Below are 57,671 nucleotides of genomic sequence, written 5' to 3' on the forward strand. Positions count from 1 at the left end.
GTCTCCTCGGCCCCGGCCGGTTCGCCGGTCGCGGCGAGCAGCGGGACGACCTGGTCGCGGGCCTCGGTCACCCGGTCGGAGTCCAGGGCGAGGATCGCCCGCATCCGGATCAGCCGCCGGCTCTCCGGGCCGCCGGAGCGCTCCGCTGGGAGCGACGCGATATCTGGAAGTGCCGCGATCTGCCGTGTGTCGGCTGCGGCTTCGTCGTGGCTGGTCGCGCAGTTCCTCCCCCAGCCTTCGGCCGGGGGCACCCCCAGCGCCCACCGGGGAGCTGCCGCTGCCGAACCGCAGCCGACCAGGGTCAGCGCCTCCGCCAGCGCGGCGTCGGCGGCGACCGGGTCCCCGGCCAGCGACCGCACCCGGGCGAGGGTGGCGAGCGCGTCGATCCTGGTGTCGGTGTCGCCGGCCGCGCCCGCCTGCCGCGCGGCCCGCCGGGCGTGCCCGGCCGCCTCCGTCAACTCCCCGCACAGCAGGCCCCGGACGGCGGCCCAGTGGTGCAGCCGGGCCTCGGCGCGCGGATCGCCGACCGCGTCCCGCAGGCCGTCCGCGATCAGGTCCTCGGCGCCCTCCAGCGCCTGCCCGGCGCCGCGCAGCAGGACCAGCCGGGCCCGCACCCGCTGCGCCGCCGAGCCGGACCGGGCGAGCACCGCTCCGGCGGCCTCGCCCGCCTCCTCGGTGCGCCCGGCGTCGCAGGCGTACTCGGCCGCGGCCAGCAGCCGTTCGGCTCGTTCCGCCGGGTGGTGGGCCGGGGTGCGGCGGGCGGCGAGGGCGGCCAGTTCGAAGGCGGTGCCGGGGGCGCCGTCGTGGCGCGCTGAGCCGGCCGCCGCCATCAGGGTGCGGGCCGTGTCCTCGTCCTCGTAGGGGTGGGCGAGCGCGCGATGGCGGGCCCGCTCCACCGGCTCGGGCACCGCGCGGGCCAGCAGCGCGTGCGCCTGCCGCCGCCCGTGCTCGGTGGCGTCGGCGTGCACGGCCGCCCGCAGCACGGGGTGGTGGAAACGTACGACCCCGTCGGCGTCGGCCGTCGCGATGCCGAGCCGCTCCGCCTCCGCGAGGTCGGCGGCCGGGTCCGGGAGCCCGGAGGCGCGCAGCAGGGTGAGGCTGGGGCGGGCCGCGGCGCTGGCGACGAGAAGGGTGCGCCGCACCGGCTCCGGCAGCGCACGGGCCCGCTCCAGCAGGAGGGTGCGCAGCCCCGGGGGCACCGGAGGCAGGGTGCCGAATCCGGCGTACGGCGGGGCGCTCCGGGCGGCGCGTCCCAACTCCCGTGCGTAGGAGGGGTTTCCGGCGGCGGTCCGCTCGATCGCCCGGAGCAGTGCCGGGGGCAGGTCGGCGCCGAGGTCGGTGCGGACGAGGTGGGCCGTCTCGCCGTCCGTCAGGGGCGGCACGGGGAGTTCCACGGTGCCCGGCGGGCAGCAGCGCAGCCGCTCGGGCCGGCTGCCGTCCGGCACCCGCTCGGCGGCGAGCATCCGTATCCCCGGGTCGTCGAGCCGGCGCACGGCGAAGGCGAGGACCTCGGCGGTCGGTTCGTCGAGCCACTGCAGGCCGTCGACGACCAGCAGGACGTCACCGGCGGCGGCCAGGGCGCGCAGCGTGTCGAGGACGGCGACGCGCACGGCGAGCAGGCCGCGGTCGTCCGCCGGTCCGCCGCCGCGCAGCAGGGCCGCCCGCAGCGCCGCCCGGGGCTCCGGCGGCAGGTTCTCCAGGTGGCTCTCCGGGACCCGCGCGAACAGGTCGACCAGCCCGGCGAAGGGCAGCCGGGCGTCCGCCTCGGCGGGCGAGCAGTGCAGGACGGTCCCGGCGGCCGGGTCCGCCGCGAGAGCCGCCACGAGCGCGGACTTGCCGATGCCGGCGGGGCCGTGGAGGAGCAGTCCGGGGCGGGCCGCCGCCTGGACCCGGGCGGCGTCGAGAAGCGCTCGGCGCCCGGTCAGTTGCATGTGTTCATGACAACCTCCGGTGATCCGGTGTGTCAATGACGTCCGTCACCTCTCGGCGGCGGACCCGTTGCCCGACATGACGTAACAGGTCATGTCTTCTTCCTGAATCCCTCGTTACGGAACGCGGAAGGCTCTTCCGCCCTCCTCCTGTGCGGAAGCAACGAGGCACGGGCAGGGAAAACAGGGACTGAGTGACATGGGTTTGACCAGTCGAACGACCGTATACGCGCTGGCGGCGCTGGCCGCCCTGTGTGTGGCGCTGCTGGTCTGGCTGTGGCCGCGGTTCGCCAAACCGGGGCTGTGGCAGGTGCTGGGGCGGCTCGGAGCCGTCGCGGTGACACAGGTGACGATCGTCGCGGCGTTCGCCTGCGCGGTGAACTCGTCGTACCAGTTCTTCGGCTCCTGGAACGAGCTGCTCGGCAACGTCGACACCGCTCCGGTCGGGGTGACCCAGGCGGCCGGCGGGAACGGCGGCGGCTCGGTGAACGGCATAAGCAGCGTCCACGGGGCGTCGCTCGTACAGCCCGCCGGGGACCAGCAGTTGAGCAGGGTCGGCGGGCTGCCGAGCGGGCCCGCCGCGGCCGTCGGCCGGGTGGAGTCGGTGAAGATCATCGGCCGGCGCACCGGCGTGGTCGACCCGGCCTTCGTCTACCTCCCGCCGCAGTACTTCCAGAAGGCGTACCACCGCATGCGGTTCCCGGTGATCGTCGCGCTCAGCGGCTACCCGGGCAGCATCTACAACCTCGCCCAGCACCTGCGGGTCTCGCAGACCGCCGGCGAACTCCAGCGCAAGGGGCAGATGCAGCCGACGATCATGGTGATGATCCGGCCCACCATCGCCCCGCCGCGCGACACCGAGTGCGTGGACGTCCCCGGCGGACCGCAGACCGAGACGTTCCTGGCCAAGGACCTCCCGGACGCGATCAAGTCGGTCTACCGGGCCGGCCACGACGCGAGCTCCTGGGGCGTCATGGGGTACTCCTCGGGCGGCAGTTGCGCCCTCCAGCTCACCATGCGCGACCCCGGCGTCTACACCACGGCCGCCGCCCTGTCGCCCGATTACCGGGTCAAGGACGACCCCACCACCGGCAACCTCTTCGGCAGCGGTCCCGGCCGCCAGGCCCGGATCGACGGCCACGACCTGATGTGGCGGCTGAAGCACCTGCCCGTGCCCCAGGTCTCGGTCCTGGTCGCCAACAGCAAGCACGGCGAGAAGGGCTACGCCGAGACCGAGGCCTTCATCAAGGCCGTCAAGGCGCCCATGCGAGTCGTCTCCATCCTCCCCGAGAACGGCAGCCACAACTTCCCCACCTGGGTACGGGAGATGCCCGCCGCCCTGAAGTGGATGAACGAGCAGCTGACCTTCCCCCAGGACGTCGTGCCCCGGCACCACCCGAAGAAGCCGGCGACCGAGGCGGCGGGCAGGCCCACGCCCCGCCCCACTCCCACCTCCACTCCCGGCCACCGCTCGCTGCGCGCGGAGGGCCCGGAGCCCAGCCCCACGGCCACGGCACGCCGCTGACCGGCCGGGTCAGCGCACCGCGGCGACGAGGCCGTGGGCGAGGTCATCGACTGCACGGCACCCGTGGGCGAGAGGCGGGAGACCGTCGAGCGGGTCCCGCGCGCCGTCCGCACCGGCGAGGCGGCCGCGGCACTGCGCTGAAGCAGGCGAGGCCGCGGCCACGGCACTGCGCTGAGCAGCGGAGCCGGGCGGGCCTCAGATCCAGGTGTCGAGCCACATCCTGGACTGCCAGCCGGTGTAGGGAATCGTCTGCCCGGTGTAGATCGGGTAGAAGTAGACGAAGTTCCAGGCGATGAGAAGCACCAGCACCCCCGCGGCCACCGCGCCCCGCAGCCGCCGCCGCTCCGTCGCGCCCGGCGGCCCGAGCAGCGCCCCGATCATCATCGCCACGGCCAGGCACAGGTACGGCACGAAGACCACGGCGTAGAAGGAGAAGACCGTACGGTCCTGGTAGACGAACCAGGGGAGGTAACCGGCCGCCACCGCGCAGAGGATCGCGCCGGCCCGCCAGTCGCGGCGCAGGGCCCACCGGTAGAGCAGGTAGGCGAGGGCGAAGCAGGCCGACCACCACAGCATGGGGGTGCCCAGGGCGAGGACCGTGCGGGAGCAGGCGGTCGCGGTGGAGCAGCCGTCCTGGCCGGGCTGCGGCGAGTCGTAGGCGAACAGCACGGGACGGCCGAGGACCAGCCAGCTCCAGGGGTTCGACTGGTACTTGTGCGGCGTGTGCAGGTTCACGTTGAACTGGTAGACCAGGTACTCGTAGTGCCAGAAGCTGCGCAGCGGGGCCGGTATCCACGACCAGGTGCCGCCGCGGCCGTCCGCCCAGTGCCGGCCCCAGCCGTCGTCGGACAGGAACCAGCCGGTCCAGGTCACCAGATACGTCAGGAGCGCGGTCGGGACGAGGGCGAGGACCGACCGGCCGAGGTCCCGGCGCAGGACCGCCCGGTACGGGTGGCGGGCCCCGGCGACGCGGCGTGCGCCGACGTCCCACAACAGGGTCAGCACCACGAAGAAGACCAGGACGTACAGGCCGTTCCACTTGGTCGAGGCCGCCAGGCCCAGGAGGACGCCGGCCGCGAGGCGCCAGGGCCGCCGGCCCGTCCCGGCGCGGTCGCCGGTGTCCGCGTCCGGGCGCACCCTGCCCGCCGCGTCGGCAGGCAGGGCCGCCGCGAGCCGGGCCCGGGTCCGGTCCCGGTCGATCAGCAGGCAGCCGAACGCCGCCAGCACGAAGAACATGACGACGAGGTCGAGCAGGGCGGTGCGGCTCATCACCAGGTGCAGGCCGTCGATCGCCAGCAGCGCCCCGGCCAGGCAGCCCAGGAACGTCGAACGGAACAGGCGGCGGCCGATGCGGCACAGCATGAACACCGACAGGGTGCCCAGGGCCGCCGTCATGAAGCGCCAGCCGACCGGGTCGAGGCCGAACAGCCACTCGCCGACGGCGATCACCCACTTGCCGGTCGGCGGGTGCGCGACGAAGGAGCCGGTGTCGGAGAGCGGGATCACCTGGGGGTGCGCCAGGATCTGCGGGTCGGCGATCTTGCGGTCCGGCCAGGTGCCCTCGTACCCGAGGTGCAGCAGTGCCCAGGCGTCCTTGGCGTAGTACGTCTCGTCGAAGATGAGGTCCCGCGGCCTGCCGAGGTGCCAGAAGCGCAGGACGCCGGCCAGGGCGGCGACGAGCAGCGGGCCGAGCCACTCCGTCGCCTTCGCGAGGCGCCGCGCCCGGGCCGGGCCGGGGCCCAGGAGCCGCCAGAGCCGGGTGGCGGGCTCGGGGAAGGGCGGGACCAGGCGTTCCCGGACACCGGTGCCCGTGCCGGTGCCCCGGGCCCCGGCGTGACCGAACCGGCGCAGCCGGTCCTGCCACCCGGGGGACTCCGGCGCCGGACGTATGCCGTCGAGGTCGTGGGAACGCGTCGCGCTGCTGCTCGTCACCGGACGACCTTAGGCCGTGCCCGGGCCGGGCCGCGAAGCGGTGGCCGGGCGGCGGGTGCCGTGCCGGTGATTGACCGTACCGGGGTGGCCACGCGTAAGGCCTGGGCCATACCCTGGACCCAGGGCTACGGCACCCGGACTGCCCTGCAACGGAAGGGAGTTGGGGGGCACAGGAGCCGTGAACGGGGGACGCTTGTTCAGTGTGAGAAACGGCGGTCATGCAGCGGGATTCGAGCATGAGCTGGTAGAGCAGATGTGCGCGGTGTCGGGACTCGATGCACCGGGAGGGCGCGATCTCTTGATCGACATGCTGGCGGGCCGGTTACCCGAGTTAGCCAACCTCCGGCGACACGACCGGAAGCGGCACGACATAATGGAGATAGCCCGGGCCTGCTGGCAGCGGCCGACCGGGCTCTCCGTGCTGGTGGACACCCTTCAGGTGTACGACCCCGGCTCCCTGCCCGTGCTGCGGATCGCGGAGCTCGTCTCGGCGTCGCCGGTTCTGGCGGTCCTGCCCGAGGCCGAGTTCCGCAGAGCCCGCGCGCTGCTGAGCCGCTTCCCGCATCCCGACGCGCAGGGCCTGCTGCACGCGGCGGCCGGGGACCTTCCGCTCCCGGCCCACCCGGTCGCCACCCTCGCGGAAGCCTTCGACTTCCTCGCCGGGGCCAATGCCCGCCCCGACGGCCTGCTTCCCGTGCTGGCCCTGGTCGAGCACGCGATCGCGGCGGGCGCCGGGGCCGACGCCGACCGGCAGGTCGTCGACGGCCTGCGCGGCTGGAACGACGACCAGAGCAGGCGACTCGACCTGGCGGAACCTCTCGAAGCCCTGCGCGCGCAGATCGCCCGGGGAGCGACGGAACCGGCTCCCGCCTGTCTCGTTGTCCAGTTGAGCAAGCACGGGATGGGCGCGGACGAGTACCTGCTCTCCCACTGGCGTCAGCGGCGTCCGGGCTCGTGGCGGCCGGAGCGAGGAGAGGACCAGATCGTGGCCTTGGGCGACGTCGAGGCCGCGGTGGAGGAACTGGTCGGCAGCGTCGAGGAGGACTGGGGCGAGCGCCCCGGCAGGCCGGTCCTCGAATTCGTGTTGCCGCTCCAGCTGCTGAACCAGCCCATGGAGTGGCTGCCGACGGCCTCCCACTCCCTCTCCGCCACCGCTCTGTGCCTGGACTACCCGGTGGCGCTGCGGAGCCTGGAGCGGATGCGGGCCCGGCGCTACCACCGGCGCTGGCGCAACCGCTGGCAGCAGCTGACGGCCGGTCCCCGGATCGTCTGCCACTGGGACACCACGGGCGAGCGCGGCCACGACCCCGTGCGGTGGAACAGCACGCTCGCCGCCGACGAGCGACTGGTCTCGGTCGCGCTCACCGCGCCTCCGCTGCCCGGACCCGGCGGCCGTCAGGCCACGCTCGAAGCCGCGCTGCGGGCCGGCGTGCCGCTGACCGTCTGGGACCGCCGGCCCACGCCCCCGGGCGACTTCAGGAAACGGGTCGACAAACTGCTGAAGGGAACGGCCGCCGAACTGCCGCAACGTGTACGGCAGTTGCGGAACGAAGCGGCCACCGCCGCCGCGGCGCAACGGGACGCGCACACCGGACGTCACCTCGCGGTGCTCCTCGACGACCCGAACCGGATGGTGGACTGGTCCGGAGACCTGGGACACCCGGCGTCGGATTCCGGCAGCGTGCGCGGCGGCCACGACGACGAGGGGACCTCATGAACCGCGTCCAGCATCCGGTGGAGAACAGCCGCAACGGCGGCCCCGTCAGCCGGAGTTGGTGGATCTACCGGGGCACCGGGCAGCCGCTGCCCGACATCCGCCTCGCCGACGTCCTGCCCCCGCCGCCCGGCTGGCGGGCCTTCGACGGCGGCCCGGTGCTGCCGCCCGTACCGGCCGAGAGCGCCGAGACCGACCGCCGGCTCGGCCGCGCGGGCCGCACCACCTCCCGGCAGGACCCGCACGACATCGACATGATCAACACGGCCCTGCTGCTGCGCAGGCCACTGCTGGTGACCGGTCGGCCCGGCATCGGGAAGTCCACGCTGGCCTATCTGGTCGCCCGCGAACTCGGTCTGGGCCGGGTCCTCCACTGGGGGATCACCTCGCGCAGCACCCTGCGCTCCGGACTGTACGAGTACGACGCCATCGGCCGGGCCCAGGCCTCCCTCGGCCGGGGACCGGCCGCCGTCCCCGACGGCGACGGCACCGCCGAGGCGCCGCCGGAGGGCGGCACCGGGGCACGGATCGGGGACTTCGTGCGGCTGGGCCCGCTGGGCACCGCCCTGCTCCCGTACGAGCTGCCCCGCGTCCTGCTCATCGACGAGCTGGACAAGAGCGACATCGACCTGCCCGGCGACCTCCTCCACGTGCTGGAGAACGGCTCGTACGACATCCCGGAGCTGGTCCGCGCCCGCCATCACGAGAGCGAGGCGCGGGTGTTCACCGACGACCCGGACACCACGGTCACGGTGACGGACGGCCGGGTCCGGTGCCGGGCCTTCCCGTTCGTCGTCATCACCAGCAACGGCGAACGGCAGTTCCCCCCGGCCTTCCTGCGACGCTGTGTCCGGCTGGACGTCTCCCCGCCCCGCGAGGACCAGCTCGCCGCCATGATCGCCGCGCACTTCCGGGACCAGGAGGGCCGGCACGACGACATGATCCGGGCGTTCGTGGAGCGCAGCCGGGAGAACGGCGGTCTGGCGACCGACCAGTTGCTCAACGCCGTGTTCCTGCGCACCGCCGGGGTCCGGGAGGACGACGGGTCCTGGGGCGAGCTGCTGGAGGCCCTCTGGCGCGAGCTGTCGGGGGCGCCCTGATGGGTGAGGACCCGCGTGCCCGTCCGGAGGCCTTCGAAGTGGCGGAGGCCCTCTGGCTGCACGCGTACCAGACGCTGGCGGCGCGGCTGCCGGCGTCGGACCGCCCGCCGCGGCCCGGGCCGACCGACCTGCCGGGGCTGTCCGGGCTGCCCGGGCTGCTCGAACCACCCGGCCGGTCACTGGAGTCCGGCGGCACGACGGGTGGGGCTGCCGACGGGACGGCCGGTGGGACCGGCGGGACCGGCGGGACCGGCGACGGAACGCCGGGCGGGGCCGCCGACGGTGCGGTGCCGGAGCTGTCCGGTGCCGCGGGCGAGGCGGGCGACGACACGGGCGACGTGGGTGACACGGGTGAGGCGGTGCTCCTGCCGTGGCCACCGGCCGGGCGACGCGGGCGAGAACGGGCGACTCGGCAGGTCCCGGCCGAGGCGGTCGAGCCTGCCGGGCCGGTGGAGGCGCTGCCCGATCTGCGGGACGCGGCGGGGATCACCCGGGCGCTGCGCGCGCTGAAACAGCTGGTGCCCTCGGCGTTCGAGGTCGAGCTGGACGAGGAGACCACCGCCGAACGCGCCGCCGAGGACGGTCTGTGGGTGCCCTACACCCGGCCCGCGGACGAGCGCCGCTTCGACCTGGTGCTGGTGGTGGACGACCACGCGACCATGGTGATCTGGGAGCAGACGGTCGCCGAGTTCACCGCCGTGGCGGAGCGGCTGGGCGCCTTCCGTGACGTACGGGTGCGCCGGCTCGGCCTGCGCGAGACCCCGCGGGGGCCGGAGACGGTGCTGCGCGGGCCGTACCCGGAGCACGACGTTCCCGGTGTCCCCGGCGAACTGGTGGACCGCACCGGCCGCCGGATCATCCTCGTCCTCACCGACGGCCTGGGACCGCTGTGGCGGACCGGGGCCGGCCGGCAGGCACTGGAGCCCTGGTCGGCGGCCGGGCCGGTGGCGGTGGTGCATCTGCTGTCCCAGCGGGACTGGCACCGCACCGCGCTGACGCCCCGGCAGGCACGGCTGCGCAGTCCCCGCGCGGGGGCCCGCACCACCGAACTGGCCGTGGACTTCCCGGCCGAGTGGCGCGACCCCTTCGACCCGCCCCCCGCCGGCTGGACCGCGGCGGTCCCGGTCCTGGAGCTGGACGCGCGCTGGCTGAGCCGCTGGGCCGCTCTGGTGGCCGGTGCGGAGTCCGACTGGGTCGAGGCCCCGGTGCTGCTGCTCGGCGCGCCGGACGAGCCCGACGCGTCCGACGAGGACGTCGCCGAGCCGCCGCTCGTCGTCCAGGCGCCCTCGGTGCAGGAGCGCATCCGGCGCTTCCGCAGCCATGCCACCCCCACCGCCTACCGGCTGGCCACCCACCTGGCCGCCGCGATCCTGGAACCCCGCCTGGTCCGGGACGTACAGCGCAGACTGGTGCCCGAGGCGCACCCCGCCCACCTGGCCGAGCTCTTCCTGAGCGGCCTGCTGGAGCAGCCCGCGCACCCCGCGCCGCACGGCGACACCGCCCCCGCGCCGCTGGAGTTCGTCGACGGGGCGCGCGAGGCGCTGCTGGCGGGCGCGATGCGCGCGGACACGGCCCGGGTGGTGAGTTCGGTGTCCGAGCTCTACGGCGACCGGTTCGAGGCGGCCCGCGGGCTGCCCGGCGCGCTGCTCGCCCCGGAGTCCGAGCCGGTTCCGCAGGTGACGGCGGAGAGCCTGCCGTTCCTGCGTGTCGAGCTGGCCGTGCTGCGCGCCCTCTCGGGGCCCTATCTGCTGCGCGCCCGCCGGGTCAGCGCGGCTCTGGAAGGGGCCTCGTCGGGTGCGTCGCTCAATGAGAATTCGCGGCATATCAGCCACGATGTCCGAAATAATTATGCGGTAAATCCAGATTTGGGCGGCATGGACATGACCGACACCACTGCCAGTGAGCACCAGCACGCAGCGGGAGGTTCCGCGAGCGGGACTCCGGTGCGGGAGATTCCTGCTCCGAACGCCGACGCGCAGCCGGGCGCCGGCCTCCTGTCAGCCGCCAGGACGGTCCCGGGGCCGGCCGAGCCGCCGTCGCGCCATACGGTCCCGCAGCGCGCCTCCGTGCCGGTGGTCTGGGGCAACGTGCCACCGAACAACCCCAATTTCACCGGCCGGGAGGAACTCCTCGCGCAGGTGCACGAGCAGTTGCTGACGGGCGACACCTCGGCGGTGCTGCCGCACACCCTGCACGGCATGGGCGGTGTCGGGAAGTCCCAGATCGCGATCGAATACGTCTACCGCCATTCCTCCGAGTACGACGTGATCTGGTGGATCCCGTCCGAACAACCGACGATGATCCTGACCGCGCTCACCGAACTCGCCCACCGGCTGGGCCTGAACGTGGGCACGGAGGCCAACCGGGCGGTCCCGGCGGTCCGCGAGGCCCTGCGCCGGGGCGAGCCCTACGACCGCTGGCTCCTGGTGTTCGACAACGCCGAGAACGTCGAGGCCGTACGCCCCTACTTCCCGACCGGCGGCACCGGAAAGATCCTCATCACCTCCCGGAACCAGGAATGGGACCGGGTGGCCAGGACCCTCTCCGTGGACGTCTTCACGCGGGAGGAGAGCAAGGCGCTGCTGCGCCGCCGGGCCCGTGACCTGAGCGACTCCGACGCCGACCTGCTCGCCGAGGAGCTGGGCGACCTGCCGCTCGCCATCGAGCAGGCCGCGGCCTGGCAGGCCGTCACCGGCATGGCCGTGGACGAGTACCTGGGGCTGATCCGGGAGAAGATCGCCGAGCTGATGCTCGAACTCGTCCCGTCGCCGGACTACCCCATGTCGGTGGCCGCCGCCTGGGACGTCTCGCTGCGCCAGCTCGAACAGCGCAACCCGGCGGCGCTCCAGCTCCTCCAGGTCTGCTCGTTCTTCGCCCCCGAGCCGATCTCCCGCTCCCTCTTCAACAACTCGCGCAGCACCATCGCCCCCGAGCTCGACGAGGCCCTGCGCCACCCGATCAGGCTCGGCCGGGCCATCCGGGAGATCAACGTCTACGCCCTGGCCCGCATCGAGCACCGGCACGACACCATCCAGCTGCACCGTCTGGTCCAGGCGGTCCTGGTCAACCGCATGTCCCCGCAGCAGCAGGCGGAGATGCGGCACGGCGCCCACCTGCTGCTCGCCGACGCCAACCCCAACAGCCCCGGCTCCCGGGAGCTGTGGCCGCGCTACCAGCAGCTGCTGCCGCACATCATCGTGTCCCGGGCCGTGGAGTGCGACTCGCCGTGGGTGCGCGGCCTGATCCGGGACGTGGTGGAGTTCCTGTACATCTGGGGCGACCACGACGGCGCGGTCTCCATGGCGCGCGAGGCGCTGGAGGTGTGGACCGGGAAGTTCGGCGCCGAGGACCAGCAGACGCTGGAGATGGCGAAGTGGCTGGCCTTCCTGCTGCGCATGGTCGGTGAGTACGAGGAAGCCGCCGCCATGATGCAGCGCACCGCCGACACCTACCTGCGGGTCGCGGGCGAGGACGACGAGGGCACCCTGGACGCCCTCATCCAGCTGACCAGTGGACTGCGGCTGAGGGCCGAACTGGCCCAGGCCCTGGAGATCAACCGATCGGTCTACGCACGCTCCCTGCGGGCCTTCGGTGACGACGATCCGGCCACCCTCCGCGCGGCCCACAGCCTGGGCGTCGGTCTGCGGCTGATGGGCCTGTACCAGGAGGCCCGGGAACACGACACGGAGACGGCCCGGCTGCGCGCCCTCACCCTCGGCGAGAACCATCTCGACACGCTGAACACCCTGAGCGGCCTGTCCCTCGACATCCGCGAGGTCGGCGACTACCTGGGAGCCGTGGCCCACCAGGAGGACGTCTACGCCCGCTACATCACCACGTACGGCGAGGACAACCCGGCCAGTGTCAGCTGCGCACGGGTGCTCGCGGTGTGCCGGCGGCGCGCCGGCAACCACGACGGGGCGCTGCAACTCGCCGAACTGGCACTGTCGAAGTTCGAGAGCCGCTACGGTGCCGACCACCCGGACGCCATCGCCTGTGCGGCCAACCTGGTGGTCGACCTCCGGCAGGACGGCCAGCTGACGCGTTCCGTGGAACTGGGCGAGGCGACCGTCGAGCGCTACACGGCCAAGCTCGGCACCGCCCACCCCTACACTCTGTCGGCCCGTACGAACGTGGCCATCACCCTGCGCCATCTGGGCGACCTCGACGCCGCACGGGAACACCTGGACGCGGCGCTGCGCGGCATGCGCGAGTCGCTGGGTGACGAGCACATCCTCACCGTGACAACGGCCCTCGGCATGGCCAACCACCACAGTGCGCTCGGGCGCCACACGGAGGCCCTGGAAGTGGACCGGCAGAGCCTGGGGATCCTGCAGGGGACACTCGGCCCGGACCACCCGACCACCCTGGCCTGCGCCAACAACGTGGCTCTGGACCTGCGCGCGCTGGACCGTGTCGACGAGGCGACGGTGCTCCACACCGACACCCTGACCCGTTTCCGCCGCACGTTGGGCGAGAGCCACCCGGCGACCGTCGCTGCCGCCAGCAGCCAGCGGGCCGAGGCCGACATCGCCCCGGTGCCGTTCTAGGCGGTTCGGGGCCGCTCCGGCCCAAGGACGCCGGTCGGGTTCGCCCGACCGGCTCGACCTTGCGGCTGTGGCGCTACGGCTGTGGCGTCGGCTCGGCGTCCACGGCGGGAGCCTGTCCGGAGTCCGGTGTCTGCTCGGCACCAGGGTCGGTGTCGGCGCGTTGGGCGGGTGGCGTGTCGGCCGGGCGGTGGAGCGGGCCGATCAGCGGCCCGGCGGCGGCCGTGGTGAGCAGCGCCATCACGACCAGCAGCGCATACAGCCGAGGGCCGATCACCCCGGCCTGCAACCCCACGTTGAGCACGATGAGTTCGGTGAGCCCCCGGGTGTTGAGCAGCACACCGATCAGCAGCGAGTCACGCCAGGGCAGCCGGGCGGCACCCCGGGCCGACAGGGCGCCGGCGGCCACCTTGCCCACCACCGCGGCGGCGCATATCACCAGCAGGAGCAGCAGGTCGGAAGCGTGCAGTCCGTTGAGCTGGACGGACATCCCGGAGATCGCGAAGAACACCGGCAGCAGCAGACCGCCGGTCTCCTGGAGCGGGCTCAGCACCTGGCTGTCGGGAGCGCCGTCGGGCTGGCGGGGCATGATGATGCCGGCCAGCAGCGCACCGAAGATCACATGCAGTCCGAGCGCGCTGGTGGCCCAGGCCGAGGCGAGCGCCAGGGCGGCGGCGACGGGGACGTGATTGGTCATCAGGGCGCCGGGCCGGTGCATCCACCACTTCAGCGCCGGCCGCACGACGACGAACATCACCAGCACGTATCCCGCCAGCAGCGCCACCTTGACGGTCCAGGACCGCAGCGAGCCGTCCTCGCCGCCGATCAGGGCGACGGCCAGTACCGGCCAGCTCAACGCGTCGATGACACCGGCGGCCGCCATCGCGATCGTGGCGGGCCGGGTGCCGGCCAGCCCCTGGTCCCTGATGATGCTGGCCAGCACGGGGACGGCCGTGATGGACAGGGCGACCGCCATATAGAGGGTGAATGTCGCGTCGACCGGATGCCCGCCGTTGGCGGAATGGAAACCTCCGGGATACAGCAGAACGATACCGGCGCCGATCAGCATGGGAATCGCGAACCCGCTCAGCGAGACGACGGTCACCGCGCCGCGATTGCGCAGCTGGCCGAGGTCGAGTTCGTAGCCGACCGCGAAGAGGAAGAGCACCAGGGCGACCTGCGCCACCGAAGTCAGAATTGGCTTGATCTGGTCCGGGAAGAGGGTTTCGTACACCCCTCCGGGGGCCAGGCCCAGCAGGCTGGGGCCGAGGGCGATGCCGGCGAATAACTGCCCGATGACGGAGGGTTGTCGAAGTTTCCGGGCCGCCGCTCCCAGGGCCGAGGAAGCTGCGATCACCACCGCGAGAGCTGCGACGACGTGAGTGACAGTGGAGTCGATGCTCACCGGCATCCCCCTTCGGCAAGTGCCGCACCCTGTGGCGTTGTTCACACGCAGTGTAGCCGGTGCCGGGGCAACTGACCTATTCTTGCGGCGTTTGGAATATGCCGTTCGAGAGTGGGGGGTCGGCGGTGACGACGGTCTTATTCGTACACGGCACCGGCGTGCGCGAACCGGGATTCAGCGGAACCGTGGAAGCCGTACGGCAAGGATTACGGCCGTTGCGGCCCGAAGTCCGGATATCTTCCTGCTATTGGGGAGGAAGTGCCGGATCGGTACTGCATTCGAACGGTATTTCCGTGCCGGGGTACGGGACGGGGCGTGAATTACCGCACGTTGGCGCCCCCGGCGCGCCGGAGGAGGAGTTCGACGAGGACGTCGAATTCTGGGGACTTCTTTATCTGGACCCGCTGCTCGAACTGCGCCTGCTCACCGCGGAAACCACGGGGAGAACCGAGCTGGCGCCCGGCGCCCGGCCGCCGGGCGAGGCCCTCGCCGCGGCGGCCGCGGCGCTCACCGCGGACGACCGGCTGCGCGGGCTGCTGGACGCGGCGGGCCTCACGGAGGACTTCGCCGCCGCCGTGGCCGCCGTACTGACCTCCGACGACTGCCGCCGCTTCCTGCGCGCCCCGGCCGAGGGCGCCGGCCCGGCCGAACTGGCCCGCGCCTTCGTGGCCGAGGCGGTGCGCCGCCGGACCGGACGGCAGGGACCGGCGGCTGCCCTCGACGGCACCGCCCGCGACGAGGCGGTCGCCCGGATCGCCGCCCTGCTCCCGGGCCCCGCCGCCACCGGGGACGGCCCCGGCACGCACCGCGGCCCGGTGACCCGGCGGATCAAGCGGCTGACGGGACGGCTGGCCCTCGGCCTGGCCTCCGCCCAGGCGGTCAAACGGCGTTCCGCACTCACCGACGCCGCCCACCCGGCCGCCGGGGACGTGCTGCTCTACCTGGCCCGCGGCGGCCCGATCCGCGAGTTCGTCGCGGCGGCCGTCGCGGAGGCGGAGCCGCCGGTGGTCCTGCTCGCCCACAGCCTGGGCGGCATAGCCGCGCTGGACCTGCTGGTGCTGCGGCCGCTGCCGCAGGTCGAGTTGCTGGTGACCGTCGGCTCGCAGGCACCGTTCCTCTACGAACTGGGGGCCCTGCCCAGCCTGGAGCCCGGCAGCCCACTGCCCGCCCATGTGCCGCGCTGGCTGAACGTCTACGACCGGCGGGACCTGCTCAGCTACCTCGGCGCCGGCGTCTTCCCCGGCCGGGTCGCGGACATCGCCCTCGACAGCCGCCAGCCCTTCCCGCTCTCCCACAGCGCCTACTGGAGCAACCCCGAGCTGTACCGCGTCCTGGCCGAGGAGCTGCCGTGACCGCCGCACGTCCGGACCGGACCCACGCCGTCGTCGTCGGCGTGGAGCGCTATGCCGCCGGCCCGTCCTGGGACCTGCCGGGCCCGGCCGCCGACGCCCGCCGCTTCACCGCCTGGCTGCGTGGCCGCGGCGTGCCCGCGTCCCACATCTCCCTGCTGCTGGGCGCCCTGCCCGGGACGGGCGGACCCGAGACGGACGTGACCGCCGGTCCCGCCGGGCGGGAAGCCGTGCAGGAGGTGCTGACGCGCCGGCTGCCCGCGCTGGAGGGCGACCTGCTGTTCGTCGTCTGGGGAGGCCACGGGGTCACCGACCCGCGGGGGCACCGCAGGCTCTTCTACGCCGATGCCACGGCCGACGACAAACGCAACCTCGACCTGGACGCCTGGCTGACCACCCTCACCACCGAGGCGCTGCCCGGATTCCGGCGTCAGATCTGGCTGGTGGACTCCTGCCAGACCTTCGTCGAGGACCTGGGCTTCGCGCGTTCACTGCCCGGCGAACTCCCGTCCCGCGGCGACCGGTTGCCGGGCCGGGAACAGTACGTGCTGCTGGCCTCGGGACCGGGACAGCGGGCGGCCAACGACCCGGTGCTGCGGACCGGGGCGTTCTCCCGGGCCGTGCTGACCGCGCTGGAGGCCTCGGACGACGAGAACTGGCCACCGGACATGGGCGCAGTGGCGAACACCGTGATCGGAGGGTTCACAGAGGGAGGACAACGGCCCACCTCGCTCTGGTACCGGTCCGGGGCCGGCGACGTACGCCACTACGACTTCCCCGCCACCCGGCGCCGGGAGGAACCGGTGCCGGACGCGGCCCTGGCCGAACTCGTCGTCCTGCTGGCCGGATGGCCCGCCCTGGCCGACCGCGACCAGCGTCAACTCGTCATCGGCATGCTGCCCGTCGACCTGGCCGGTGCCATTCCCCGGCTGGGCGCGGCCCGGGCGGACATCATCAGCATCGTGCGCACCTGCCGTCTGCACCCGGGCGGCCTGGCCGCGCTCGTCGAGGCGCTCGGCGTGCTCGACCCGGGCTCGCTGGCGCAGGGCGAGCTGACGGATTGGGCGGCCCGCCGGCTGCCGCCCGCGTCAGCAGGGTGACCGGCCTGATCACGGCCTTCCCGGCACCTGGTCGATGCGTCATCATGAAGCCAACGGGAGGACGTTCTCAGGGGGATGGCACATGAACACGTCCGCGGACTCCGTGCGATCCGAACTGCCCGATCTCAGCGACACCGCGCTCGTAGACCTCCGGTCGCAGACGCCGGACGTCTACGCGCGTGCACTGGACCGGTTGCTGCGTCAGGTGGAACGGCCACGGGTCAACTTCGGTGGTGGTGGTGACGGAGGGCCAGGCTCGGCCACGCGGGCCGACTGACGATCCCCGTGGAAGGAGCTGTGTGCAACCGGACGGACGCTCCGCACTCGCCCATGTCGATCATCATGACATTCCCGCGGCGTGTTTCGACGAACTGGCGGCAGGCCGGGGTGGTCCCCAGACGGTCCGTTTCCTGTGGACCACCGAGTACAGCAGGCGGCTCCTGCTGCTGCGGGCGCTGCTGGACACCGTCGCCGCGACCTCCGGCGCGCTGGGCCCGCTGCCGACCGTGGACACCGTGTGGGACACCCTGACGGCGGCTCAGCAGCGCGCCCCGGCGGACTTCGGGGAGTTGCTGCTGCACCCGCAGCTCGGCACCTGGCTGGGGCACTGCCTGCGCCGGCTCAGGCACACGGCCTGGGGCGACGGGCCGCTCTGGTGCGACCTCGGCCATCTGCACGCGGTGTCCGCGGTCGCCGCTCTGCGCGCGGGACTGCCGCTGCGCACCACCGTGCCGCTGCGGGACGGCACCGCGATGTTCCCCACCCTCGGGCTGGCCCGCCTGCCGGACCGCCCGCGGTGGGGGACGGCGGAGGTGGTGGTGGAGGCGGGGCGGCTGCTGGTCGACCCGTACGGCGCCGGCGTGGGCCCGCCCGAGCCGCCCAGGGCCCCCGATGGCGACGCCCCCGGCTGGCAGGGCCTGCGCAGCCTGCGGGCCGACGCGGCCGGGCGGCCGGTGACCGTCTGGCTGGACGACATCGACCCCTACCGGGACCTGAGCGAACCGCTGCCCCCGCAGCGCCTCGGCAAGGACGAACTGGCCCGCTGGCGGGAGCGGTTCGGCCTGGCCCTGGACCTGCTCGCGGGCACCGACCCGGCCATGGCCGCCGCCATGGCCGAGGGGCTGCGCACCATTTCGGAGGTGCGGGGGGCACCGGCCTGGATGGTCCTGAGCGCCTCCTCGGGCGACGCCTTCGGCGGCCTGCTCGCCTCGCTGCCCCCGGACCCGGTCAGCTTCGCGGTCACCCTCGTCCACGAGTTCCAGCACACCAAACTGGGCGCGCTGCTCCACCTGCTGACGCTGGAGCGGGACGGCGGGGCCGAACGGCACTACGCCCCCTGGCGCAACGACCCGCGCCCGCTGAGCGGCCTGCTGCAGGGCGCCTACGCCTTCCTGGGCATCACCGACTTCTGGTGCAGGTACCTGGACCACGCACCGCCGGCCGGGCGCCCGCTGGCGGAGTTCGAGTTCGCCTTGCGCCGACGGCAGACCCAGGAGGCGGTCCGCACCCTGCGCGCGGACCCCGGCCTGACCGCGCACGGCCGCCGCTTCCTGCGCGGTATGGCCGCGCGGCTGCCCGCCTGGTGGTCGGACCCCCGGATCCGGCCGGACATCGCCGCGCTGGCCGAGCTGGCGGCCACCGACCACCGCACCGGCTGGCGACTCCGGCACCTGACCCCCGCCCCGGACGACGTCCGCGCCCTGGCCAGGGCCTTCACGGCCGGTGCCGCGGCCGACGGGCCCGTCGCCGAGTCCACCGTCGTACCCGACCCCGTCGCGCCCTGGTCCCAGGCCCGTACCGGGCTGATCCGGCAGCGCCTCGCCGTGCCGGACGCCGGCGACTGGCCCGCGCCGTCCGCCGCCGACCGCGCCCTGGTCGCCGGGGACCCCGCGGCCCCCGACGCCTACGCCCGACTGCTGGCGGGCGACCCCGAGGACGCCGACGCCTGGACCGGCCTGCTCCTCGCCCTCGCCGCCCGCCCGCTGCTGCACCGCCCCGAACTGCCCCGGGCGGTGCACCGCGAGCTCCGCATGACCGGCACGACCGCCGACCCGCGCGACGTCGCGCGCTGGCTGGCCGCGGGCACCGCCGCCTGAGCGGCGGCCCGTCGTCGAGAAGGCGTGCCGGTCACACCCGGACGCGTCCTGGTCAGGCGCACGAGCCGGTGAACACGTCCACCGCGTCGTCGCTGCTGCTCGCCACCACCAGGTCCGTCGTGCCGTCGGAGGTCACGTCGGCGGCGGCCGCCTCGTAGGCACCGTCCGCCGACAGCTCGGTCAGCTCGCTCGGCGAGCCTTCGGAGCTGCCCGTGTAGACGTCGACCGAGTTGCCGTTGAGGGACGAGACCAGGACGTCGGAGATGTCGTCGCCGTTGACGTCGGCCGCGTTGACGGCGACCGGCAGGGCGGAGGTGGTGAGGTCGACGGGGTCCTGGAAGGTGCCGTCGCCGTTCCCGGCGTAGATCTCCAGGGTGTCGGAGCCGTTGCTGACCGCGGCCAGGTCGGTGGTGCCGTCCCCGTCGAAGTCGCCCTGGGCGAGGGAGTACAGCCGTGCCACGCTGCCGTACGCGATGACGTCGCCGAAGGTCCCTTCGCCCTTGCCGAGCGCCACGCTCACCCCGCCGGCCGTCGCGACGCTCGCGGTGGCGATGTCCAGGACGCCGTCGCCGTCGAAGTCGGTCAGGACCAGCCCGTGCGGCCGGGTCACGGTCACCGTCTGCGAGGAGACGGTGAACGCACCTTCACCGTCGCCCAGCAGCAGGCTGACCCGCCCGGCCGACTCCTCGGCCACCGCGACGTCCAGGTCGCCGTCCCCGTCGACGTCCCCGGCGACCAGCGCGCGGGCGCCCGAGCCGACCGTGTACGCGGTGGCCGTCCCGAAGGCGCCGTCCCCGGTGCCGAGCAGGACGCTCACCGTGCCGCCGTCGAAGTCGGCGGTGGCGAGGTCCGGGTTGCCGTCGGCATTGAAGTCGGCGATGACGGTCTGGTACGGCGCGTCGCCCACGGAGTAGTCCGTGGCCGTGCCGAAGGTGCCGTCGCCGTTGCCGAGCAGGACCGAGACCGAGTCGGCGGAGTTGTCCGCGGCGACCACGTCGGCGTTCCCGTCGCCGTCGAGGTCACCGGTCACCACGTGCCGCGGGTTGTCCCCGGTGCTCGCCGAGGTGTCGGACCGGGTGAAGGAGCAGGTGGTTGCGGTCACCGTGGCCGGCTGGCTCGCCGAGGCCACGGCGGTGACGCCCGCGGCGACCGTCAGGGCACCGGCGGCTCCGAAGGCCACGACGCGCGCGGCCCGGCGGTTCCTGTGCTTGCTCATGACCGGACGGATGTCCTTCCGTGAGAGGCCGAGAAGTTGTCTGCCATGGGCACGGGAACCTACGGGCACCGCCTGTGATTCACGTGTCACGGGACCGTGGTTTCGCAGGGTGCCGTGGTCCCGGCCCGGCCCCGGTCCGTGTGGCCCGGCCAACTTTCCTGCCCCGCACCAGGCTTGGACCCGCCATGTGCGGGGCAGAGCCCTCCTACCGGACAGCAGGCACCGGTCAGGGCTCGGCAAGAGGAGGGCGTCATGGACGGTCGGATCCGCGTACGCGTTGTTCGTCGGCCCGCTCCCCGCGGGCAGGAGATCGACCGCAGGACGCCTTCCGGGCGCATCCTGCCGTACTAGTACGGGTGCGCGGCCGGGTGGTGGTAAGCACCGGCCGCACCCGCGCCCCGGACCCGTGGCCGCGCGGGCCGGTTTGGACCGTCGGCCACGGGGCACGTGTGTGAGCCGGCGGCAGGGAGGCGGGCACCGTGACCATCCGGGAGCCGGTACGGCGTGAGGCGACGTCGTGATGACCGGCGCACCCGGCCCCTTCGCCCACCCCGCCCTGTTCTACCGCGACGAGGGCGAGTACCTGGCCGGGACGGTGCCCTTCGTCCGGGCCGCGCTGGCCGCCGGTGACCCGGTGGCCGTCGCCGTGCCCGGCGAGAACCTCCGCCTCGTCCGGGACGCGCTGGGCGCCGACGCAGGGCCGGTGCGCTTCCTCGACATGCGGGAGGCCGGCCGCAACCCCGGCCGGATCATCCCCGGCGTACTGCACGCCTTCGCCGACGCGCAGCGCCCCGGCCGCCGCGTCCGGATCATCGGCGAACCCGTCTGGCCCGGCCGCACCCCCGCCGAGTACCCGGCCTGCGTCCAGCACGAGGCCCTGATCAACACGGCCTTCCGGGGCCGGACGGCGACCATCCTGTGCCCGTACGACACCCGGCGCCTCGCCCCGCAGGCCGTCGCCGACGCCCACGCCACCCACCCCACCCTGCGGCAGCCCGGCGGCGGACCGGACCGGGACAGCCACGCCTACGCCCCCGCCGACGTCCTCGCCCGCTACAACGAACCCCTGCCGCCCCCGCCCGACGCCGTCCCGCCGGTCCGCTTCGAGGCGGGCTCCCTCTCCGCGGCCCGGCACCTCGCCGCCGCCGAGGCCGCCGGACTCGGCCTGACCGAGGTCCGGCTGGCGGACCTGACGCTGGCCGTCGCCGAGCTGACCACCAACAGCGCGGTGCACGGCGGGGGTTCGGGCACGCTCGCGGTGTGGGCCGAGGGTGGCAGCGTGGTGTGCGAGGTCCGCGACAAGGGCCACCTCACCGACCCCCTGGCCGGCCGCCGCCCGGCCTCCCGCGACCGCTCCGGCGGCCGCGGCCTCCTCCTGGTCAACGTCGTCGCCGACCTGGTCCGCGTGCACACCGGGGCGGAGGGGACGACGGTACGGTGCTGGTTCACCCGCTGAGCGGCGGGCCCCGGCCCGGCGAGAGCGCACCCGCCACCCCCAACTCTCCACGGATTCAGGCCGGTTGACCTGCACATTCGTTTCGCGGCCCGGCTCCGTGGGCAGTTGTCGGGCAACGTGGCCCCGGCCATGGCCGCGGGAGGGGGACACGGCGTGCCTGATCTGGTGCGGACGACGGGTGGGCGGCGGCTGCGGGTGGAGGTGTCGGGCGATCCCCGGGGACGACCGGTGTTCCTGCTGCACGGCATGCCGGGCAGCCGGGTGGGGCCGCGGCCTCGGCCTATGTTCCTGTACCAGCACGGCGCCCGGCTCATCAGCTTCGACCGGCCGGGGTACGGGGGCTCGGACCGCCGTCCGGGGCGGCGGGTCGTGGACGTCGTCGAGGACGTGGCGGCCGTGGCGGACGCCCTCGGGCTGGGCCGGTTCGCGGTGGCCGGCCGCTCCGGCGGCGGACCGCACGCCCTCGCCTGCGCGGCGCTGCTGCCGGGCCGGGTGACCCGGGCGGCCGCGCTGGTGGGGCTCGCGCCGCGGGACGCCGAGGGGCTCGACTGGTTCGCCGGGATGGCACCGTTCAACGTCCTGGAGTTCCACACCGCCTTCACCGACCCGGAGCGGTACGCGGCCCGGATCATCCCCCGCTCGGCCGTCATCCGCAGCAACCCGGCGCAGATGCTGGAGGACCTGCGCGCGGATCTGACCGAGGAGGACCGGCTGATCGTCTCCGACACCAGCATCCGGTCCATGCTGCTGCGCACCTACCACGAGGCGCTGCGCACCTCGCCGTACGGCTGGATCGACGACGCGTTCGCGCTGACCAGCCCGTGGGGCTTCGACCCGGCGCACATCGGGGTGCCGGTGCTGCTGTGGGCCGGCGCCAAGGACGTGTTCTCGCCCGCCTCCCACTTCTCCTGGCTGGCCGCGCGCATTCCGCGCGCCAAGGCCGTCCTGGAGCCGAAGGCGGCCCACTTCGCGTCGCTGCGCGCCCTGCCCGACGTACTGGACTGGCTGCTGGCGGGGACACCGAGGGGCTGAACGGCGCGAGACCTGCCGCGTGCCGTCCGCCGCGTGCGGTCACACGGCGAGCGGCTCCAGGTCCCGGTACACCCGGCGTTCCTCCAGCGCGAAGCGGGTGATGCCGTTGTTCTCGCCCAGTTGCTGCCGCAGCCCCTTCAGCCTCCTGACCGCTTCGTCGCGCAGCGCGCGGGCCTCGTCCAGGCGGCCGAGGGCGGTCAGGGTGAGGGCGCCGTTGCTGACGACGGCGAGGGCTTCGGGATGCTGGGCGCCGAGGTCGGCGCGCAGCGCGTCGGCGCTGCGCTGCTCCCGCTCCCAGGCCTCCTCCGGGCGGCCGGTCTCGGCGAGCACGATCGCGTAGTTGGCGGAGCAGAACTGGGTGTGCGGATGGTGGGCGCCGAGTACGTCGGTCATGCGGTCAAGCACCTTCAGGAACACCTCCTCGGCCTGGTCCTGGTCACCGCAGCCCCAGTGGAAGACACCGAGGTTGTTCATCGCGGCCTGGGTGTAGGGGTGGGCCTCGCCCGGCTTCTTCACGTACTCGGCGAGCACCTTCTGGGCGACGTCGCGGGCGGCTTCCCGGTCCTCGGCCGCGAACAGGTCCGCGGCGTGGTTCAGCTCGCAGGCGAGGAAGTCCGGGGTGGAGGCCGTGTACTGCGCCCGGTACTGGTCCAGGGTCGCGGAGGTCAGCCGCCGGGCGTCCTCCAGCTGGCCCGCCCTGCGCAGCGACACCGCGAGCGACTTCGCGCACCGCAGGGTGCCCGGGAAGTCCTTGCCGAGCACGCGCTTGTGCTGGTCGTACGCCCGGGACAGCACGGTCACGGACTCGGTGTACCGGCCGACCTCGCGCAGGTCGCGGCCGAGGTTCTCCGCGGACGACAGGGTGTAGATGTGATCGGCGCCGTGGACCTGGGTGCGGCGGGCGAGGGTGAGTTCGTCGATCTGCCGGGCATCGCCGTATCTGCCGACCATGCGCAGCGCCAGGGCGAGGTTGTTGGCCGCGTTCAGGGTGCGCGGGTGGGCCTCGTTGAAGATGTCGCTGAAGCCGTTGTGCGCCTCCCGCGCCAGCTCCACCGCCTTGGTGTACTCGCCCAGCGCCGCAAGGTCGCTGGAGAGGCTGGAGGTGGTGATGAACGTGTGCGGGTGCCGGCCGCCGAGCAGCCGGCGCTGCCGCCCGAGCACGTCGTCGTCCATCTCCCGCGCCTCGACGTACAGTCCCTGGGAACGCAGCACGTTGGCGAGCTGGCAGCGCACGTACAGGTACTGCTCGTCGTCCTCGCCGAGGGGTTCCTCCCAGTGGGCCAGGAGTTCCTCGGCGAGCCGCTGCGCCCGCGGGAACTCGCCGCGTTTCCACAGGTAGCGGACGCGATCGATGAGCAGCCGGCGCGGTTCCGCCTCGGTGCAGTTGCGGATGTCGGAGGCGGGCAGATGCGGCCAGACGATGTCGAACTGCGGCCAGTTCTCCCGGTTGTCGGTGGGCTCGTCGCCCTTGGGACGGGCCTCCCTGAGGATCTCGTGCACGATGTGCCGGGCCTGCCGCTGCTCCTCCTCCGGCATCCGGGAGCGGATCACCGCCTGAACGAGGCGGTGCACCTGGATCGAGCCGGAGATCTGGTCGACCTTGGCGAGTGCGAGCTGTCCGATCTCCCGCACCAGCTTGCCGATCAGCAGGCTCTCTTTCAGGCTCTTGTCGAAGCGGTGGAGTGCCTTGAGCATCTCGTCGTTCTCGTAGAGCAGTTTGGCGGAGATCGGCTCGGGGGCGAGGAACGCGCAGAGCTGGAGCAGCCGTACCGAGGCGGGCGAACGTTCCTTCAGCCGCTCGATGGAGATGTTCCAGGTGGCCGCCACCGTCTCGGGGTAGTCGGCCGGCTGGTTGAGGCCCATCACCGCGGTGGTCTCCTCGGTGAGGCGGCGCAGGTACTCGGCCGTCGGCATGGCGGTCGCGGCCAGCCAGGCGCCGGCCTGCTCCACCGCGAGCGGCAGATCGCCCACGGCCTCCGCGACCTGGTCGGCCTCCGCCGGGGTCAGGCCAGGGGCGCGCCGGGACAGGTGCTCGACGCTCTCCTGCCGCTGGAAGACGTCGACCGGCAGTGTCTCCCCCTTGTCCGACCACGCCTGGTTCCGCGAGGTGACGAGGATGTGCCCGCCGCCGGTGGCGGGCATGTAGTCGGCGAGGTCCTCCGGATCGTCGGCGTTGTCGAAGACCAGGATCCACCGCTTGGTGGGGTTGCCCCTGGAGAGCATGCGGACGGTTTCCTTGCTGGCCAGCGCCATGTCCTCGCCGCCGGGCGCGCCGATGCGGGACCCGAGTTCGGCGAGTGAGGCCACCACGTTGTCGACGTGCTCGGCCGACACCCACCACACCAGGTCGTAGTCGGCGCTGAAGCGGTGCACGTACTCCAGGGCGATCTGCGTCTTGCCGACCCCGCCCATCCCGAACAGCGCCTGGTGCTGCGGCAGCACGGCGGTCATGCCGCTGCGCAGCTGCTCCCGCACCTTTTCGAGGATGTAACCCCGGCCGGTGAAGGTGCTGTTGCGCTGCGGCACGTTCCAGTGGTCCGGTACGTGGCCGGGGAACCGGGGCGCCGCCGGTCCGCCCTTCGGCGGTTGCCCGGGCAGTTCGAGCGCGCCGAGCAGCACCCCTTCGCAGCCCGCCTCGTCGAGTCCGTGCAGGTCGACGAGGCCGGCCGGATCCAGGTACGACTCCGGCAGCCCGACCTCCTCGACCTGCACCGGCACCAGGCTCCCCGGCTGCCCGTCGACGACGGCCGCCGGGCCGAGGACGCTCTCGACGGGCCGGGAGTCGCGCAGCGCCCTGGACAGCACCACCAGGGTGCGGGCGCCCGGGGCGGTTCGGCCGGGCGGGCCGGCGGCCAGGTCGTGCAGCGTGACGGTGCAGCCCGCCCGCTTCAGCAGCGACTCGATCCAGTCGGCCCACATCCGGTTCTCCGCCGCGTACACGATCGCCACCCGCGCCCCGTTGGCCTGCGGCCGGCGCCGGAGGAACGCGTCCCGGCTGCGCAGTCGCACCGGTTCCGGGATCTGCGGCAGCGCGGTGACCTCGTTGTCGGTCACGGCCGCGGTGAGCCGTTCGAAGGCGGCCAGCAGTGACTTGGGGTCGCCCTTCTTGTCGCCGACGACGGCGAGGGTCTCCTCGTACGCGTAGTACGGCTTGTACGGTATTTCGACGCTGCCCCAGTAGGCGGTGACCTCGTCGGCGCTCAGCCGCTGCCCGGCCGGTCCCTTCGGCAGCCCGGCGAACTTCAGCCGGGCCACCGCGCGGCCCGCCTCGACCTTGTCCTTCTCACCGTCGTCGACGCGCATCGGCACGGGCAGCACCCGGATCCGCCGCTTGCGGTGCTCGTCGGCGACGCTGTGCGCGACCTCGGCGGCGCCGTCGATGGACTGGTCGCTGAGGGTGAAGCAGTCCACGAGGAGGTCGGGCATCTGGAGGGTGCAGATGTCCGCGGTGTCCGACAGGCCGGTGCGCGAGTCGATCAGGACGTAGTCGTACGACCGTTTCATGCTGTCGCGCAGCGCCTCCAGGAACATGCCGCCGTTGAGACGGTCGTAGAAGTTGTCCCACTCCAGGGAGGAGGCCGTGCCCGAGTAGGCGCGGAACTGGCGGCCCGCGGAGAGGAAGTCGAGCGAGCCGCCGTCCTCGAAGCTGAGTCCCTGCCGTTCGGGGGAGAGCGAGACGGCGTGCTGCTCCACGTCCGCGAACTCCAGGTGCCAGAGTCCCGTGCGGCTGATTCCGTCGGTCGCCGCCCAGGCGTAGTCCTGGAGGATGTTGAGGACGCCGCCGGTGGCGGTGAGCACGTTGGGGTCCAGGAACGGATGGAAGAAACGATCCAGCCCCGGGGCCTCCAGATCCCAGTCCACGGCGAGGACCCGTTTGCCGTTGGCGGCGAGGATCCACGCCGTGTTGGCCAGCGCCATCGTCCGTCCGGTGCCGCCCTTGTACGAGTAGAAGGTGATGATGCGTCCGTCGCTTGCGGCCGTCATGCCTCTCCTCCGGGATCGTCTCCCGCGTCCGGGCCGGACGGCGGGTAGGGGTCCGCCAGACGGGGTCTGGGGAAGTGCGGGCCCGGCGGCAGTCGGACCTCCGCGTTCTTCAGGAACTGCCGGGTCGTGTAGGCCACGACCTCGGGCAGCACCTTGGTGAAGGACTTGAGTGTGGGGACGCCGTTGACGGCGATCCGGGTGTCGCCGCGCCGGACCCGCTCCAGGATGCTCGGCATCACCCGCTCCAGCTCCTCGGCCAGCCGGCGCCCCTCCGGCCCGTGGTTCTGCAGGTCCGCCCGGCAGCGCGGCACGATCGCGCTCACCCACGGGCGGGCGTACGCGTCGAACGTCTTCAGTCTGCTCCGGCGCTCCTCGTCGCTCAGCGCCCACGGGTCCACGAGCAGGATGCCGGGCTGCCGCTCGCCGGATCCGTGCGGTTCCTCGACGGGGTTCTCGTCGTCGAAGGCGTGGACGGTCACCCGGTAGTCCAGCGAGCGGATCAGTTCCTCGGCGTGCGTGGACAGCGCACGGGCCGACTCGGTGTGGTACGGGTTCCAGTCCAGCGCGTCGTCGCCGTACGGCCGGGCGTCGCGGTGCTCCGGGACGGAGTCCTCGGTGGGGGCGGCCACGGTGAGCCGGATGTGCCGGGGGCCGGCGCCGCGCGGTTTGAAGGCGCTCGGGGTGGTCTGGTAGTCCCGGGGGCGTCCGGGCGGCAGCCGGGCCTCGCGGGCCGCCTGCACGATGCGCTCGGCGAGGCCGAACACGGTCTCGTCGTACTCGTCGCGCAGCCGGCTGAGCTTGATCAGCCCGTAGATCCCGTTGTTGAGGTACCGTCCGCCCGACGAAGCGTCCTCGATGTGCATGTGGCGTACGGAGTCCGGGAGTTCGCGCATGTCGACGCGTGTCCACAGGGCGGGCACGATGGCCGAGGCGGTGGCCGTCCCGGTGGTCCTCGCGTTCAGCATCCGCTCGTGGAACGCGTACCACTCGCGGCCGCACATCTCGCTGGAGAAGTAGCGCGGCGAGAAAAGCGGTACGAACACCCGGCAGACGGCGAGGTTCTCGCTCAGCTTCTCGGGCCAGCCCTCCCCGGAGCGCATCTCCCGGTCCATGAAGCCGGCCGGGGACCCCGCGGGCAGGTCGGTGAGCGCCATGATGTGGCTGCACAGGTCGTTGAACAGGACGCGTACCCAGTGGTCCGGGTCGCCGCTGTCCGGGCTCCATGGCGGGGTGTGGGCGTACGACAGGAAGAAATAGGGCCGGTTGTCCGGAACCCGATCCTGCACCCGTTCCCCCATGTCCGCACGTCCCCCTGCCCGTCGGCAAGCCGCTGGACCGCCCCCGTCGCCGGTGCGTGCCTCCGCCGGACTCAACAATGTGCCCGACGGACGCCGTTTCCGGTTCACTGTTTTCAGGCCAAAGCCCGTCGATATCGAGACATCTGACCCTTGGCGTGGTCCACCACGTCCCGAATACCGCAGAGCACGACCGCCCGCGACGCCCACTCGGCCTCGGCGAGCATGCGGCCCGGCAGCCGGGAGCCGATCTCCCCGAAGTCACTGTCGTTCAGGGCGAGATCCCGGTACTCGACCCAGTTCCCCTGGTCGCCCACCACGCACCGGTACGTACGCCGGGACGGCCTGGGACGCGTGAGGTACTCGGCGTAGTGGAACGCGCTGCACACCTCGAACCCGACCCGCAGCAGCAGGATCTGGGCGTCGGCGGCGTACAGCCTCGCCATCGGGGAGAGCCGGCCCAGGTGGCTGCGCAGCGGGTGCCGGTGCAGCAACTTCCGTGCCCTGGGCCCGAGCCCGGCGAAGGAGGTCTGCGGATGCGCGCTGCGCACCGCGCCGCGCGTCGACCGCACGCACTCGGCCAGCGCCCCCATCGTCGGGCACCCGGTGGCGTCCGGTTCGAACGGCGGCATCGCCCGGCGGTACGCGGCCGCCTCGGCTTCGCTCAGGCCCGCGACCGCCTCCCGATGGGCCCGGGAGGTGTCGGAGTTCTCGGGTGTGAACGCGGGCACGATCAGGGTGCCCCCGGGTCCGAGCGCGGCCAGCAGTTCGTCCCGGACCAGTTCCGGGGCGACCCCGGTGCCGCTCAGCGAGGCGTGCACCATCAGTACCCCGCCCCGCCGGACGCCCAACGAGCGGAGTAAGCCGCCCAGTTCCGCCGACTGCGCCACCTCGGTCATGATCCCTCGCACATACTCGTCCACTGCGACCACATGCGGGCCACCAACACGGCCCCGGTCGCCGTCAGTTCGGACTCCGGCAGCAGGGTGAGGGCGGTGAGCGCGCGGGCCGCCTCCTCGTACGCCCTCCGCCCGAGCTCTTCGTCCGCCCGGTCCAGCAGGGCGCCGGCCGGGCCGCCAGGCCGGTGCAGGTCGGCTGTCTCGCGCAGGGCGGTCAGGCGGGCCCGGCGGCCGATGCGCGGGAGTTCCCGGGCGAACTCCTCGGGGGACACGTCGACCGCCACGCCCAGCGCCCCGAACCCGTGGGAGCCGAGCGCCAGACCGCTGCCCGCCGCCAGCGGGGTGAGGACGGTGGGGCGGAACGCGTCCGGGTCGGAGTGCCGGTCCGGCGCGTCCTTGGCCAGCAACTCGTAGGCCCGGGCCATCCGTTCGGCGAACTCACCGCGCTCCAGCGGCGGGGCGACGGGGAAGGGATAGCAGTCGCGGTAGGGGTCGGCGTCGTCGACCAGCGGGCCGTCCTGGATCGGCAGCCGGTCGACGGGGCGCCAGCGGGCGGAGACCGGGACCCCGTCGAGGCGCACCCAGCTTTCGCCGGACCCGCGGTTCTCGCGTACCCGGAAGGCGTCCGGTGCCACGGTGACCTCGACGCGGCCGGGGGCGTCCAGGTGGTAGGTGCCCCAGGTGGGCAGGTGCAGCCGGGTGCCGGGCTGGTCCCAGGACAGCGTGGCGGGTGACCCTGCCCGCAGGGCTGCCGCGGCGGTCAGCGACATGAACCGGGCCGTGTCGGCGGGGCCGCGCAGGGAGCGCTGGAGGCTCGTGCGCACATAGGGGTGCGCGAGTGCCGCGTCGAGATGCGGGGCGGTCTCGGCGTCGGCGTCCAGGGCCAGTAGCAGCCGCCAGGCCTCCGTCCAGTCCGGCTCGGCCGCCAGGTGCTCCCGAGCCCGGCGCAGCAGCAGTCGGTCCAGCTCCAGCTGGGCCCAGGAGAGATGGGCCGAGCCCAGCACCGCGGGGGAGAACGTGTGGTCGGTCACCCGGTCGGCGATGCCCTCGACCAGCGAGCGAAGGTCGTCGCAGAACACGCTGGGGTTGTCGAAGCCGTTCCCCGAGCGGTACCGGTGCCCGTACAGGCCGCCGCCGCAGGACCGCACCACCGGGCAGCGCCGGCAGGTGTCGCTGACCCCGTCGACACCCGTCTGCCGGGCCCGGACACCAGGGTGCGCGGCGAACTCCGCGAAACCGTGCCGGAAGACGTCGTACCCCGTCTCCGGGGCGCCCGCGTAGGCGGTCTTGAGCCAGTCGGCCTGCTCGAAGGTGCCGTCCGTCTCGATCACGGCGAGGTCGCTGGGCGCCAGCCCCAGCGCCTCGGTCAGGGGCGGCCCGCCGCGCAGCGTGCTGAGCACCGAGTCGAAGGTCCGCACCGGCATCGGGCGGCCCTGCTGCTCCCAGCGGTCGAAGACCGCGAGCAGCCAGTCGGCGTACGGGGCGGTGGTCCCGGCCGGGTTGGGCGGCGGGGAGTCCCAGGTGGAGTGCGGAAGCAGGTAGTCGATCCGCGGCGGGGCCAGCTCGGTGAGGGCGTCGTGCACGGCGACGGGGTCGTTCGCCACGTCCACCGTGCACAGCACTCCGCTGAACAGGTGGCGGTACTCGGGTTCCTGGAGCAGCCGGATGCCGCGGACCACCCGGTCGTGGCTGCTGCGGCCCCTGCGGTCGAGCCGGTGCCGGTCGTTGGCCGCGCGGTCGCCGTCGAGCGACACGCTGACCCGGACCCCGAACTCCCGGCAGACGTCCAGGTGCCGCCGGTTCAGGGTGACCGCGTTGGTGTGCATGCGCAGGTCGAGCGCGGTCAGCGGGGAGAGAGAGCGGGTGAGTTCCGCGCAGATGTCCCGCAGCCGGGCCGGGCCGACCAGCAGTGGTTCGCCGCCGTGCAGGATCACCGAGACGGACTCAAGGGCGCGGGAATCGACGTACTCGGCCAGCCGGACGGCGACGGAACGCACGGTCTCCGGGCGGATGAAGGTCGGGCGCGACTGCCAGCTCTGGTCGGCGTGCTGGTACACGTAACAGTGGTCGCAGAGCAGATCACACCTACTGTGGATCTTGAGGACCAGCTGTCTCAGGGGTGGGTCGTCGGGCGACTGGCTCGTCACTGAAGGAAGTGTGGCACGCTTCCCACTCCCAGGGTGTCCCAAACCGTATTACTGCGAGAAACATTGACGCATCATCGGCGCATTGACGTGGGTACGAGCGGCGCGTGCGACCGCCGGCGCACCCACGTCCGGGTGCTGTTTCTCGCGTCGTCGCCTCTGCTCAGGCCGCCGAGTTGAACGTGACCGACCGCTTCGAATGGTGGTCGGGGACGTCGATCACGCGACCCGCGTCGCGCGACGCGGAGGCCTCGTACGGGTCGATGTCCTCCAGGCGGGTGTGCCGGCGGGCCGGCGCGGAGGTGAGGGAGTGCGTCGCGTTGGGCATGATGTTTCGTCGCTCCGGTTCGGGTGCGCGGAACCGAGTCTGGTCCCGATGATGCGGACCCTATACCAGGAATGCCCCGCGAACCTCTTGTGCACGGGGCTGCTTTCCCCACTCATTGTGTTCTTAGGCCATCTTGTCGGGGGCGCGCGCAAGCCTTCGGGGGCGTGCGGTGAATTCGGGGGGCGTTCATGGGGGCCGCTACCACACCTGTACCGGGCACCACGCTGGGCGAACAGGACCTGCCGCCGCTGTTCCAGGTGAGTGACCAGTGGGCGTTGCGCCATCAGAGCGACTCGTTCCGGGCGGTGCGTACGCACCTGCTCCTGCTTCTGCTGGCCACCACGGCCGCCGTCCTGACCGAGCAGGCGTCGGGGCACGTCATGACGGTGCTCGCCGCCGTGCTCTACGGGCTGACGATAGCCCTGGGCCTGAGCACCTCGCGCCGCCGGTCCCGTGCCCACTGGCAGGCGCACCGGGCGGCCGCCGAGCTGCTCAAGTCGCTGGCCTGGGAGTACATGGTGCACGGCGGCCCCCTCCACTCCCATGTCGCCGATCCGGACGCGGTGTTCGCCGAGCGTCTTGAGCAACGCCTGCGCGAGCTGCGTAAATGCGGCTGGGAGGACTCCCGCGACCCCGGGGAACGGGGCAAGGGCCAGATCACCCCGCGGATGCGGGCGGAGCGGGCCAAGTCCTACGTGGCCCGCCGGGACCTCTACCTGCGCGACCGGCTCCTGGAGCAGGCGGTCTGGTACAAGAACCGGGCCGCCCGCGCGCACCGCGCCGCCGCCCGCTGGTCCTCCGTCACCGCGGCGCTGACCCTGTTCGCCCTCGCGGCCGCCCTGCTGCGGACCGTCGGCCTGCTCGGCGGCGCCGACCTCGCGGGGCTGCTCAGCGCGGCCGCCGCGGCGGGTGTCGCCTGGCAGGAGGTACGGCGGCACGGCCCGTTGACGCAGGCCCACTCCCTCATCGAACAGGATCTGGAGACCACCCGGATCGCCATGACGACGACGGTGACGGAGGCGGGCTGGGCCGAGGCGGTGGGGGAGGCGGAGCGCCTGATGTCCCCGGCGCACACGGAGTGGCTGGTGCGCTTCGGCACCTGATGCCCTCTCGCGACCTCTCGACGGCTCGCCGGCTCCGCGGCTTTGCGGCGAGCAGGGCCGCGTCAGTCCCGCGTCAGTCCCGCTGCACCCCCGCCTGCCACAGCACCGTCACCGGCACCCCCTTGCGCCGCGCGTAGGCCACCACGTCGCCGGTGCCGCCGAGGCCGCGCGCCGGGCGGCCGTCCCAGACGGCGATCAGGTGGTCGGAGTGGTCCACGACCCAGCAGCCCGCCGCGAAGTACGCCTGCTCGTGTGTCGGCTGGGCGGGCAGGTCGACGCGGGCCTGGCAGGACCGCAGGAGCCTGCGGTACGCGGTCCGGGCCTCCTCGTCGCCCAGGTGGGCCTCGTAGTCCATGCCGGGGATCACGGCCGTCACCGGGACGCCGTGGGCCAGGGCGATGTCCGCGAACAGCTGGTCGGCGCCGGCCGCGAGGCAGCTCAGGGCCTCCCACGCCACGTCGCTGCGGCTGAACTGGCGTCGCAGGGCGGAGCGGACGAAGGGCAGGACGGACGGCGGGATCGCACGGTGTCCGGTCACGCCGACGCGGGTGACGGCGAGGCGGGGGACCGGTGCCGCCTCGGCGAGGTACTCGGTGAACATGGCGATATCGGCTGTCACGGAACGTCCCCTCCCGTCACCATCGGTGAGTCCACCCTAATCGAGGGGCGACAAGGTGCGCAGGGGGCGCGTCGAGTCACATCGGTGCCCGGGCGAGGGCACGGGGATGTTCAGGCGGCCAGCGGGTCCAGCACCAGCGGCTCGATCCGGCCCTCCAGCATCGCCCCGATGCCCTGGACGGCGCACACGTCCGGCCGCTCCGCGATGTGCACCGGCATGCCGGTGGCCTCCCGCAGCAGCTGGTCGAAGCCGGGGAGCAGCGCCGACCCGCCGACCATCATGATCCCGCGGTCGGCGAGATCGGCGACCAGGTCGGGCGGGCAGTCGCGCAGCACCTTGCCGATCCCGTCCAGGACGGACATGAGGGGTGTCTGGATGGCTTCCCGGACGGCGGCGGTGTCGACCCGCACACTGCGGGCCAGCCCGGTGGCCACGTCACGCCCGTGGATCTCGGTGGAGGCGGGGCCCTCCGGGGTGAGGCCGTTGCCGTCCAGGGCCAGTTGCAGGGGCCGTACCGACTGGTTCGGCAGCATCAGCTCGTGCTCGTGCCGCAGGTGCTGCACGATCGCGTTGTCCACGGCCTCCCCGCCGACGCGCATCCGCTCGGCGCACACGATGGACCCGAGGGAGAGCACGGCGACCTGCGTCGCGGCCGCCCCGCAGACGAGGATCATGCTCGCTTCCGGCCGCTCGACCGGCAGCCCGCACCCCACCGCCGCGGCGATCAGCGTGTCGACCAGCTCCACCCGTCGCGCCCCCAGCCCCACCAGCGTCTCGATGGTCGCCCGCTGGGCCAGCGGGTCGGCGTCGTGCGGGGCGCAGGCCGCCGCCCGCAGCCGGGGCTTGCGGCGCAGCGAACGGCGGATCTTGTCGCCGAGCAGATGGCGCAGCATGCGCTGGGCCATCTCGATGTCGACGACGGTTCCGCCGGAGATGGGCCGGACGACCCGGATGTAGTCGGGTGTACGGCCCGTCATCTTCTCCGCGAACTCGCCGACGGCGATCAGCGAGCCGGTACGCGTGTTCATCGCGGCGACGGAAGGCTGGTCGACGACCAGGCCCATGCCCCTCACGTACACCCGGGTGCGTGCGGCCCCCAGATCGACGGCGAAATGGCAGCGGCGCAACTGCTCCAGACTGACGGTCACGGCAGATCCTCCCGGTGCGCGGGCCGTGTGGGGTGACACCGCCGGTCGGCGGCCTGCTTCGCATCCTCCGGGGGATCGGAGCGGCGCGCCTGCGGGGAGGGGCCGGGCGGGGCGCGGCTGAATGGGGGGTTTCCCCGGCTACAGGGTGCGGGCGGCCTCCAGGAGGGGGCGCAGGCCGGGCTCGCCGCTCACGTCGAAGAAGGGGATGTCGGCCTGCCGGGCCGCCGCCCCCTCGGCCTCGGTGGCGCCGACCATCAGGCACTTCGAGGGGCGCACACCGAGGTGCCGCAGGGCCCGCGACACGACGTGCGGGTCGGGCATCCGCGGTGAGTACACCCCCTCGCGCCCGTGGACGCCTCCGTGCAGACAGTCCAGCAGCCCGCGTCGGCGCAGATACGCGGTCGCCGGGTACGGATCGCAGCCGGTGACGACCGCCAGCTCCAGGCCCATGTCGGCGAGGGTACGGATCACGAGGTCGGCGTCGGCGACGGGCACGGACCGCTCGGCCGCCTGCGACTCCAGGGCCGTCAGCCGCGCGCGCAGCTCCGGGGAGACGTGCTGCGGGATGGCGCCCCCGGCTCCCCCGTGTCCTCGACCCCGTAACCGGTCCATTGTCACCGAAGGCGACGGCCCGTGTCTGCCCGCCGCGACGGAAACCGCCCGGACGTGCCGTTTCCGCACTCTCGCCCAACACCTTTGCGGTACAGGTAGGTCAGCCGGGTGGCAGGGGTGCGGCGGACCCGGTCGTGGAGTGGCCCACGATGCCTCGGACCACTCTCAGTTCCACCAGGTCCTGGGGCCGGATACGCAGCTGCTCGGCGGTGGTCTCGACGTCCTCCGGGGGACGCTTCAGGATCGCCGCCGCCAGTTCCGGGGCGATGACGGAGAAGTAGCTGTCCGGGGTGGCCCAGGTGTTGCCGGGTGCGGCCAGCGCCAGGGCGCCGCCCGAGCCGCCCTCCCCGATGACGAGGGTGGTGATCGGCGTCCGGGCCGCCGCGACCTCCCCGAAGAGCTCCGCGATCGCGGCGCCCGCGCCCTGCCGTTCCGCCTCGGCGTCGTTGGCGGCGCCCGGGGTGTCGACGAGGGTCAGCACGGGGATACCCAGCCGGTCCGCGAGCCGTATCAGGCGAGCGGCGGTGCGGTACCCGGCGGGCCGGGTCGCCGTCCCGGTCTGCGCGGCGAAGGCGACCGTACGGCCGTCCGCCCGCTCACCGAAGCCGCACAGCATCCCGCCCGGGTCCGACCCGCCGCACCGGTCACCGACCAGGGCGACCCGGCGGGCGAAGTACGCGTCCAGGTAGGCCTCGGCGCGCGGGCGGTGCGGGGCACGGGCGCGTCGGACCGCCTCCCAGCCGGTGGCGGGCAGCGCGCTGCCGCCGAGGGCGAGCGGCGGGTCGGCGGGTATCGGGGCGGGAGCGGTCAGCAGCCGCAGCCACAGCGCGAGCGATGCCTTCAGCTCCGCCGGGGGCACCACGGCGTCCGCCGCTCCGGCCGCGAACTGCGCCTCGGCCGTGTACGCGGCCGGGTCGGCGTCCGACGGCCGGACCCGGGAGCCGGCGAAGCCCACCTGGGCGCCGGGCAGCGCCAGGATCACGTCGGCGCCGGCGCCCAGGGTGGCCCAGCCGCCGCCGGTCGTTGGGTCGCGCAGGACCGCGATCTGTGCCAGCCCCGCCTCCCGGGTGAGCGCCGACTGGCGGGCCACGCGCTGGAGTTGGGACAGCGCGAGCATCCCCTCCTGCATCCGGCTGCCGCCGGTGGCGACCAGCGGCACGACCGGGAGCCGGTGGGCGCGGGCATGGACGTACGCCGCCTCCAGCCGGTCCCCGGTCCGCTCGCCGAGCGAGCCGCCGAGGAAGCCGAACTCGAACGCGATCAGCACGGCCGCCGTGCCCTCGACGCGCGCGGTGCCGACGACGACGGACTCCTCCTCGCCGGTGCGCTCGGCGGCGCGGGCGCGCGAGGCGTCGTACCCCTGCCAGCCGAGCGGGCCGTCGGGCGCCGACTGCCGTGCCGGGTGCGGGAGTTCGGTGAAGGTGCCGGGGTCGGTGACGAGGCCGAGGATCCGGCGGGCCGAGAGCCGCCCGGGGGCCGGCTCAGACACCGAGGGACCGCTTCATGATCTTCCCCATGTCGTTGCGGGGGAGCGCGTCGAGGTAGTGGACGACGCGGGGCCGCTTGTGCGGGGCGAGCCGTCCGGCGACATGGTCCGCCAACTCCTCGGCGGACGGCGGTGACTGAGGCTCCGCCGGGACGATCCAGGCGACGATCCGCTCGCCCAGGTCCGCGTCCGGCTCCCCGGTGACCGCGGCCTCCCGCACCCCCGGATGCTCCAGCAGCGCGTTCTCGATCTCGCCGGCCCCGATCTTGTAACCCCCGCTCTTGATCAGGTCGGTGGCCTTGCGCCCGACGATCCGCACATAGCCGTCCGGCTCGCGCACCGCCATGTCCCCGGTGCGGAACCAGCCGTCGGCGGTGAAGGCGGCGGCGGTCGCGTCGGGCCGGTTGAGGTACTCGGTGAACAGGTTCGGGCCGCGCACCTGGATCTCCCCGACGGTCTCGCCGTCGTACGCCGCGATCGCGGTCCCGTCCTCCTCCACCAGCCGCAGCTCCACGCCCGGCAGCGGCACGCCCACGGTCCCCGCCCGGGCCTCGCCGTCCGCGCGCACACTGGTGTTCATCAGGGTCTCCGTCATGCCGTACCGCTCGACGACCCGCCGCCCGGTCGCCGCCGCGATCCGCTCGTGGTCGTGGACGGGCAGCGCGGCCGAGCCGGAGACCAGCAGCCGGGCCCGGCCGAGCGCCTTCGCCAGTCCGGGGTCGCCGGGCAGTGCCTCGGCGATGCGGTGGTACATGGTCGGCACGCCGAACAGCATGGTCGCGCCGGCGTTCAGCTCGCGCGCGACCCCTTCGGTGTCGAACCGCCCGAGGTGCCGGACCGAACCGCCGCGCCGCAACGGCCCGAGGATCCCCAGCACGAGCCCGTGCACATGGAACAGCGGCAGGCCGTGGACGAGGACGTCCTCCCCGGTCCACTGCCAGGCGTCGGCGAGCGCGTCCAGGGTGGCGGCGAGCGCCCGGCGCGGGATGACGGCGCCCTTGGGCGGCCCGGTGGTGCCGGAGGTGTACACGACGAGGGCCGGGTCGGACTCGTCGGTACGGTCCTCGGGCAGCGGCCCCACGCCGTGCGCGTCGACGTCGATCCGCGGCAACTCAGCCAGGGCCGGGGGCAGTTCGACGCCAGGCGCGGCCAGCACGGCGGCCGGCGCACTGTCGGCGAGGATGTGCGCGAGTTCCTTCTCGCCCGACTTGGGGTTGAGCGGCACGGCCGCCCGCCCGGCCAGCAGGGTGCCGACGACGGCCACCGCCGTCTCCAGCTCCGGCGTCGCCCACACCGCGACCCGCTCGGCGTCCCGGACCCGGCCGGCGAGGGCGCCGGCCGCGGCGGCAAGCTGCCCGTACGTCAACGACCGTGCCCCGAACCGCAGGGCGACCTTCCCCCGGACGTCGTCCGGGGGGACCCCCACCTCGCTGCGTTCGCCCGGACCGTCCACCAGGGCCGGAAACAGAAACGACACGCGACGACTCCTCACCGTTCGGAACCTCGACAGCCTCTTCCTACACCAGCTACCACCCTCCGGGGCCACTCCACTCGCGCTCCGCACCACGACGTTGATCACAGTGCGGCCCCTCACCGCCGCCGCGTCCCGACGACCGCACACAGATCGGGCGCGAGCCGCACCTCCACCGCCCGCAGCGCGGGATGCTCCAGCCAGCGCAGCCGCGCCCGGTCGACGTCCCCGCCGAACCGGGGCGGCCACCGGTCGGATCTCGTTCTTCCCTGGCCTCCTATCCGACCGAGACGGGTGGATGGGTGGGCGACACGACGTCGGCCACGACCGCGCTCACGTTGTCGGTGCCGCCCGCCTCGTTGGCCGCCTCGACCAGCGCCCGCACCGTGTCGCCCGGCTCGCCCGCGCCGAGCAGCTCCCGGATCCGCTCGTCGGGGACCTCCCTCGTCAAGCCGTCCGAGCAGACCAGGTACCGGTCGCCGGCCCGGGCCTCGTGCAGTTTCAGGTCCGGGGTGTCGGCGGAGTCACCCGGCAGGGCCTTGGCCAGGAGCATCCGCTGCGGATGGCTGTCGGCCTCCTCCGGCGTCAGCCGGCCCTCGTCGATCAGCGACTGCACCACGCTGTGGTCGTGCGTGATCCGGAACAGCTCCCCGTCCCGCAGCAGATACGCCCGCGAGTCCCCGATGTGCACGAGGGCCAGCCGGGACCCGGTCCACAGCAGCGCAGTGAGCGTCGTACCCACCTCCGCACTCCCCTCCGCCACCCCCTGTACGGCCTCGGCCGCCGAACGCACCGCGTCCTCCAGGAGGTTCAGCACGTTCCCCGCCGAAAGCTCGGCCTCCTCCAGGGGCTTGAGCGCCGCCACGGCCGCGGCACTGGCCGACGCCCCGGCCGGCCCGCACCCGTCGGCGACGGCCAGCAGCCGGCGCCCCGCGTACGCGGTGTCCTGGTTGGACGGCCGGACGTGCCCCCGGTCCGAGTGGGCGGCATAACGCAGTTCCAGCATCTTCGTCGTGTCCCTTCTCGACTCTCCGGACAGGTGGTCGACGAGGAACGCGGCCAGGTCCCGGCGTACGGCGGTCTCCGCCTCGACGCGGGCCCAGTACGCCCGCACCTCTCGGGCGGCCGGTCCGGGCGGCAGCGCGCACACCTCGCGGATGCGCGCCAGCGGCATGCCGAGCCGCCGCAGCCAGGCCACCAGCCGGGCGCGTTCCAGCTGCGCGTCGGCGTAGTACCGGTAGCCGGTCTCCGGGTCGACCCGGGCGGGCTTCAGCAGGTCCAGCTCGTCGTACAGCCGCAACGCCTTCGGCGACAGCCGGCAGACCTTCGCGAAGGCTCCGATGGTCAGCCACTCCATGCCGTCTCCATGCCGTCTCCCTACCGGTCCGACCTCACGTTCCTCGTCGTCCGCCATCGATGCTGGGGCTTCACCGAGGGTGAAGGTCAACAGTGTTCCCGGGTTAGCCTGCCGGAGGAAGGAACGCAGCCGCCGACAGCCAAGGGAGCCCCCGCCGTGCCCCGCATAGCCCTCGCCACCTACGACCCCGGCACGGAACCCAGCAAGGACCGGGACCTGCCGGTGCTGCTGGAGGCGCTGACCGCCGCGGGAGCGGAAGCCGTCGCCCGGCCGTGGGACGACCCCGAGGTGGAGTGGGGCGGTTACGACCTGGTCGTCATCCGCTCCACCTGGGACTACAGCTGGCGCACCGACGAGTTCGTGCCGTGGGTGGAGCGGGTGGGGAAGGCGACCCGGATCGCGAACCCGGCCGAGGTCGTGCGGTGGAACACCGACAAGCGGTATCTCGGTGATCTCGCGGCGGCCGGTGTGCCCGTCGTGCCGACCCGGTATCTGGCCCCCGGCGACCCGGCCGCCGAGCTGCCCGCCGACCGCGACTTCGTCGTCAAGCCCACCTTCGGCGCCGGCGCCCGGTTCGCCGCCCGCTACACGTCCGGCGACCACGAGACGGCCGTACGGCACCTCGCCCGGATGCATGAGGAGGGGCTGACCGCGATGGTCCAGCCGTACGTCTCCGGCATCGACGTCAGCGGCGAGCGGGCGCTGCAGTTCTTCGGCGGGCGGCTGCTGCACGCCAGCCGCAAGCGGGCCGTGCTCACGCCGGGCACGGCGTACGACGCGGACAAGGTCGCCCACCCGGACCTGGAGGTCTGGACCCCGACTCCGGCCGAACTCGCCGTGGCCGAACGCGCGTTGGCCGCCGTACCGGACGCGCCCGAGCTGCTGTACGCCCGGGTGGACCTGGTCGACGGCGCGGACGGGCAGCCGCAGGTGATGGAGCTGGAGCTGGTCGAGCCGAACCTGTTCCTGTTCCTGCACCACGGATCGGTGGCCGGGGTGACGGAGGCGGTCCTCACCGCGGCTCGTCGATGACCGCGGTGCGCTGCAGCAGGCCCCAGGTGAACTCGGCGACCACCTGACGGCCGTCGGGCACCTGGAAGGTGAGCCCCCAGCGGGTCGGGGCCGTGCCCTCCAGGGGGCGGGCGGGGGCGAAGGCGCGGGCGGCCTCGTCGACCGTGCAGGACCAGGGGGTGAGGTCGTCGTAGGACTCCAGCCTCGGGGCGGGGGCGTCGGGGGAGCGGACCAGCCATTCGTTCCAGACCGCGCCGCCGGGGGCGACCATGACCTCGAAGCGCAGGGTGGGCCAGAGGGGGACCGGCCACTGCCAGGCCGCGCACTCCAGGTCGCCGACGGTGCGTTTGGTCTCCCATTCCGGTGGCCCGAGGACGGAGCGGTAGCGGGCCGCCGCCGAGCGGGACCGGGGCGAGCGGGCCATCGCCTGCCAACGCTTGTTGGCCTCCCGCATGTCCGCGATCGACGCGCCCAGCGTGCGCCGGGCGTCCTCCACCAGGTCCGGGTTGTGGTCGGCCATGCGGCGCAGCAGCACCAGCTGGAAGTCCAGTTGCATGCCACCCATGGTGCACATGCGTATGCCCGGCTGGTTCCCGGCCATTGCCCACGGAATCCCCGATGGCTAGCCTGTGTTCGTCATGCCGATCGCCTGTTGATATCTCGAACGGCTCCGCAGCTGAGACGCGCGCCGCACCGATATCCGGCGCCTAGACCCAAGGGAGGGGGCCGGACGTGGGACGCCTCGTGCCTGCCGTGACCCGGGCTCTCGACATTCTTGAGCTCTTCCTCGACGGGGACGGGACTCTCTCCGCCCCCGACATAGTGCGCAGACTCCAGTTGCCGCGGACCACCGTGCACGAGCTGGTGACCACGCTCTCCGCCCGGTCGTACATCGTGCCCGTACCCGGACAGCCCGGACGCTACCGGCTCGGCGTCCGTCCGTACCAGCTCGGCAGCCGGTACGCCGAGCAGCTCGACCTCGCCGCCGAGGGCCAGCAGGTCGCCCGGTCCGTCGCCGAGACCTGCGACGAGACCGTCCACGTGGCGATCCTCGAAGGCACCGACGTCATCTACATCGCCAAGGTCGACTCCACGCACGCGGTCCGCATGGTCTCCGCCGCCGGCCGCCGGCTGCCCGCCCACTGCACCTCGGTCGGCAAGATGCTGCTGGCCTCGCTGCCGGAGCCGGAGCTGACCGCGCGCATCCCGGACGACGCCGACCTCGTCGCGATGACCCCGAACAGCATCACCGAGCCGGACGCCCTGCGCGAGGCCCTCACGGAGATCCGCGCCCGCGGCATCGCCGTGGAGAGCCGCGAGTCCAACCCGGACGTCTCCTGCGTCGCCGCGCCGGTCCGCGACCGCACCGGGCAGGTCGTCGCGGCCCTGTCCATCTCCGTCCCGATGATCCGCTGGAGCGACGAGCGCCGCGGCGAGCTGGAGCAGCTCGCGGCCAAGGGCGCCGCCGAACTCTCCGAGCGCCTCGGCCACCGGAGCGTGGCATGACGACGACGGTGACGACGACGGCGTACGAGGTCGCGGTCGCCGCGGAGGCGACCCTCGGCGAGGGCCCCACCTGGGACCCGGCGACCGACCGCCTGATATGGATCGACGTCCTCGGCTCCCGGATCCACACGTACGACCCGGCCACCGGGCGCCGCACGATCCGTACGACGGACCAGCACGTCGGCGCGGTCAAGCCGCGGGCCGGCGGCGGCCTGGTCCTCAACCTCCGGGACGGCGTCGGCCTCCTCGACCCCGACGGGACGTTCCGCTGGCTGCACCGCGAGCCGGTCCCGGGCCGCCGCGCCAACGACGCGGCCGTCGCCCCCGACGGCTCCCTGTGGGCCGGCACGATGCGCTACGACGAGGCGACCGGGGGCGGCACGCTCTCCCGGGTGGCGCCCGACGGCACGGCGGCGACGCTGCTGCCGGACGTCACCGTCAGCAACGGCATCGGCTGGAGCCCGGACGGCCGCCGCGTCTACTACGTCGACACACCGACCCGCCGCGTGGACGTCTTCGACTGCGCCGACGGACTTCCGGTCGGCCGCCGCCCGTTGGTGACGATCGAGGAGGACGCCGGTTTCCCGGACGGCCTGACGGTCGACGCGGACGGCTGTGTGTGGGTGGCGCTGTGGGGTGGGGGCGCGGTACGGCGTTACACGCCGACGGGTGAGCTGGACCGGGTCGTCTCCCTTCCCGCCACGCTTACGACGGCCTGCGCGTTCGGGGGCGCCGACCTCACCGACCTGTACGTCACGACGGCGCGGGTGGGACTGGACCGCCCGCACCCGACGGCAGGCTCCCTGCTGGTGATCCCGGGCGCGGGCAAGGGCGTTGCCCAACCTGCCTTCCAGGGCTGACCTTTCGACAGCGCCCCGCGCCCCTTACGGGGCGCTCAGCTCGCGGTCTGATCCAACTCGCCCAGAAGCTTTCGTTCCGCCGGAGTCAGAGGCGGGCCCGAAAGCGGTGGCAGCAGCGGGCCGTTGAGCGCGGCCAGGATCGCGGTGGGGCGCAGCAGCCGTGACGGGCCCGATTCCAGGCTGCTCACGTCCCACAGGGCTGCCGCCGCCTGGTAGGAGCCCGTGGCTGCCTTCAGCAGGCGGCGCGAGTAGCGGGTGACCAGGCGGTCGGCCGTGTTCGGCTCGCCGCCGTGGGTTTCGGGGTACCAGACGTCCTGGCCCACCGCCGTGGCCCAGGCGCCCTCCACGACGGTGGCGACCCCGCGCTGCACGCGGCGGGACAGGCCGGGGGCGGCGAGGCCGGTGCGGTTCAGTTCGCGGGAGAGGGTTCGGGCGCCCTGTGCCGCCACCGACATGCCCTGTCCGTAGGCCGGGTTGAAGGTGGCCAGGGCGTCACCGAGCACGACGAGGCCCTCCGGCCAGGTCCGGGCCTTCTCCAGATAGCGGCGGGCGTTGTGCGTGCTGTGGCTGGTGTGGATGTCGGTCAGGGGTTCGGCGCCGGAGACGAGGCGGGCGAGGATGGGGTCCGGCAGCTTGCGGATGTACTCCAGGAAGCCTTCCGGGTCGGCCGGCGGTTCGCCGCCCCGGGTGCCGGCCAGGCTGACCATCCAGCGGTCGCCCTCGATGGGCAGGACCATTCCGCTGCGGCCCGGCCGGGACGCGTACGGGTCGGCGTGCAGCACCGTGAGGGGGAAGTGCTCGGCGCCCTCGGGCCTGCGGTAGATCCGGGTCGCGTTGACGAGGCCGGAGTCGACGGTCCGTTCGGGTATGCCGGTCACCCCGAACGCCTCCAGCCAGCGCACGACGCGCGAGCCGCGACCGCCGGCGTCGACCACGAGGTCGGCGTCAAGCACCGTCTCCCCGTCGGTGGCTGACGCCGCGGTCGAGGCACTGGTCGAGGCCTTCGAGGAGATGCGGACGCCCGTCACGCGGTGCGCGGTGCCGGTCAGGGACAGGGCCTGTGCCGTGCGGATCTCGGTCTTGGAGTGGGCGAGCACCTCCGTGCGGACCACCCAGTCCAGCAGGGCTCGGCTACAGGTGATCATCCGGGGGCCGTCGTGCCGCCAGCGGCGCATCCAGCCCTCGGGCGTCAGCGTCAACGTGCCCGAGCCGAGGGGTATCTCGTGGGCGCCGGCGGAGAGCAGCCGCTCGCGCATGCTCACGCCGGGCACGAGGTCCTCCATGGCGGCCAGACCGCCGGACATCAGCAGATGGGCGTGGCGGCCCTGCGGGAGACCCCTGCGGTGCTCGGGCCCGTCGGGCAGTTCGTCCCGGTCCAGTACGACCACTTCGTCCACGTGGCCGGACAGCGCGGCCGCGGCCAGCATGCCGGCCAGTCCGGCACCGATGACGACAGCTCTCCGCGGCATGGGGCTCCTTGTGTCCGGTCAGGGGTGTGCGGTCAGAGGTGTGCGGTCAGGATGTGCAGTCAGGGGACTGTGGTGCGGACGGCCGGGGCGAACACCCGTGTTTCGGGGGGCGTCTCACCCGGGGGTGGCCCTCACCGTACCTTCCGGCACTGTGGCGGTGAGGCGCGATCGGGTGAGCGCCCGCGCCAGTTCGACCAGCCCGCCCGTGCCGGCCACCTCCGTGGCGTAGAGCCGGTACGTGCTCGGGGTGGTGCGGGGCTCCTCGTGGGCGGCGGCGCGGCGGGCCGCGTCGCTCACCATGGCCGCCTCGGCCGCGACGCGGGCCTCGTGCGCGGAGCGGCCCTCGTGCAGGGCGGCGTCCCGGGCGCGCTCGCGCACCCCGTCGTCGAAGTAGGGGGCCAGTGCCAACAGGCCGTCGTGGATGGAGACTTCGCGCCAGTGCAGGCGTACCCGGGGCGGCTGCCAGACGGCGATGGGCGGCTTCGGCGCGAGGGAGGCGAACCGCACCTGCGACCACAACGGGCCCAGGCCGCGCAGGTCGTCGAGGTCGCGCCGGCAGGCCTGGGCCACCGGCAGCAGCCTCGGCAGGACGAAGCCCACGGAACACGTCAGGGCGCCCAGCGAGGCCATCGGCGGGGCGACATCGGTGGACAGGAAGTCGAGGTCGTGACCGGACCAACAGGCCACGATCGCCGTGTACTTGGCGAGCTGGAAGCCCACCACGTCCAGCAGTATCCCGGTCAGGATCAGCCGCAGCCCGGTCCTGAGCAGACCGGTGACCTCGCGGCCCCAGGTGACGCACACGGCGCACATCACCAGGGTGGCCGCGCTGTGCCCGAGCAGGTAGAGCACGATCATCTCGCGCATGTACGGCGTGTTCGCGTAGTACGTGTCGAGGTCGGTGAGCCGCTCGGTGCTCGGGTCGGCCAGCGTGAACAGCACGACGATGGCGACGATCAGCGCGCCGTAGGCGGCCATGGTGCGCAGCACCAGGCAGCGGATCCGGGCCGGGGGTCCGCCCCGCCAGTTGATCAGCAGGACGAGCAGGGAGCAGCTGTACGCCGAGAGCATGCCGTAGGTGAGGGGAGCGCCGAAGTTCGTGACGCCCGTGAGGCGGTTGACGGCGGACAGGGTCAGCGGGGCCGAGCAGACGAAGACCAGGGCGCCCAGCACGATCGCGGCGCAGGTGGACACGGTCAGCGGATTGCGCGGCGCCGTCAGGGGCCTGCGCAGCAGGACGACGCAGGAGAACCCGAAGACGGCGCCCGCGAGGTACACCACGAGGCTCATGCTCATGCCCGGGTGCTCCCTTCCGTCGTACCGGTGCGGAGCCGGGCGGCCGCGACGAGCGGGGACAGCGCCAGGGCGTCGGCCACCCGTACGAGCAGGGCGGGAGCGGGGGTCCGGTCCGCGAACCGGTCCGGTTCGCCGGCGGGCACGAGCCGGTGACCCGGGTCGCGCTCCTCCACCACGGCTGCGGCGATCACCGCCGCCCACGCGGTGGCCTCGGCCCACTCCGGGTCGTCCGTGGTCCGTGCCGCGGTCTCCAACGTCCGTTCGTACAGGGCCCGGTCGAAGAACGCGTCCAGGTGGCCGAGCGCGTTGTGGATGCTCGTCTGGCGCCACACCAGCCGGGTGGCGGCGGAGGACCAGCGCGGCCGGGGCAGCCGTAGCGCGCGCCGGGTGAGGAGTTCGTCCAGTTCCCGTTCCAAGGGTTCGAGGCGGGCGAAGGTCCGCCGTGCCCGCCACCGCTGCGTCAGCCGGGGCCCGGTCAGCGGGATCAGCACGCCGATGACGGTCAGCAGCGCGCTGACTCCGGCGGCGGCCGGTGACACGGTCGTGCTGACCCACGACCAGTCGAGGCCGCACCAGCGGGCGACCACGGCGGCGAGCTTGGGCAGGCTGTACCCGGCGCCGCACAGCGAGCCGACGCCCAGGATGATCAGGCCCGCCCGCAGCCAGCCGTGCACCTGCCGGGCCCAGCGCAGCGACGACACCGTGGTGACGCTGACGGCGGCGAGGTGCCCGGCCAGGTACAGCACGATCATCTCGGCGATGAACGGGGTGGTCGCGTAGTAGGTGTCCAGGTCGGTGCGGCGCTCCACGGGCGTGCGGCCCAGCGCGAACATCGCCGCGATGCCGACGAGGACGAAGGCGTAGCCCACGATCCAGCGGCGGGCCGTGCGGTGCACATGGGGTCCGCCGCGCCAGTAGACGATCAGGACCTGGGAGGAGGCGCTGTACGCGGTGATCGACGCGTAGGTCAGCGGGGCGGCGAGGTTCGGGACGCCGCTGAGCTGGTTGACCGCTCCGACGGTGGGCGGTGCCCCGAGGAAGAAGCAGGTGCCGGCCAGGCCCAGCACCACGCAGATGACGCGCAGATAGGGGTCGCGCCAGTGACGTATCAGGTCGGGGGCCTTCACCAGCAGGCCCAGCCACAGCAGAGCGCAGCTGACGTAGTTGATCAGGCCGTTCATTTTCCCGGTCCGTCTCCTGATCCGCTTCCTGATCCGCTTGTCGATCCGCTTCCCGGACCGCCGCTCGTGCCGCGGTAGTTGAGGGCGGCGCCGATGCGCCCGGCGAGGCCCTGGTCGCCGTCCTCGGCCGCCGCGCCGTCCCGGGCGGCGGAGCCCGCGGCGGCCTCCAGCCAGGGGCGCAGCCGCCCGCTCATCAACATGCCGAAGCGGTCGGCCTCCTGCTCGTCGGCGAGGCTGAAGTCGGTGCGCGCGGCGACGGGCCGGGGGCTGCCGTCGGCGGCCGGCGCGGGCGAGGGGTGGGCGTCGCGCTGGTGCATGTGCCACACCTCGTGGCAGAAGATCACGATCTGGTGCCAGACGGCGGCCCGTTGGTCGACGACGATGACGTCGTAGGTGTCGCCCTCCAGCCACAGCCCGCTCGCGGTGTGGGGCGGGAACACCTCGCGCCGGACGACGACTTCACGTCCCCGCCAGCGGCAGACGGAGTCGACCAGTGCGTCGAACAGGGCCTCGGGGTCGGCGGGGACCGGAACGCGCATGGGCTCGACGAGGGCGCCGGCGAGCCGGCGCATCTCCTTCTTCGTGCGCACCGCTGCAATATGCCAGGACATACTCCGCCTCAGCCACTCACCGTCGACGCGGCAGGAAGGAACCGGCCGCCTCCGCCGAACCGGCTGCCCCCGCCGAACCGGCCGCCTCCGCCGCACCGGCCTCCTTCGGCCGGGGCGGGCCCGCCGCCACGCGTACGGCGTCGATCACGTCGGGGTGGCTCAACTCCCGTGAGACCGCCCCGATCTCCTGGAGCAGCTCCGTCGTGTCGGGGTGGTTCGTCGCACCGTCACGGTGGGCGGAGCGCCCCCCGTCGGCCACGGCGTCCAGGATCGCCACCGCCGCGGCGAGCGCCCTCGCCCGGGCCGGCGGGAACCCCAGCCGCAGCGCCGCCCGGTACGCCCGGGTGCGCAGCTCCTCGTCGAGGTGCCGGGCGAGCGGGAGCAGCACGTCGCGGATGTACGTCTCCCGTCGGACCAGGCGCAGTTCGGGGGTGGCGCGTGGCGGGAAGGGGAGGCCGTCGCCGTTGACGGTCCGCAGCAGCCGGTACAGCGGCCGCAGTTCGCGGTGGGCGAGCCGCACGCGCCGGCGGTCGTGCAGGTACTGGCCGGCGTGCGGCAGGATGAAGCCGACGGCAATCAGGATGGCGGCCAGACAGGCCACCGGCGGGGCGACGTCCGTGCTCAGCCGGTCCAGGTCGTGCCCGGTCCAACGGGCCGTCACGGCGGTGAACTTGGCGAGGTCGAAGACCAGGTTCAGGCCGTAGCCGATCCCCAGGAACGTCAGCCCGCAGCGCAGCCGGGTGCCGAGGCCGTCGGCGCGGACCCAGTTCCACACGAGCCACGAGGTGATCGCCACGGCCACCGTGTGGGCGAGCAGATACAGCAGGATCTCCTCGCGCATGAATGGCGTGTTGGCGTAGTACGTGTCGAGGTCCCGCAGCCGCTCCACGGGCACGTCCGCGAGGGCGAACAGCAGCCACAGCGCCACGATCACGCCCGAGTAGACGGAGATCACCCAGCGCCTGGCGCGCCGGGTCGCGGCCGAGCGGTCGGCCGGGCCGCCCCGCCAGGCGATGATCAGCAGCAGCCCCGAGCCGCTGAACGCGGTCAGCAGCGAGTAGACCCAGGGCGCCGAGATGTTGGGCACGCCCGTGACCCGGTTGGTCCAGGCGATCGTGGACGGCGTCACGGACACGAACACGGCGCAGGCGAGCAGCAGCAGCCCGCCGACCGCGCGCAGCAGCGGGTCGCGCCAGAGCCGGAGGATGCTCGGAAGTCTGAGCACGAGGGCGGCGACGAGGATCGCGGTGGGGATCCACACGAAGGACGTGTACAGCTCGCCGAGGAAGGTCATCACCACGTCGTACGCCCCCCTTTCCCCGCCGTCCGCCGCCGCCTGCCGCACAGCCGGTCCGAGGTTACGCGCCCGGAACTGGCGGCGTCATGTCCTCCGATGGCCGTCGTGGGACCGGGAACGACCGCTGTGTCCGGAAACCGCCGTCGGGAAAGCGCGGAGAAAGTGCAGACCGAAATCCGTTGAAGCCTGTTCAACCCATTGACGCGGAAGCGCTTCGATTTTACGGTCCCGTTCGAAGTTACGAGCGCTATACGAGATTTCGAACACCCTAGGACTTCTACAGTAAGGGCAGGGCATGGGACGACCTGGCCTGAATCGCAGGCAGCTGCTGGGCACGGCAGGGGGGTTGGCGGTCGCGGGCAGCCTCGGCTTCGCCGCGCTCGGGACCGGCGCCGACGCGCTCGCCTCCAGCGCGGACACCCGGGTGCGCTACTGGAACCTCTTCAGCGGCGGCGACGGCGCCAACATGATCGCGATGCTGGACGCCTTCCGCAGCGGACACCCCGACATCGACGTGAAGGACTCCACTCTCCAGTGGGGCAACCCCTTCTACACCAAACTCGCCATGGCCGCCGCGGGCAACCGCGCCCCCGAGCTCGGTGTCATGCACATGGGCCGGGTCGCCGGCTTCTCCCCGGGCCGGCTCCTCGACCCGTGGGACCTGGACCTCCTCGCCAAGTACGGTGTCCGCAAGGCGGACTACAACCCCGCGCTGTGGAACCGCGGTGTCATCGACGGCAAGCTCTACGCCCTCCCGCTCGACATCCACGTACAGCTCTGCTTCTACCGCAGGGACGTCCTGAAGAAGGCCGGCCTGCTCGGCGACGACGGCCTGATGATCCCGGTCACCTCCACCGACGAGTGGTTCGACGTCCTGAAGAAGGCCAAGGCGGTCCAGAAGAAGGGCCTGCAGACCATCGGCCTGTGGACCAACGACCAGAACTTCCAGTGGTGGTTCTTCGTCGCCTTCTACACCCAGCTCGGCGGCAAGTGGTTCGACGCCGACAACACCGAGGTCCTCTTCGACACCGACAAGGCCACCCAGGTCCTGGAGTTCTTCCGCAGACACGTCACCGACGGATACGTCATCCCGGGCGCGCCGACCGGCGAACAGTTCATCAACGGCGCCCCCTTCACCTGGGAGGGCAACTGGTCGGTGCCCGTCTTCTCCGGCGCCGGGCTGGACTACGGCGCGACCCCGCTGCCGCCCGTCTTCGGCAGGCGGGCCACGCACGCCGAGTCGCACTCCTTCGTCCTGCCGCACCAGTCGGGCCGCGGCGGCGCCACGAACGAGGCCGCGCACGAACTGGCCGCGTACGTCGTCACCCACGCCCTCCAGTGGGCGGCCGGCGGTCACATCCCCGCGTACACGCCGACGCTGTCCACCGCCGCGTACAAGAAGCTCACCCCGCAGAACGAGTACGCCTCCGCGATGTACCACCAGGCCACCGAACCGAAGGTGTGGTTCGCGGGCTCCACCGGTGTCCTCGCCCAGGACCTCGGCCCGGTGGTCGTCTCCTCGACGATGGGCTCGGCCAAGCCGCCCGCCGTCGCGCAGACGATGAGGAAACACCTCGTCAAGCTCCTCGCCTCGAAGAACCCGATGGACGGCAGGACCGCCGCGCAGGGAGGTACGGCCGCATGACGACCAGTGCAGGGACCGTCGTCGCTCCGGTGCGGGCGAGGACCGCCGCCGCCTCCGCGACCGTCCGCCGCAAACAGGGCTTCCAGCACGGGGGCTGGTTCGTCGCCCCGTTCCTGGCGCTCTTCACGCTGTTCGTGGTCTGGCCGCTGCTGCGCGGTGTCTACCTCAGCCTCACCGACGCCAACATCTCCGGCGACGGCGCGAGCTTCATCGGCCTCGACAACTACCGCGAGGCGCTGCACGACCGGGCGATGTGGGACGCGCTCGGGCACAGCGCCTACTTCACGCTGCTCGTCGTCCCGTCCATCACGGTGCTCGCCTTCCTGCTCGCGATGCTCGCCCACCACATCGAGCGCGGCAAGTGGCTGTGGCGCCTGTGCTTCTTCGCCCCCTTCCTGCTCCCCTCCACGGTCGCCGGCAACATCTGGCAGTGGCTGTTCACCCAGGGCATCGGCCTCTTCAACGAGACCTTCGGGCTCGACACCCCCTGGCTGACCGACAAGTCGTACGCGATGCTCGCCATCGTCATCACCACCCTGTGGTGGACGGTCGGCTTCTCCTTCCTCCTCTACCTCGCCGCCCTCCAGGGCATCCCCGACCACCTCTACGAGGCCGCCAGGCTGGACGGCGCGAACGCCTGGCACCGGACGGTCCACATCACCCTGCCGATGCTGCGCCACATCACCGGCCTGGTGATCGCGCTCCAGGTCCTCGCCTCGCTCCAGCTCTTCGACCAGGCGGTCGTGATGATGGACTTCGGCCCGGGCCCGGAGCTCTCCACCCGCAGCTTCGTCCAGTACACCCTCGAACAGGGCTTCACCAGCTACCGCGTGGGCTACGCCTCCGCGATGTCCGTCATCTTCTTCGTGATCATCGCTGCCGTCGCCCTCGGACGGATGGCGCTGCTGCGCAACCGTGAGGAGGGCACCCGATGAGCACCACCCAGGTCCGGCTCAGGACCCGCAAGCCCTGGACGCCCAGCCAGATCGTCCTGACCCTCCTCGGCGTCGCCGTCTCCGCCGTCTTCGTGGCACCGATCGCCGCGGCCCTGTTCACCTCGCTCAAGTCCGAGGCCGAGGCCGCCGAGATCCCGCCGCACTGGCTGCCGAAGGTGTGGACCGGCCAGGCCTGGAAGGCCCTGTGGGAGACCGGCAACATCACGAACTGGTTCGTCAACTCCCTCGTGGTGTCGATCCTGGTGACGGCCGTCGTGGTCACCGTCGCCGCCCTCGCCGGATACGGCTTCGCCCGCACCGAGTTCAGGGGCCGGGCCGTCCTGATGGGCCTGGTGATGACGGGCCTGATGATCTCCCCGGCGGTCCTCGGCGTCCCCCTGTTCACCACCGTCCAGCAGATGGGCATGGTCGACACCTACTGGGGCATGATCCTCCCGCAGTGCGCTCCCGCGGCCATGGTCTACATCCTCTACAAGTTCTTCCAGGGCATCCCGCGCGAACTGGAGGAGGCCGCCTTCATCGACGGCGCCGGCCGCTGGCGGATCTTCTTCACCATCGTCGTCCCGCTCTCCCGCCCCTCCCTCGCCGCGGTCGGCATCTTCACCTTCATCGCCTCGTGGAACAACTTCCTGTGGCCGTACATGGTGACCAACAACCCCGACCTGATGACCATGCCGAACGGCATCGCGACCGTCATGAACTCCTACGGCATCCAGTGGGCCCAGCTCATGGCCGGCGGCCTCATGGCGGGCCTGCCGCTGATCGTCGTCTTCGTCTTCTTCCAACGGCAGATCGTGGCGGGCGTCGCCCACACGGGATTGGCGGGACAGTGAGAGTACGCAGAGCGCTGACGGCCGTGGCGGCCGCCGCCTTCCTGGCCTTCCTCCCCAACGCGGCACAGGCGGCCGAGAGCTACCCCGACCCCCTGCCCGTCACGGGCCAGCAGATCATCCACGACCCCACCGTCGTCCACCTCAGGACCGGCGGTTACGTGGCCTATTCGACGGGCGGCGTCATCGGCGCCCGCCTCTCCACGAACCTCCGCGACTGGACCGACGCGGGCAACGCGTTCACCACACCCCCGAGCTGGTGGTACGACTACAACTCCACCGCCGACCCCTGGGCCCCCGACCTCTCCTACCGCGACGGCCGCTACTGGCTCTACTACGCGGTCTCCTCCTGGGGCACCAACCAATCCGCGATCGGCGTCGCCACCTCCCCGACCGGCCTCCCCGGCACCTGGACCGACCACGGCCCCGCCTTCACCTCCGACACGACCGACTCCTGGAACGCCATCGACCCGGCGATCACCCGAGCCGACGGCAAACTGTGGATGGCGTTCGGCTCGTACTGGACCGGCATCCGCATGATCCGGCTCGACCCCGGGACCGGCAAGGCGATCCCCGGCACGACGGTCGAACACCTGGCGACCCGCCCGGACGCCCCCTACGCCGTCGAAGGCGCCTCGATCCTCCACCACGGCCGCTACTACTACCTCTTCGCGTCCTACGACGCCTGCTGCGCGGGCGTGAACTCGACGTACAAGATCAGGGTGGGCCGTTCGACGTCGGTGACCGGCCCCTACGCGGACAGCACCGGCACACCGATGCTGGAGGGCGGCGGGGACCTGCTGCTGGCGAGCCACGGCAGGTTCATCGGCCCGGGCGGCGAGTCGGTCTTCAAGGACAGCGGCAGAGACGTCCTCGCCTACCACTACTACGACGCGGACGACAACGGCACGCCGAAGCTGGGGCTGAACACCCTCTACTGGACAGAAGACGGCTGGCCTACTCTTAAGTAAGCGCTTTCCGAAGGGATCTCATGAGCACGCGCTCCGCCCGCTTCACCCTCGACCCCGCCTTCACGATCGGCCCCGTAAACCCCCGCCTCTTCGGCTCCTTCGTCGAGCACCTGGGCCGCTGCGTCTACACCGGCATCTTCGAGCCCACCCACCCCACGGCCGACGCCGAAGGCCTCCGCACGGACGTCCTCGACCTGGTCCGCGAACTCGGCGTCACCACCCTCCGCTACCCCGGCGGCAACTTCGTCTCCGGCTACAAGTGGGAGGACTCGGTCGGCCCGGTCGAGGACCGGCCCCGCCGCCTCGACCTCGCCTGGCGGTCGACGGAGACCAACCGGTTCGGCCTCTCCGAGTACATCGCCTTCCTGAAGAAGGTCGGCCCGCAGGCCGAGCCCATGATGGCGATCAACCTCGGCACGCGGGGCGTGGCGGAGGCCCTGGAGCTCCAGGAGTACGCCAACCAGCCCTCCGGAACCGCCCTGTCGGACCTCCGCGCCGCCCACGGCGACAAGGACCCCTTCGGCATCAGGCTCTGGTGTCTGGGCAACGAGATGGACGGCCCCTGGCAGACCGGACACAAGACCGCCGGGGAATACGGCCGCATCGCCGCCGAGACGGCCCGCGCCATGCGCCAGATGGACCCGTCCGTGGAACTGGTCGCCTGCGGTTCCTCCAGCCAGTCCATGCCGACCTTCGCCGAGTGGGAGGCGACGGTCCTCGCGGAGACGTACGACCTGGTCGACTACATCTCCCTGCACGCCTACTACGAGCCCCAGGACGGCGATCTCGACTCCTTCCTGGCCTCCGCCGTCGACATGGAGTCCTTCATCGAGAACGTGGTCGCCACCTGTGACCACGTGGGCGCGAGGCTGAAGTCCCAGAAGAAGATCAACCTCTCCTTCGACGAGTGGAACGTCTGGTACACCTCGAAGTGGCATGCGATCGAGAACTCCGACGCGCGGGACTGGCCCGAGGCCCCCCGCCTCCTGGAGGACAACTACAGCGTCCTGGACGCCGTCGTCTTCGGCTCCCTCCTCATCGCCCTGCTCCGCCACGCCGACCGCGTCACGGTCGCCTGCCTGGCCCAGCTGGTCAACGTCATCGCCCCGATCATGACGGAGCCCGGCGGCCCGGCCTGGCGCCAGACGACGTTCTTCCCCTTCGCCCAGGCGTCGCGGTACGGCAGGGGCCAGGTCCTGGACGTACGCGTGGACTCGCCGACATACGACACGAAGAAGTACGGCGAGACGAACCTGCTGCACGCGACCGCGGTCAGGGCCGAGGACGGCACGGTCACGGTCTTCGCAGTGAACCGCAGCCGGACGGAGGCGCTGCCGCTGGACATCGCCCTGAGCGGCCTGGACCTGACGCAGGTCACGGAGCACAGCGTCCTGTCGGACGAGGACCCCGACGCCCGCAACACGTTGGAGGAACCGGAGCGGGTGACCCCTCACCCGGCAGAGGGCACGACGTTGACCGACGGCACGCTGACGGCCGTTCTCGAACCCTTGTCGTGGAATGTGATCCGCCTGGCGTAAGGGTCAGCGCCCCTTGCCTTTTGTCTTCAGGGGCGCGGGGAACTGCGCGAGCAACCACACACACCCGCAGTCAACGGCCGGGGGAGTCCACCCCCAAAACCTCCACTCCTCCGGCCGCACTCCCCAGCAACTCAAGCCGCACAACCCCCGGCCCGACCTCGCTCGTCCCATCCGAAAGCACAGCCAAAGCCAACGTATTGGAACCCCGAGTCCGCAGAATCCCGTTCGGCAGCACGAACGTGTGCTGCGGCCCCACGTCATTGACGTACTGCCCGAGGTTCCACCCGTTCAAGAAGATCTGCACCCGATAGGCCCGCGCCGGATCGTCCTCCAGCACCAGCCCCACCGACGCGTCCACCCCACCCGGCACGGACAGCCGGAACCCGGTCCGGTACCAGGTGACCCCCATCCCCTTGTCGGAACGGGGAAGCGCGGCCGCCTCCCACCCACCGTCCGCGAACCCGGGCAGGTGCCACCCCTCCCGCTCCCCGTACAGCCCCCCGTTGTTCTGCGGCCCCCGCACCGGATCCGGAGCAGTGGCCCCCTGGATCCGCCAGCTCGTCCTCGGCGAGACCCCCTTGAAGGAGACGGCGGTCAGCCCACGCGCCACCTTGTGCGTGTCCAGCGAGCCGCCGTCCATGTCGTGCTGCATCCGCCGCACCAGCACGGACAGCACGTGCCCCGGCTTTTTCCGCTGTTTCTTCTTCAGCCGTTCGGCGGAGAACTCGGCCGTGGCCGCCCAGCTCCCCTTCCGTACCGTCTTCGCATCCGGCACCGGCATCCGGTGCGAGCCCAGCGGCACCCCGTCCAGCCAGGCCATCAACATGCCCTGGGTGCCGGTGCTGTAGGCGAGGGAGACCGACTCCAGGTCCGACAGGTCACCGTCCACGTGCCCCCGGTACCAGACGTCCCCGTAGTGGAAGCCGTAGTCGTCGGCGAAGAGCACCGGCTGACCCGCCGGGACGGCCGTCGTGCTGAACGACGTCTTCCTGTCGGCGGCCGGCCACGCCGAGTCGTCGAAGCCGATCGCGGCCTCGGGGTTCTCGGTCTTCCGGCGCCAGTCGGCAAGGACCGGCAGCGCCGGCCGCGGTGCCTCCGGCATCTCCGCCAGGGCGACCAGGCTCTCCGAGACGGTCACCCGGGTCCGTACCGGCTGCCCGTTCCAGGTGACCGAGGCGATCCCGCGGGGTCCCCAGACCTCCACGCCGCTCGCCCCGACGATGTCGCCGGTGAGCTGGACCGCCGATCCGTCGAGCTTGGCGTGGCGCAGCAGCGCCGGGCCGTAGACCAGGAGCGTGCCGGACGGGGTGTCGTACGGGAACAGCCGTACGGAGGTCGCGTCGTCGGCGAAGAGGAGGAGCAGCGGGGTGTCGCTGTCGCCGCGCTGGACCAGGACCCGGGTGAGTCCGCCCTGCCCGAGCGGCGCGGTGACGTGCAGGACGCCCTGGTCGTAGACCCAGGCCGCCTCGGCGTCGAGGCGCTGGACGGACGGCTCGGTCGGGCACTCAAGCACCAGGTGCGCCATCTCGCCGTAGCGGCCGGTGAACAGCGCGATGTCCTGGCGTCCCGCGGTGAGCACGAACATCGGCTGGGCCGTGCAGTAGCGCAGCTTCCGCTTGCCGAGGGAGAGGCCGGTGGTGACGAGCCGGGCGTCGTGGGCCGCGACGGTCAGCTCGACGTCGTCGCCGTCGGCGGTCCGCAGCGTCGAGGTGACCTCGTCGGCGCCGTCGTTGCGCAGGACGTAGACGTGCGCCTGGGTGTCGGGGTTGGTGAGGTGGTACGCCTTCAGCCCGGCCACGTGGACGTCGGCCGCGCGGTCCAGCTTCGCGAAGTCCGGGACGCGCTGCAGGAGGTGGCCGAGCTGGTGCATCGGCGCGATCTTCGTCGTGACGTTGCGGGCCTCGTCGATGGCGGCGCCGTAGTCGTACGACGTGTAGACGACCGGCGCCGGCAGCCAGCCCCAGGTGGTGCCGCCGTAGGTCATGTAGACGTTGTGGAGGGTGAGGCCGTTGGCGAGGTTGGTGAGGTAGAAGCGGCGTTCGTAGGCCGCGTCCCGGGTGCGCCGGGACTCGGCGTACCCCTTGCCGCCGAACTCGACCCCGCCCCACGGGTCGAACCAGCCGCCCCCGTACTCCGGCACGAACCCGGGCGTACGCGGGCTCGCGGTCGCGCCGCCCTTGAGGCCGCCGATCCCGAAGTCGCCCCAGTCCGGCGGGGGCTGGGAGGGCGACGGGTAGCCGTCGAAGCCGTACAGCCACTTGCCCCGCTCGCCGCCCGTGTCGAAGGAGCCGGGGATCCAGTAGCCGTTGCGGCCCTTGTCGTTGTGGAAGAGGGGGACGTCGATGCCGTCGAACCGCACCTTCTTGTAGAGGTGGGACATGTAGGCGGGGCCGGTCGGGTCGGCGACGTGGCCGTCGTACTCGTTCTCGATCTGGTAGAGGAGGACGGTGCCGCCGCCGTCCGTGTGCTGGTGGCGGCGGACGATGCGGTTGACGGCCGTCAGCCACTGGTCGACGTGGCCGAGGTAGGTCGGGTCGGTGCCCCGGGCGGCGCCCTCGGTGGCGGTGAGCCAGCCGGGGAAGCCGCCCGCGTCGACCTCGGCGTTGATGTAGGGGCCGGGGCGGAGGATGACGTACAGCCCGGTCTCGGCCGCTGTGCGGAGGAAGAGATCGAGGTCGCGTACGCCGGCGAAGTCGTACGTCCCGGGCGCGGGGGAGTGGTAGTTCCACGCCACGTAGATGCTGACGGTGTTGTAGCCGTGCGCCCGCATCTTCTCCAGGACGTCCCGCCACAGGGACGGGCTCGGGAGGCGGAAGGGGTGCATCTCGCCGGACCAGACCACCAGCCGCCGCCCGTCCACGACGAGGGAGTGGTGGTCGTAGCCGATGGTGTGCCGCTGTCCGTCGGCTCTCGGCGCGGCCGGTGCCGGGCCGGTCGGCACACTGCGTGCCGCGTAGGCAGCGGGCGCCCCGGGGCCGCCGCTGCCGCCCAGGGCGAAACCGAGCGCGGCCGAGCCGGCGAGGGCACTGAAGGTACGTCTGCTGAGCGCCAAGGGATCCTCCCGGGCGATCTTACGGGGCGCGGGTGCGGCCATTGTCCACGGGAGGACGCCCCACAATGGACGCATGAGGATCTCGGCACGAGCGGATTACGCGGTACGGGCGGTACTGGAGCTCGCCGTACGGCAGGGCGAGGGCCCCGTGAAGGCGGAGGAGATCGCCGGCGCCCAGGACATCCCGCACAAGTTCCTGGAGGGCATTCTGGGTGACCTCCGGCGCGCCGGGATCGTCGACAGCCGGCGTGGCGGGGGCGGCGGCTACCGGCTGGCCCGGGAGGCGTCCGCGATCACCGTGGCCGACCTGATCCGCGCGGTGGACGGCCCGATCGTCTCGGTACGCGGCGAACGCCCGACGGGGCTGGCCTACACCGGCACCGCCCAGCCGCTGCTGCCCCTGTGGATCGCCCTGCGCGCCAACGTCCGCAGGATCCTCGAAGGCGTCACGGTGGCGGACATCGCGGCGGACGCCCTGCCGGAGCCGGTACGGGCGCTGGCGGCGGAACCGGCGGCGTGGGAGAACCCCTGAGCCTCCGCCGAAGTGTGAAATCCGGCGCTGTGAATGGCCGGAGTTCGCCCTGACCGGTTCGCGTGGGGGT

The 57,671-nt window shown here is 72.7% G+C and carries 41 protein-coding genes (1 of these 41 running past the window's edge); 19 read left to right on the forward strand and 22 right to left on the reverse strand.

Features of this window, described 5'->3' with window-relative positions; translation table 11 throughout:
* Positions 1–1,931 carry the 5' portion of a helix-turn-helix transcriptional regulator gene (locus ABT137_RS01960; protein WP_351700858.1) on the reverse strand. 1,090 nt of this gene lie to the left of the window's left edge, so the window shows 1,931 of its 3,021 coding nt (coding positions 1–1,931); it begins with the start codon at positions 1,929–1,931; its stop codon lies off the left edge, out of view.
* Between the two features lie 196 nt (positions 1,932–2,127).
* Between ABT137_RS01960 and ABT137_RS01965 the strand changes: the two genes are divergently transcribed.
* Positions 2,128–3,453 carry an alpha/beta hydrolase gene (locus ABT137_RS01965; protein WP_351700861.1) on the forward strand — a complete coding sequence of 442 codons (1,326 nt, stop codon included), beginning with the start codon at positions 2,128–2,130 and terminating at the stop codon, positions 3,451–3,453.
* 195 nt (positions 3,454–3,648) lie between these two features.
* Here ABT137_RS01965 and ABT137_RS01970 read toward each other — a convergent pair whose 3' ends face one another.
* Positions 3,649–5,385, reverse strand: coding sequence for a dolichyl-phosphate-mannose--protein mannosyltransferase (locus tag ABT137_RS01970; RefSeq protein WP_502984452.1), 1,737 nt, complete (start codon positions 5,383–5,385; stop codon positions 3,649–3,651).
* A gap of 253 nt (positions 5,386–5,638) precedes the next feature.
* On the opposite strand from ABT137_RS01970, the gene ABT137_RS01975 reads away from it, so the two are divergent.
* From ABT137_RS01975 to fxsT (ABT137_RS01985), 3 genes are read left to right on the forward strand one after another with little or no spacing between them, the layout of a single operon-like run.
* Positions 5,639–7,102 carry a VMAP-C domain-containing protein gene (locus ABT137_RS01975; RefSeq protein WP_351701134.1) on the forward strand — a complete coding sequence of 488 codons (1,464 nt, stop codon included), beginning with the start codon at positions 5,639–5,641 and terminating at the stop codon, positions 7,100–7,102.
* Positions 7,099–8,199 carry an AAA family ATPase gene (locus ABT137_RS01980; RefSeq protein ID WP_351700864.1) on the forward strand — a complete coding sequence of 367 codons (1,101 nt, stop codon included), beginning with the start codon at positions 7,099–7,101 and terminating at the stop codon, positions 8,197–8,199. The genes ABT137_RS01975 and ABT137_RS01980 overlap by 4 nt, the downstream gene beginning before the upstream one ends.
* Positions 8,199–12,749, forward strand: a complete 4,551-nt coding sequence (gene fxsT, locus ABT137_RS01985; protein ID WP_351700867.1) for an FxSxx-COOH system tetratricopeptide repeat protein — start codon at positions 8,199–8,201, stop codon at positions 12,747–12,749. Before ABT137_RS01980 ends, fxsT (ABT137_RS01985) begins: the two co-directional genes overlap by 1 nt.
* A 73-nt stretch (positions 12,750–12,822) precedes the next feature.
* On the opposite strand, the gene ABT137_RS01990 is transcribed toward fxsT (ABT137_RS01985), so the two are convergent.
* On the reverse strand, positions 12,823–14,151 hold the full coding sequence (locus ABT137_RS01990) for a cation:proton antiporter (RefSeq protein ID WP_351700870.1): 1,329 nt from the start codon (positions 14,149–14,151) through the stop codon (positions 12,823–12,825).
* A gap of 293 nt (positions 14,152–14,444) precedes the next feature.
* On the opposite strand from ABT137_RS01990, the gene ABT137_RS01995 reads away from it, so the two are divergent.
* The 3 genes from ABT137_RS01995 to ABT137_RS02005 all read left to right on the forward strand — a co-directional run bounded on the left by ABT137_RS01995 (position 14,445) and on the right by ABT137_RS02005 (position 18,696).
* Positions 14,445–15,503, forward strand: coding sequence for a hypothetical protein (locus ABT137_RS01995; protein ID WP_351700873.1), 1,059 nt, complete (start codon positions 14,445–14,447; stop codon positions 15,501–15,503).
* Entirely contained in the window at positions 15,500–16,600 is a 1,101-nt protein-coding gene (locus ABT137_RS02000; protein ID WP_351700876.1) for an effector-associated domain 2-containing protein, read from the forward strand. The genes ABT137_RS01995 and ABT137_RS02000 overlap by 4 nt, the downstream gene beginning before the upstream one ends.
* A 299-nt stretch (positions 16,601–16,899) precedes the next feature.
* Positions 16,900–18,696 (forward strand): HEXXH motif domain-containing protein, encoded by a 1,797-nt coding sequence (locus tag ABT137_RS02005; protein ID WP_351700879.1) that lies wholly within the window; start codon positions 16,900–16,902, stop codon positions 18,694–18,696.
* 52 nt (positions 18,697–18,748) lie between these two features.
* Here ABT137_RS02005 and ABT137_RS02010 read toward each other — a convergent pair whose 3' ends face one another.
* A complete protein-coding gene (locus ABT137_RS02010) occupies positions 18,749–19,912 on the reverse strand; it encodes an FG-GAP-like repeat-containing protein (RefSeq protein WP_351700882.1) in 1,164 nt (387 codons plus the stop codon).
* A 520-nt stretch (positions 19,913–20,432) separates the two neighbouring features.
* Between ABT137_RS02010 and ABT137_RS02015 the strand changes: the two genes are divergently transcribed.
* Positions 20,433–21,368: an anti-sigma factor RsbA family regulatory protein gene (locus ABT137_RS02015; RefSeq protein ID WP_351700885.1), complete on the forward strand. Its 936-nt coding sequence runs from the start codon at positions 20,433–20,435 to the stop codon at positions 21,366–21,368.
* Positions 21,369–21,497: 129 nt separating this feature from the next.
* Complete coding sequence (locus ABT137_RS02020) at positions 21,498–22,400, forward strand: alpha/beta fold hydrolase (protein WP_502984457.1); 903 nt, start codon at positions 21,498–21,500, stop codon at positions 22,398–22,400.
* A 39-nt stretch (positions 22,401–22,439) separates the two neighbouring features.
* Here ABT137_RS02020 and fxsT (ABT137_RS02025) read toward each other — a convergent pair whose 3' ends face one another.
* The 5 genes from fxsT (ABT137_RS02025) to ABT137_RS02045 form a co-directional block, all read right to left on the reverse strand.
* On the reverse strand, positions 22,440–26,384 hold the full coding sequence (fxsT, locus tag ABT137_RS02025) for an FxSxx-COOH system tetratricopeptide repeat protein (RefSeq protein ID WP_351700892.1): 3,945 nt from the start codon (positions 26,382–26,384) through the stop codon (positions 22,440–22,442).
* On the reverse strand, positions 26,381–27,670 hold the full coding sequence (locus tag ABT137_RS02030) for a TIR-like protein FxsC (protein ID WP_351700895.1): 1,290 nt from the start codon (positions 27,668–27,670) through the stop codon (positions 26,381–26,383). Before ABT137_RS02030 ends, fxsT (ABT137_RS02025) begins: the two co-directional genes overlap by 4 nt.
* Positions 27,671–27,795: 125 nt before the next feature.
* Positions 27,796–28,578 carry an AAC(3) family N-acetyltransferase gene (locus ABT137_RS02035; protein ID WP_351700898.1) on the reverse strand — a complete coding sequence of 261 codons (783 nt, stop codon included), beginning with the start codon at positions 28,576–28,578 and terminating at the stop codon, positions 27,796–27,798.
* Positions 28,575–30,725, reverse strand: coding sequence for a radical SAM/SPASM protein FxsBH, inactivated beta-hydroxylase extension form (fxsBH, locus tag ABT137_RS02040; protein WP_351700901.1), 2,151 nt, complete (start codon positions 30,723–30,725; stop codon positions 28,575–28,577). The genes ABT137_RS02035 and fxsBH overlap by 4 nt, the downstream gene beginning before the upstream one ends.
* A gap of 160 nt (positions 30,726–30,885) precedes the next feature.
* Positions 30,886–31,050 (reverse strand): hypothetical protein, encoded by a 165-nt coding sequence (locus ABT137_RS02045; protein WP_351700904.1) that lies wholly within the window; start codon positions 31,048–31,050, stop codon positions 30,886–30,888.
* Positions 31,051–31,238: 188 nt separating this feature from the next.
* On the opposite strand from ABT137_RS02045, the gene ABT137_RS02050 reads away from it, so the two are divergent.
* On the forward strand, positions 31,239–32,153 hold the full coding sequence (locus tag ABT137_RS02050; RefSeq protein ID WP_351700907.1) for a DUF4231 domain-containing protein: 915 nt from the start codon (positions 31,239–31,241) through the stop codon (positions 32,151–32,153).
* Positions 32,154–32,226: 73 nt separating this feature from the next.
* On the opposite strand, the gene ABT137_RS02055 is transcribed toward ABT137_RS02050, so the two are convergent.
* The 6 genes from ABT137_RS02055 to ABT137_RS02080 all read right to left on the reverse strand — a co-directional run bounded on the left by ABT137_RS02055 (position 32,227) and on the right by ABT137_RS02080 (position 38,846).
* Positions 32,227–32,754 carry a hypothetical protein gene (locus tag ABT137_RS02055; RefSeq protein ID WP_351701137.1) on the reverse strand — a complete coding sequence of 176 codons (528 nt, stop codon included), beginning with the start codon at positions 32,752–32,754 and terminating at the stop codon, positions 32,227–32,229.
* Between the two features lie 128 nt (positions 32,755–32,882).
* Positions 32,883–33,920, reverse strand: a complete 1,038-nt coding sequence (locus tag ABT137_RS02060; protein ID WP_351700910.1) for a rod shape-determining protein — start codon at positions 33,918–33,920, stop codon at positions 32,883–32,885.
* A gap of 138 nt (positions 33,921–34,058) precedes the next feature.
* Entirely contained in the window at positions 34,059–34,532 is a 474-nt protein-coding gene (locus ABT137_RS02065; protein ID WP_351700913.1) for an HAD family hydrolase, read from the reverse strand.
* 100 nt (positions 34,533–34,632) lie between these two features.
* Positions 34,633–36,021: a carboxyl transferase domain-containing protein gene (locus ABT137_RS02070; RefSeq protein ID WP_351700916.1), complete on the reverse strand. Its 1,389-nt coding sequence runs from the start codon at positions 36,019–36,021 to the stop codon at positions 34,633–34,635.
* A complete protein-coding gene (locus ABT137_RS02075; protein ID WP_351700919.1) occupies positions 36,014–37,495 on the reverse strand; it encodes an acyl-CoA synthetase in 1,482 nt (493 codons plus the stop codon). Before ABT137_RS02075 ends, ABT137_RS02070 begins: the two co-directional genes overlap by 8 nt.
* 271 nt (positions 37,496–37,766) lie before the next feature.
* Positions 37,767–38,846, reverse strand: a complete 1,080-nt coding sequence (locus ABT137_RS02080) for a MerR family transcriptional regulator (protein WP_351700922.1) — start codon at positions 38,844–38,846, stop codon at positions 37,767–37,769.
* Positions 38,847–39,002: 156 nt separating this feature from the next.
* Between ABT137_RS02080 and ABT137_RS02085 the strand changes: the two genes are divergently transcribed.
* Positions 39,003–39,878 (forward strand): ATP-grasp domain-containing protein, encoded by an 876-nt coding sequence (locus ABT137_RS02085; protein WP_351700925.1) that lies wholly within the window; start codon positions 39,003–39,005, stop codon positions 39,876–39,878.
* Here the strand turns inward: ABT137_RS02085 and ABT137_RS02090 are convergent.
* A complete protein-coding gene (locus ABT137_RS02090) occupies positions 39,859–40,413 on the reverse strand; it encodes a hypothetical protein (RefSeq protein ID WP_351700928.1) in 555 nt (184 codons plus the stop codon). The two genes, ABT137_RS02085 and ABT137_RS02090, sit on opposite strands and share 20 nt — an antisense overlap.
* Positions 40,414–40,589: 176 nt before the next feature.
* Here ABT137_RS02090 and ABT137_RS02095 point away from each other — a divergent pair, with 176 nt between their 5' ends.
* Both ABT137_RS02095 and ABT137_RS02100 read left to right on the forward strand, forming a co-directional pair.
* A complete protein-coding gene (locus ABT137_RS02095; RefSeq protein ID WP_351700931.1) occupies positions 40,590–41,363 on the forward strand; it encodes an IclR family transcriptional regulator in 774 nt (257 codons plus the stop codon).
* The gene (locus ABT137_RS02100) at positions 41,360–42,223 is read left to right on the forward strand and encodes an SMP-30/gluconolactonase/LRE family protein (protein WP_351700934.1); all 864 of its coding nucleotides are present in this window, start codon (positions 41,360–41,362) and stop codon (positions 42,221–42,223) included. Before ABT137_RS02095 ends, ABT137_RS02100 begins: the two co-directional genes overlap by 4 nt.
* A gap of 35 nt (positions 42,224–42,258) precedes the next feature.
* On the opposite strand, the gene ABT137_RS02105 is transcribed toward ABT137_RS02100, so the two are convergent.
* The 5 genes from ABT137_RS02105 to ABT137_RS02125 all read right to left on the reverse strand — a co-directional run bounded on the left by ABT137_RS02105 (position 42,259) and on the right by ABT137_RS02125 (position 48,074).
* Positions 42,259–43,692 (reverse strand): FAD-dependent monooxygenase, encoded by a 1,434-nt coding sequence (locus tag ABT137_RS02105; RefSeq protein WP_351700937.1) that lies wholly within the window; start codon positions 43,690–43,692, stop codon positions 42,259–42,261.
* Positions 43,693–43,806: 114 nt separating this feature from the next.
* Positions 43,807–44,982 carry an MAB_1171c family putative transporter gene (locus ABT137_RS02110; protein ID WP_351701140.1) on the reverse strand — a complete coding sequence of 392 codons (1,176 nt, stop codon included), beginning with the start codon at positions 44,980–44,982 and terminating at the stop codon, positions 43,807–43,809.
* A gap of 2 nt (positions 44,983–44,984) precedes the next feature.
* Positions 44,985–46,169, reverse strand: coding sequence for an MAB_1171c family putative transporter (locus ABT137_RS02115; protein WP_351700940.1), 1,185 nt, complete (start codon positions 46,167–46,169; stop codon positions 44,985–44,987).
* On the reverse strand, positions 46,166–46,741 hold the full coding sequence (locus ABT137_RS02120; RefSeq protein WP_351701143.1) for a toxin: 576 nt from the start codon (positions 46,739–46,741) through the stop codon (positions 46,166–46,168). Before ABT137_RS02120 ends, ABT137_RS02115 begins: the two co-directional genes overlap by 4 nt.
* Positions 46,742–46,796: 55 nt before the next feature.
* The gene (locus ABT137_RS02125) at positions 46,797–48,074 is read right to left on the reverse strand and encodes an MAB_1171c family putative transporter (RefSeq protein ID WP_351701146.1); all 1,278 of its coding nucleotides are present in this window, start codon (positions 48,072–48,074) and stop codon (positions 46,797–46,799) included.
* Between the two features lie 298 nt (positions 48,075–48,372).
* Here ABT137_RS02125 and ABT137_RS02130 point away from each other — a divergent pair, with 298 nt between their 5' ends.
* Genes ABT137_RS02130 through arfA form a run of 5 tightly spaced genes read left to right on the forward strand, consistent with a single transcriptional unit; the run spans position 48,373 to position 54,017 of the window.
* Complete coding sequence (locus ABT137_RS02130; RefSeq protein ID WP_351700943.1) at positions 48,373–49,722, forward strand: extracellular solute-binding protein; 1,350 nt, start codon at positions 48,373–48,375, stop codon at positions 49,720–49,722.
* On the forward strand, positions 49,719–50,657 hold the full coding sequence (locus tag ABT137_RS02135) for a carbohydrate ABC transporter permease (RefSeq protein ID WP_351700946.1): 939 nt from the start codon (positions 49,719–49,721) through the stop codon (positions 50,655–50,657). Before ABT137_RS02130 ends, ABT137_RS02135 begins: the two co-directional genes overlap by 4 nt.
* Positions 50,654–51,511 (forward strand): carbohydrate ABC transporter permease, encoded by an 858-nt coding sequence (locus tag ABT137_RS02140; RefSeq protein WP_351700949.1) that lies wholly within the window; start codon positions 50,654–50,656, stop codon positions 51,509–51,511. The genes ABT137_RS02135 and ABT137_RS02140 overlap by 4 nt, the downstream gene beginning before the upstream one ends.
* Complete coding sequence (locus ABT137_RS02145) at positions 51,508–52,479, forward strand: arabinan endo-1,5-alpha-L-arabinosidase (protein WP_351700952.1); 972 nt, start codon at positions 51,508–51,510, stop codon at positions 52,477–52,479. Before ABT137_RS02140 ends, ABT137_RS02145 begins: the two co-directional genes overlap by 4 nt.
* A gap of 20 nt (positions 52,480–52,499) precedes the next feature.
* A complete protein-coding gene (arfA, locus tag ABT137_RS02150) occupies positions 52,500–54,017 on the forward strand; it encodes an arabinosylfuranosidase ArfA (protein ID WP_351700954.1) in 1,518 nt (505 codons plus the stop codon).
* A gap of 70 nt (positions 54,018–54,087) precedes the next feature.
* Here arfA and ABT137_RS02155 read toward each other — a convergent pair whose 3' ends face one another.
* On the reverse strand, positions 54,088–57,069 hold the full coding sequence (locus tag ABT137_RS02155; RefSeq protein WP_351700957.1) for a beta-galactosidase: 2,982 nt from the start codon (positions 57,067–57,069) through the stop codon (positions 54,088–54,090).
* 73 nt (positions 57,070–57,142) lie between these two features.
* On the opposite strand from ABT137_RS02155, the gene ABT137_RS02160 reads away from it, so the two are divergent.
* A complete protein-coding gene (locus tag ABT137_RS02160; protein WP_093503415.1) occupies positions 57,143–57,601 on the forward strand; it encodes an RrF2 family transcriptional regulator in 459 nt (152 codons plus the stop codon).
* Positions 57,602–57,671 lie beyond the last annotated feature (70 nt).

It is taken from the genome of Streptomyces sp. NPDC001980 (genome assembly GCF_040296885.1).
GTDB lineage: Bacteria > Actinomycetota > Actinomycetes > Streptomycetales > Streptomycetaceae > Streptomyces.

Bases quoted from the DNA above. Each gene is read 5' to 3' on its own strand.
- ABT137_RS02035 (WP_351700898.1), bottom strand. From the start codon at position 28,578: ATGACCGAGGTGGCGCAGTCGGCGGAACTGGGCGGCTTACTCCGCTCG.
- fxsT (WP_351700892.1), bottom strand. From the start codon at position 26,384: ATGACGGCCGCAAGCGACGGACGCATCATCACCTTCTACTCGTACAAG.
- ABT137_RS02130 (WP_351700943.1), top strand. From the start codon at position 48,373: ATGGGACGACCTGGCCTGAATCGCAGGCAGCTGCTGGGCACGGCAGGG.
- ABT137_RS02020 (WP_502984457.1), top strand. From the start codon at position 21,498: ATGGCCGCGGGAGGGGGACACGGCGTGCCTGATCTGGTGCGGACGACG.
- ABT137_RS02080 (WP_351700922.1), bottom strand. From the start codon at position 38,846: ATGGAGTGGCTGACCATCGGAGCCTTCGCGAAGGTCTGCCGGCTGTCG.
- ABT137_RS02050 (WP_351700907.1), top strand. From the start codon at position 31,239: ATGGGGGCCGCTACCACACCTGTACCGGGCACCACGCTGGGCGAACAG.
- ABT137_RS02015 (WP_351700885.1), top strand. From the start codon at position 20,433: ATGACCGGCGCACCCGGCCCCTTCGCCCACCCCGCCCTGTTCTACCGC.
- ABT137_RS01980 (WP_351700864.1), top strand. From the start codon at position 7,099: ATGAACCGCGTCCAGCATCCGGTGGAGAACAGCCGCAACGGCGGCCCC.
- ABT137_RS02010 (WP_351700882.1), bottom strand. From the start codon at position 19,912: ATGAGCAAGCACAGGAACCGCCGGGCCGCGCGCGTCGTGGCCTTCGGA.
- ABT137_RS02105 (WP_351700937.1), bottom strand. From the start codon at position 43,692: ATGCCGCGGAGAGCTGTCGTCATCGGTGCCGGACTGGCCGGCATGCTG.
- ABT137_RS02125 (WP_351701146.1), bottom strand. From the start codon at position 48,074: ATGACCTTCCTCGGCGAGCTGTACACGTCCTTCGTGTGGATCCCCACC.
- arfA (WP_351700954.1), top strand. From the start codon at position 52,500: ATGAGCACGCGCTCCGCCCGCTTCACCCTCGACCCCGCCTTCACGATC.
- ABT137_RS01965 (WP_351700861.1), top strand. From the start codon at position 2,128: ATGGGTTTGACCAGTCGAACGACCGTATACGCGCTGGCGGCGCTGGCC.
- ABT137_RS02090 (WP_351700928.1), bottom strand. From the start codon at position 40,413: ATGCAACTGGACTTCCAGCTGGTGCTGCTGCGCCGCATGGCCGACCAC.
- ABT137_RS02115 (WP_351700940.1), bottom strand. From the start codon at position 46,169: ATGAACGGCCTGATCAACTACGTCAGCTGCGCTCTGCTGTGGCTGGGC.
- ABT137_RS02055 (WP_351701137.1), bottom strand. From the start codon at position 32,754: ATGTTCACCGAGTACCTCGCCGAGGCGGCACCGGTCCCCCGCCTCGCC.
- ABT137_RS02110 (WP_351701140.1), bottom strand. From the start codon at position 44,982: ATGAGCCTCGTGGTGTACCTCGCGGGCGCCGTCTTCGGGTTCTCCTGC.
- ABT137_RS02160 (WP_093503415.1), top strand. From the start codon at position 57,143: ATGAGGATCTCGGCACGAGCGGATTACGCGGTACGGGCGGTACTGGAG.
- ABT137_RS01975 (WP_351701134.1), top strand. From the start codon at position 5,639: ATGTGCGCGGTGTCGGGACTCGATGCACCGGGAGGGCGCGATCTCTTG.
- ABT137_RS02045 (WP_351700904.1), bottom strand. From the start codon at position 31,050: ATGCCCAACGCGACGCACTCCCTCACCTCCGCGCCGGCCCGCCGGCAC.
- ABT137_RS02140 (WP_351700949.1), top strand. From the start codon at position 50,654: ATGAGCACCACCCAGGTCCGGCTCAGGACCCGCAAGCCCTGGACGCCC.
- ABT137_RS02120 (WP_351701143.1), bottom strand. From the start codon at position 46,741: ATGCGCCGGCTCGCCGGCGCCCTCGTCGAGCCCATGCGCGTTCCGGTC.
- ABT137_RS02100 (WP_351700934.1), top strand. From the start codon at position 41,360: ATGACGACGACGGTGACGACGACGGCGTACGAGGTCGCGGTCGCCGCG.
- fxsT (WP_351700867.1), top strand. From the start codon at position 8,199: ATGGGTGAGGACCCGCGTGCCCGTCCGGAGGCCTTCGAAGTGGCGGAG.
- ABT137_RS02135 (WP_351700946.1), top strand. From the start codon at position 49,719: ATGACGACCAGTGCAGGGACCGTCGTCGCTCCGGTGCGGGCGAGGACC.
- ABT137_RS02065 (WP_351700913.1), bottom strand. From the start codon at position 34,532: ATGGACCGGTTACGGGGTCGAGGACACGGGGGAGCCGGGGGCGCCATC.